This window comes from Limosilactobacillus pulli (assembly GCF_947381555.1).
Lineage (GTDB): Bacteria > Bacillota > Bacilli > Lactobacillales > Lactobacillaceae > Limosilactobacillus > Limosilactobacillus pulli.
On sequence record NZ_CANCWQ010000013.1, the window covers coordinates 1 to 49,879 of the forward strand.

The following is a 49,879-nucleotide window of genomic DNA, read 5'->3' on the forward strand; positions in this document are numbered from 1 at the left end:
AGCGATTTAATCATACGGGGAAGGCTTTCCCTTTTTCAATTTAATTTAGAAATTTACACAAAATATTTTACACTCCCCAAGGATTCGTTATTACTTTAATCATTATTTAATTTCTTTTTAAAAAATAGGCGCTACTTTAACCCTTTTGAATGGGAATCAACTGTTGGAATAAGTTATAATCAATACGGTATTTCTTAGAAATTCCTAATGACTCGTGCCATATTCAAACCAGTATTTTTAAGGGGAAAATTCAATGCAGACACCATGCTTGCCTAAATACCTGCTGCTGTCCAGCTTCGCGCTTTTGACGGCAACAACTGGCTTTGCTTTTAACGATGCAACGGTTAAGGCCGACACGACTGTCAACAGCTCAACTACTGCTGTAACGATTACCAATCCAGCGACTGCCAATACCGTTACGTTAACCAACACTTCGCAAAACAGCACCGCATCTGCTACCAACACCAACAATTCAGTTGCCGATGATGCTGATATCGTCAGCGATTCATCGGCATCGTCGGCTGCGACCAATGAGAGCACCAGTTCAGCAGCAAACGTACCAACCGAAGCTATTACATATGATAGCGGTAACGTTGCTCAATCCGATACCAACTGACTTGGCAACTATACCTTTGCTCAGCTCGACTACTACAATGCCAATCAGACTGCCCAGCCTGCTGGCGAACTCACGATCAAAGCCAGTGGTCAGCCGCACAGCTACTTTCCTAACGCGCAATACGCCCGCGTGACGGTCAGCCGTGGTGCTGAGACGCTGTTTGATCAAACCTTCATTGGCGACCAGAGCTATCGGTTTAATCAGACGCTGCAGCTGCAAGCCGGCGATGTTTTAAGCATTGAGCATGCCGAAGCCAAAACACGCTACACGACTAATGACGATGCCACGATGAAGACCTCGGCACTTGGCGACTTGAGCCGTTTCGTATTTGTCGTAGCCAATGATCTTTCATTAAGAAACATCAGCGACTATGCCTATTTGGATTCAAAAACCAAAAAGCTGATTGATGACGGTACCCTGGCATTTGGCGTTTCAGCCAGCGACATCAATACCATGCAGACCCAGCTTGACAATCAGCAGGCTGACTTAACGACCGAACAAAAGTCGCTTTTGCAATCACGGCTAGATCAGGCTAAGGAACTGCTGACCAATACGCCTAACAGCATCAACATTGGCCAGACCATGACTTACCAGGGATTCGTACTGTCACCAGATACCAGCATCACGCAGACCAACAAAGAAGGCCGCTACATGGGGACCTACCACGATCGGCAATCTTTGGGGATGGTGCTGTCGGATGGCTCAACGATCAGGATTCGGCGAGTTTATTGATACGACAACCAATGACGATCACGAAGCTGCTTCTAAGGTTGCAACAGCCCAATCAGCCAATGAAAATGTATCATCAACCGTATTTATGACCAACGAGCCGGTATCAAGTGAAAATAAACCTACTGCTCATCACCATACCGATTCTCAAAGCGATTCAAATCAACAAAAACTACCTCAAACCGGTAACGAAAACACGGCCTTGCTTGGTTTAGGTCTTTTCGCATTAGCAGCAATGTTGAGAATTGGTGGTCGGCGACTTAAAAAACATTAAAATAATTACCGATTAGGCTTAATCTGGGTATTTATTGATGATTTTAGCCGTCAACTATGGTATTCTGAAGTCATTGTGATATAATTCAGACATAAATCATGACGAACGCACCTCGTCTGGTTTGGACATGGATATTATTGCGCGGCGATTGGTTGACAACCCCTGTGACAGTTGTGAGTGGACAACTTCATTCAACCGATCCTCCCCATAACAGCCGCACAATCCATTGTCAAGATTATCAGGATCCCCCTGGTATGAGAAAGAGACGCTAAGAAACTTCCCCGTTTCTTAGCGCCTCTTTTGTTTTGTTGAAAAGTAATCTAATGGCGAGTTTTGTCTCAAAGCCATGGAACGTATGCGTAATCATCAATGAAGGATCTAGACGGCCATTCATAATCAGACTGGCTGATTTTTCCATCCGCAGTCGATTGCTTTGCATTACCTCGCCATCAATCTTGATGTTGGACATCCCAACACCCCAGTCACCGGCATTAATCTTAACCGTGTCATGACCATTCAAGTAAGCAACGTTACCAATCGAAGCACCTGGTTTAGACATCCGAACGGCTTGTTCAAAGGTGTATTCGGCATTCCCACCGGCAATCAGCACCTTGTCTACGCCAACATGGTTTGTCAGTTCAAGAATTTGATCGGCAATATCGCCATTGTGATAATCAATAATATCCGTAGCGCCATATTGCTTGGCAACTTCGACAGTCTTAGGCCGTGAAACATGGTTGCGATCCATTGCAACCGTGATTTTTTGGCAAATAACTCCGGATTGCCACTCAAAGCAGCAAAAACCGCATCTTGACCCTGCATTGCCTGATCCAGATCGGCATCATTTATTACGTTACCACTGATTGCTTTTTCTCGAGCACCGGTTTAAATCTGATTTGCTGAACGGGCAAACAGTGTCAACTCATCATCAGTTTGATCCAATAGCGTTTGACGAACAGCGCTGCCCAGCGTTCCAGTCGCATCAATAATTAATACCCTGGTCATATTTTCCCTTCCGATCATCATTTTTTCATAGTCTAATCTTTAAAGCATAGCTTAAGTCAAACATGCCAATCAAAAATAGTGGCATTTAAGATTATAATAACAACAACTACTTTCCCAGAAAGGAAAACGTTATGAAACTGACCCTATATGAACTTTACCAAAAAATGCTAACTACTATGGGACCAACGAACTGGTGGCCGGCTGATTCCAAAGCTGAGATTATCATTGGCGCCATCATGATCCAAAATACTACCCAAGCCAATGCCGAGCGTGCCATTGCCAATTTTAAAGTAGCTACCAAATTTGATCCTAACGCAATCAGACGACTATCAACTGATGAGCTTCAAGCAATCATTCGTCCAGCGGGTTTCTTTAAAAATAAGAGCCAAGCTGTCCACACCATCTTTGACTGGACAAAGCCTTTTGACGATAACTATGATCTGATCAAACGACACTTTGGCTCAAAGCTGCGTAAAGAATTGTTAAGGCTGCATGGTATCGGTCCAGAAACCGCCGACGTCTTGTTGATCTATGTATTTGATACCCCCGTTTTCGTCAGCGACAAGTATGCAAGAACGTTGTTTGAGCAAATGGGCATCACTGGCTTGCGGAAATATCAAGATCTAGCCAAAATCATCAAGCTGGATGACCAATTTACTATTAAGGACGCTCAAGAGTTTCACGGTTTAATTGATGAGTTCGGCAAACAATGGCTGCATCCCGTTGAAAAGTTTCATGAAAGCTTTTTAGCTGATGACCAGCTACTGCTTAAATGACCACCAGTCTGCATGATTTATCGACTATTTGCTGAACGGCCAAATTAATTTTAGGAAAACTACTCTTGGATTACCAAAAAGTATAAAAGAGTATAAAATAAATCCACTATTTTGAAAGTGAAAACTATCCTTCTAATCAGTCTAGATAGGCATGAGCAATTAATGCGGCACATAAATCACTTCTAATTAGAGCCTTATCTCACTTTGCACGTTACTTTGATTGGTGTAGCTGTCGCCTCATTTAATCCTTGGTGCAACGTGGTCAGCGCTGGCTCCTAAAATATTTTCGCCCGCTCAGAATCCCTGATTCTATCTGATCTGTTCTTTGCCATGCGCGACTTAATTATCTATGTTAATACTTCTAGAAAAAGAATGATCCATCAAGTCATGATCTACTAACGAGCCTTATTGCTGATTGTCATTTTCTCTAACAGCAGGCTTTAGGCCCCTCATCACGTCAGAGCCATATTTGAACTTCATATTGTCATCAGGCAGGGATTCGGCAAATTCGGTCATTTCAATCAATAGCCGAAGATCAGCGTTTTGAGCAACGCAATCTTCAGCCATTTTTTAATCATCTTGATCATCAGAAAGCAGCTGGGCCAAGTGACGAGCCAGTTGCTGCTGCTGCAGTGGCGTCAGTCTGGTCAGCAGTTTATCAACCAGTGCTGGCGTTTCATTTAAGATGGCAGCTAAAGCATCAGCCAAGCGATCATCATCGGCTAAGGCCATCAGCTCTTGAACCAAGGCATCGATCCGCTTGCCAGCAACCTCCTCACGACTGATTGGGGCATCATCTGCGGCCTCGCGCTGAGCCTGCGCATCGGCAGCTTTAAAGAATGCACGCACTCGATCGCCACCATCATGAACTGCCTGGCGATACAGATCCTCATCCATTGATGAATAGACGCCAGTGACTTTGATAAACGCCCCCAGCGCCAACATGGCATCAACTACCAACTGCACGTTTTGTTCTTTGATCTGCCCATGTTCCAAGAGCCATTCAAACAAATAGGCCGTTGGTGCCGCCAGATCGCTGGTAATCGTTTCTGGATGCTGCGCAATCAAATAGCGGTTCAAATAGACATCGGCTAAGCGCAGATACTGCTGCATTCTTGCATCATCAACCGTTTCGGCCTGCTCCAGATAGTCATGATAGCGCCGTAAAAATGCATCGTTGACCTGGCGCATCTCACGAATAATTGCCGCATAACCATTCCAAGCCGGCGTTTTTTGAATCTGATCGTCCCATTGATGAAACTGGTGATAGTCAAATTCCCAGGCGGATTTTTCTGCCATGCTGCCTTTTCTTTGGGCTGGCAGGCGCCATTCTTGATTAATCTGATTTTTAAAGCATACGGCTGGTGCCATCTCGGGCTTGCGCAAATCACAAAAGACGCGCGTACTGCTGCCCAGCGTCAATGAAAGAATCCCCAACTGATTCAGTAACTGCTCATCATCCAGGCGGTCCACATCAATTTTGGCTAATTCTGGTGCATAGGCACGGAAGGCTTTTTCAACCAAAAAATCATCAGTCATGTTTTGAAATTCAAGCTTGCTGTGGGCAATACAATTAACGTATTCAGTTAGTTTAATGGAGCTGATCCCCATTCCGGCCATCACAAACATCAAGACTTGTCGCAACACTGAAACTGGACTGACTTTGAGAAACTCGGCACCCGGCAGCACGATTGGCATCTGCGTATTTTGATTGATACACAGCAGCATGCCATAATCCTGCATGGATACCTCACGAATGATCCAGTCGCACAATGATGTTTCCTTAACGTATCGTGGCTTGGGAGCACTAATCAGCGTCTTTTTAAATGCAGGGGTGAGTTTTTTGCTGGCAATTAGCATATGTTAACACCACCTCTTGTTTGATTTATCAAGATATTACTACCTATTAAGGATAACGCAATTACAGAATCATTTTCAACCGCTTTCAGCAAAATCTGTCGCATATTCTAGTAAAAACAAGACAAAACTCGCTTTTGAGCCATTTTTCACTAAATCAATATGAAAAAAGGCGGGACTTTATGTTTCCCAGAAAAGTTCATCAAGGGTCTTATCTAAGACCATGTAAACAATATAGACGGTTACCATTAAATCGTGCGGTTTGGCAACAAAATCAAAGAATAATCAATGCTTTCGTGATGTGAAAACAAGGAGTGCTTCGGTAGAAAATATCGATATGCTGACAGACCTGCCAGCCAGCTACTGCGCTGAGGCATTATTATCCAGAAAATAATAAAGAGGTTGGGTTAATTCCCAGCCTCTTAAATTCCTGATCAATCAAACAAATGCAGCTCTGCCACCCGTTCAACGGCTTCTACCAATCGCTTAGGCTTGATCAGCAGGCCAATCCGCACGTAGCCTTCACCATGCTCACCAAAGCCATTACCAGGTGCTACGGCAACGCCTGCCTTGTCCAACAGCAAATCGGCAAACGTTTCGCTGGTAAAGCCCTTTGGTACCGGCATCCAGGCATAGAAGGTTCCCTTTGGCACATAAGCATGCCAGCCAATCTTTTCGGCGGCTTCTACAAAGGCATCGCGACGCTTTTGATAGCGATGTACGATCTTTTGAATCTCATCGTCACGCTCTGGACTCTTTAAGGCATCAATTGCCGCATATTGCAGGGCTGGGAACAGACTAACAAACAAGTGATCCTGAATCAGATTCAAGGCATGAATGATGTCGGAGTTGCCGACTGCAAATGCAATCCGCCAGCCCGCCATGTTGAACGTCTTAGAATAAGTATAAAATTCGATACCGACTTCTTTAGCACCTGGCGTTTCCATAAAGCTGACCGGAGCTTGATCATCAAAACCCAGCGCACCATAGGCAAAGTCACTGATGATGCCAACATGGTATTTTTTAGCCCATTCAACCAGTTTGGCATAAAATTCCTTGGTTGCCACGGCACCGGTTGGGTTGTTTGGATAGTTCAGATACATAAACTTGGCACGCTTGGCCGTTTCTTCAGGGATCTTGTCCAAGTCGGGCAAGAAGTTGTTTTCAGCCAGCAATGGGAAGGTTTCGAACTTAACCTCACCCAGCGCGGCCCCAGACCAGTAGTCAGGATAGCCAGGATCTGGTAAAAGCATCGTATCGCCTGGATTCATTAATGCCCATGGCAGTTCAACCAGACCAATCTTAGACCCGCCTAAAATAGCGACCTCGGTTTCAGGATCGATTTGGGCACCGTATTTTTCTTGATAAAAGTCTGCCGCCGCCTGCTTGAATGCTGGCAAGCCTTGGAATGGCGAGTACTTATGCGTTTTCGGATCAGCAACCCATTTCTGCGTACTTTTAACAATATATTTTGGCGTTGGCTTATCAGGGTTACCCTGGCCCAGATTAATGACGTCGACACCCTCTGCTACCTTGGCATTAACCTTGGCGACCAGATTGGCGAAGAATTGCTTTGGCAGTGTATCCAACAGTTTTGATTGTTTAAATTCCATTGATGATCTTCCTTTCAAATTTTTCTGATTCTTTTAATACTAGTCGTATAGCTCCGGACGCCGATCCTTAAATACTGGAATCGGACCCCGCACTGCTTTTAATTGATCCAGATCTAATTCAGCAATCGTTAAACCGGCTTTTTCCCCGGCATTGGCAATCACGTTCCCCAATGGATCCACGATCAGTGAGTGACCACTATAGCTGTTTTCGGCATCGTGTCCAACCCGATTAACGGCTACGACAAAAGCTTGATTTTCAATCGCCCGCGCCTTAACCAATGCCTCCCACTGCTCAACGCGCGGCGTCGGCCATTCTGCAGGGACGTAGATAACGTCGACACCCTGCTTGGCCACGGTACGGAACCATTCCGGAAAGCGCAGGTCATAGCAGATAAAGCTGGCACTCTTGACGCCTTTTAATTCAAAAACGTTGCCGTGATCACCTGCTTGAATAAATTGGTCTTCATGCATCAAGCCAAATAAATGCACCTTGTCATAGCTGCCGACCAATTGTCCGGTTTCATCATAGACATAGGTCGTGTTGTAGAATTTGCCGCCAGCTCGCACGGTTGCCACTGAACCGCCCACAACAGCAATTTGATTTTCCTTGGCAGCCTTTGCCAGCAGCTGCTTGGTACGCCAACCATCTTGATCGGCCAATCGTGCCAATTCGGTCAGTGCATAGCCGGTATTCCACATTTCTGGAAATACGACTACGTCAGCACCGGCCTGGGCGGCAGCCTTGATTTCTTTTTCAACCGTCTGATAATTTTGATCTGGATCACCCAGTACAATGTCAATCTGAGCAACTGCTACCTTAAAACCCATTAACTTCATCTCCTTAATAAAAAAACTCGCCCCAGCTAAAGGACGAGTTTTCGTGATGCCACCTTTATTTGCCGTTTTGTCGCCAAAACAGCCTCAATAAGTCATTGACTCAGCGAGATAACGGTCGCTTACCGGTTCCGACTACTCACTTCATCGGTCCGCCACTTAAATCAGGACCATCTTCATCGTTGAAATCTGCTTTTTTCCACCAACCAAAAGCTCTCTAAAAGATTTGTAGCGACTACTCATCCTGGGGCATCGTTTCACTATGATTATGAGTTAATTCTAATCATTTTTTAATTAATGTCAAGCGTTATTTTAAATCAACCGGCGACATTTTTTGATTGATCCGATTCAGCCAGATTACCAAAATTCCGGCAACTGCTGCATACACGGCACCCCCTGGCCCAACAGCAATCAAGCCATGCGTTTTAACTAATAGACTGCCGGTTGCTGAACCAAGCGCAATTCCAAAATTGGAAAAGATTGAATTGATCGAAGAAGCCATCACTAATGATGCTGGATAATCATGCGTGGCAATATCGATAAAATGCAGTTGAATTGGCGAATTGAGCAGATACATCAAGACCCCAATCAGCATAATCAGAATCAGCGCCAACCCACGGATGTTAAGACTAATTGATAGCAGTGCCAAACCGATAAACTGAAGCAAATAAACCAGCGGCATTTTATGCAGCCCACCTAATTCCACCAGCCGGCCTGAGAACTGATTGCTAAATAACGACATCAGCCCATAGATAAACAGCAGCATCGTGATTGCACCGGTACCAAAATGCAATGGTCCCGCCAGCATCGGTCGCAAATAGGTGTAAAAAGTATAGGTAGCTGCCAGGTTTAACATTGGCAATAGCATTCCCACATAAATTCTGCGATCACCAAAAATCCGAAATTGATCGCTGAAATTCTGGGCTTTTCCTTGTCTGAAATCAATTGGCAAACTGCCGCTCATTAAAAACAAGATCACTAAACTGACGGCAACAATCACGCCAAACGTGGTCCGCCAGCCAAAATGCATTGAGATCCAGGTACCAACTGGAACGCCAAATACCGAGGCAATCGAAAAGCCCGAAAAGATCCAGGCAATCAAACCCGCTCTTTTTTCCAGCGGTGCCAGACTGTTGGCAAATGTCGTCGCAATTGAGATGATAACGCCTGAAACGATGGCAGTAACGACGCGGGCTGCCACCAGAATCGGATAATTCGGCGCCGCCATCACCATAACGTTGCCTAAAATAAACACAAGCCATAGCCATGTCTCGACTTTCAACAAGCTGCGCGTCCCAATCATCATTGTGATCAATGGCGTGCTGAATGCATAGACCAAAGCAAAGATCGTCACCAAAAGTCCTACCACGGTGACCGGTTCATTAAACGTTTTGGCAATATCAGGCAGGACCCCGACGATAATAAATTCACTAAAGCCTAGAGCAAAGGCAATCAAGACCAATACCAGGCTCTGCATGCGATAAGTTTTCAATTATCCACTACTTCCTGTTTTCTAAAATTAAACCCAACTTAGTTTAGTGCAGATTTTGATACTTATCTAGTCGCTGAGTAAAAAAGAGACCGAGAATTAACTCAACCTCTTAATTGCGCTATAGATTATAATGCTTCAACACAGTGGCTGGCTGGCAGTTTAAACGCTTATAAATCACCGTTTGACTACCCTAGTTGTTGGTAACTAATGATCCTAAGTATTTTTTACAGATCGAAACGATACGCTCAGCAGCACGACCATCACCGTATGGATTGGGTGCCTGGGTCATTTTTTGATAGATGGCTGTATCATCTAGCAGCTCTTCCATTGCTTGGCCTACTTTTTTAGGATCGGTACCAACCAGCCGCAATGTACCGGCCGTAACGCCTTCTGGACGCTCGGTTTCATCCCGCAGAACCAAAACCGGCTTGTTTAAAGATGGTGCTTCTTCTTGAACGCCACCCGAATCAGTCATAATCAGATAACTGCGGGCCGCCAGATTATGAAAATCAACAACATCCAGTGGCGCGATCAGATGGACGCGTGGTTCGTCTGCAAAGACCTGCTTAGCCATCTGCTGTACCCTTGGACTGAGATGCACGGGATAAACAACCTCAACGTCAGGATGTTTTTCAACTTCTTTTTTTATGGTTTCAAAGACTCGCTGCATTGGAGCACCTTGATTTTCCCGGCGATGCATCGTCAACAAAATGATCCGTGAATCTGGTGAGACTTCCGCCAATACGTCATGATGGTAGTTACTTGAAACATTATCGCATTGCAAACGTTTGTCTAAAGCACAAAAAAGACCACCAGCTGTTTAGCTGACGGTCCGCATTTCATTAATTATAAATGTTGGCTGAAAAAATCAATGAAACATACTCAATATCGTTCGCATTACTTACCTTCATTAACGGCATCGGTTAAAGCCTTGCCCAAACGCTTCAGACCTTCTTCGATCTTGTCTTCTTGCATGTTGGAGTAGTTCAAGCGGAACGTACCTGGTTCTGGCTCACCGGCGAAGAATGGATCACCAGGCACAAAGGCAACCTTTTCCTTCAGGCACTTCTTAAACAGTTCAACCGTGTCCTTGACACCAGGAACCTTAACCCACAGGAACATCCCACCTTCTGGATTCGTGTACTTAACGCCTGCTGGGAAGTACTTCTTCATGCCTTCAATCATCAGGTTCTTGCGCTTGCCATACAGGGCACTGATTTGATCAACATGCTCGTTGATGTCGTTTTGAGCAAAGAATTCAACAACTGCCCATTGTGCCAGCTGGTCGGTGTGCAGGTCAGTAGACTGCTTGAGCACCGTCAGCTTGTCAATGACTTTTGGATCACCCAGAACCCAGCCCAGCCGGAAGCCAGGTGCCAAAATCTTAGAGAACGTACTCATGTACAGAACATGGTTGGTCGTATCAAATGACTTGATGGCTGGTACATGCTCACCTTCAAAACGAATGTCACCGTATGGGTTGTCTTCCAGAACCATCACGTCGTATTTGGCAGCCAACTCAGCCACCTTCTTGCGCCGATCAGCCGGCATCGTCTTACCAGTTGGGTTTTGGAAGTTGGAAACCGTGTAGAGCAGCTTGGCCTTTGGGTGGTTCTTCAAGGCTTCTTCCAAGGCGTCGACACGCAGGCCCTCATCGTCTTGTGCGACAGAGACAAACTTGGCACCATAGGAACGGTAGACATCCAGCGCACAAAGGTAGGTTGGGTCTTCCACCAGCACTTCATCGCCTTCATCAATAAAGGCCTTGCCGACCAGGTCCAGCACTTGTTCAGAACCAGTCGTTACCATAACGTTTTCTACCTTTGAATCAATACCTTCACGTTCCTTAACCCGCTTGGTAATCAGTTCGCGCAGTTCCGTTACCCCGCGCGATGCACCATATTGCATGGCTTCGCGGCCGTGTTCGTCAAAAACCGTATCGACCGCTTTTTTCATTTCTGCGACGGGGAACAGTTCTGGCGCTGGCAGGCCCCCGGCAAATGAAATTACTGATGGATCAGCCGCCGCTGCCAGGATTGCCCCAACTGCGTCCGTACCATCTGCAGGAACCCGTTTTGAAAATTGAACCATTCCGATCACTCCTATTCATTCTTAGAAACAAATTATTAATGAATCTCATTAAATTTTAATATGGCTATTATAATAGTCGTATTTTTTTAATTCTGCAAGTCCTTTTGGGAAAAAATCTCAAATCATTTTTCTGCTTGATTAACAATGCAACGCAAGCCCTGCATTACCAACTGCTTGGCCGCGGCCGAGACGGTCAGTCGGTAATCTGAGGCGTACTCTTGCAGCTTTTGATAAGCAGACATTTCTGCTGGTGTCCTCCAGATGATACCCGTAACCTGGCCATGTTCTTTTTTCATTTCGTCACCTTCTGTTTATTTTTGTTCATTTTAACATTTTTGATGGCTCCAGATTATAGTGATTAAATTCACAAAATCCATTCAAATGCTTGAACGACTGCCCGCCTTTTTTTATACTTGTACTAGAAATTAGAAATGAGGGGATCAAATGGACTACTTGATCGGGGTAAACATCGGCACCACTTGTACTAAAGCAGTTTTATATGACCAGGACTTCCATGCACTGGCCAGCTCATCACGAACGCATCAACTGTTCCGGGATGAACCGGAAATGCTGGAAGAAGATCCAGACGAGATTTTTGAAACGGTCGTTGACACGCTGCATGACGTCGTTTTAAAAGCAGACCTAAGCAACGGGACACTACGCGGTGTTTCATTTTCCAGCATGATGCACAGTTTGATTGGATTAAACCGTGTCAATAAGCCCCTGACACGCGTTTTGACGTGGGGCGACAACCGGGCAGCTAAATATGCCGCCAAAATGAGGCAAAACGGTGAAGGACTAAAAATCTATCAGCGTACCGGGACGCCAACGCACCCGATGTCTTTGCCTTACAAGCTGCTATGGCTTAAAAATGAGCATCCGGAAATCTTTGAGCGGACTACCTGTTGGCTGGGCATCAAGGATTATGTGTTCTGGCGACTGTTCGGTGTTTTGAAAACCGACATCTCATCGGCAAGTGCGTCAGGTCTGCTCAACCTTAAAGAGTTGGACTGGGATGAAGAAACGCTTAAACTGATCGGCATCTCGCGTGATCAACTGCCACAGCTGACTAGTCCATACGAGCAGGTCCGCGGTCTACGCAGTCAGATTGCCGCTAAGATTGGCTTGCCAATGGATACGCCGTTTATTTTAGGTGCGGCAGACGGACCCATGGATAATCTGGGCGTTGGTGCTTTGGATCAAGGAACCACGGCCATTACGATTGGCGACACCTCAGGGGCCGTGCGGGTTATTACTGATCAACCGCGTTTTGACATTGAAGGCCGCCTGTTCTGCTATGCTCTAGACGAAGATCACTGGGTCGTTGGTGGGCCAATCAATGCCGGCAACACCGTCTTCAGCTGGGCTGGTGACAAACTGTTTGCTCCAGAAAAGCAGCTGGCCAGCATGATGCATGAAGAAAGCCTGGATGTTGTGGCCAAGATTGCCAAAACGATTCCTGCCGGCTCTGATGGTTTGATCTTCCACCCATTCTTAAATGGTGAACGGGCGCCAATGTGGAATGCCAATGCCCGCGGCTCGTTTTTTGGGCTGACGCCGCATCATACGCGGGCTCACATGGCACGTGCCGTTTTGGAGGGAACCGTCTATGAACTATATGCCATCAGCTTAACATTAGAAACCGTCGTTGGTGAACCCAAGCAGATCATGGCTACTGGCAACTTTGCCCGCTTTGGTCTGTGGCGCCAGATTTTAGCCGATGTCTTCCAAAGTCCCGTTGCCATTCCCCAAGAACAAGACAGCCGAACACTGGCCGCGGTAGTGATGGGCATGAAGAGTCTGGGCATGATCAAAAAAATCGACGTCATCAAAGAACATTTGCAAAAAGCCGCGACCTGTCAACCAAATCATGACACCTACGACATTTATCAGTCGCTGGTACCGATTTACGTTCAGCTTAGCAGCGACCTGCAGCAAGAATACGATGCAATTGCCGACTTTCAGCATAAATACTGTCATTTCAACCAAAAATAAACATAAAAAGAGAGTGCCGCTTTTAACACTCTCTTTTTTTATAGTCATTTTCCCCACAGAATCTGCATGACATATTTCAAAATGGCCTTTTTTTCGTGCAGCTGACGATGCGACGTCTTGGGATACCAGCGTTGTACGTATTTAACCGATGTATTTTTAAACAGCGTTGCCATCATTTGCGATTGAATATTAGGAACCTCACCGTCCGTTTTTTGATCGGCTTCCTTGCCCATGATATTATAGATCGCCTCATCTTTTGAAAACTGAGCTTTTTTAACCTGGCACAACAATTTCTTGAATTCAGCATCGCGGGACTTTTTAAACAGCCAGGCCGTATATTTGGTATTAACGCCAAAACTTTCTTCTACCGGTACGCCCAGCAGGACAATCTTTTGAAAACTAAGCTTTTTTTGCAGCTTGGCATTACCAAGATAGGCATGCAAAAACTCGGTCCCGCCATACGAGTGAGCAACAATATTAAGCTTTTTGACGTGATACTGCCGGTTCAGCACGATCAAAACCTGGGTCAGCTGGTGCATCTCCGGCTCAAACGAAACATTATAGTTCCAATCGTACAGGATTTGAATAACGGGATTCTTCTTACCCTTAAGACTGCCTTTAACCCGTACCTGACCAGTTGGCGAAACGCGCACGACCATGGCACTTTGCGCGATATTTTGATTCTGTGCCCGTTTGATAAAGGTATCAAACGTGATTGTATTACCGCCTTGCCCCGGAATCAAAAGCGTTGGCGTATCGGTATAGCTGACATCGGAGCGCAGCCGATGCATGTTCAAGGGCTGGCTGGGCGTTCCCTTCAATAAATAAAGCTGCACGGCCATCGCAATTACGATAATGCCAAAAACCAGGTACCATAACCGTTTTAAGACTATCTTGATCACCAGTTGCTTTTTATTCAGCATTACCATCATCCCTTATCATCAAACTAGCCTAATTATAACGCACCGCTAGTTGATCAAAACTTTAAAAAAGCTCAAGGCCGATTCGTTTTCAATGCGCTTTTCAGCCGAACGTGCTATAATTTTGCCAACAAAATCAAGTCGCGTTTAAAAGGAGATGACCGTATGCTGATCGTTTTGGAGAAAATTGGCTGGGGAATGCTTGCACTGACCGGTTTTGTCGGTGGCATCATCGGTTTGGCACTGCCCGTAATCCCACAGGTACCATTTTTCCTGCTGGCCCTGTTTGCCCTGTCCAAGCTCTCGCCACGCTTCCATCGCTGGCTGACGAGCCGTCACTGGTATCAACGCATGGTCGTTCCTGTTTTGGAAAAGTTCCATGCCAAGCGTCAACCTAAAAATCGCGTTCGTACGGTTGAGGCCAAACAAGACTAATCAGTCCCTTGCAGCTCTGCAGAGGGCTTTTTAATTATTATCAGACCAAAAAAGGATTTTAGCCATGCAGCTAAAATCCTTTTTATTTATTTTGACTGTCTGGTTCGGGTAAACATCGTCATGGCGGCCAAAGCAAGGCCAAACACGATTAAAAAGACGTCCAGATAACCGAACCATGTTGACCAGCTGCCACGATACAGAATCGCTGATAAGAAGATCAAAACCCCGCCCCAAAAGAAGATGTCTTTGTAAAATTCTCGATTGAAACGCATCTGCCATACCTTCCTTGAGTTAATTGTTTGATTAAACTATCTCTAGAATGTATTGTAAACCCTTTCGATCAATGAATTCAACCCAGATCGATCACAAATCGATTGGGCAGCTAGCCAAACAGCCGCGCCCAAAAGCCCTTCTTTTTCTTTGGCGGCTGAGCAGCTGCTGAGCGATCAGTTTCTGGTTCAGCAACCGTTTCATCAGCGCTTGATTCAGTATCCCGCGTATACGGATTTGGTTCGCCAATCCACTTAAAGAAGGCGTCTTCTTTAATCTCCATAAACTTGCCACGCTTGCCGTTGATACCATCAACACAGATCTCAACCGGCAGCGCATTACGATACTCTTCAATACTGTCGGCACTGAAGCCATTAAAGGTATTGAGTTTGGAAATATCAAACAGCAGACTGTGTTTATCGGCATAGCGCTTAAAGTCCTCAGTCTGCGTAAGATAGAGCTTGGCCCAACGGCTGCGGGCGCTTTCGCGAAAATCGTCGCAGATGGCTTCAGCAAAAAAGTCCGGTACCGGCAGATCCGCCATCTCGTAATACTCTTTAAAGATACGACGCGTGTTGGCCAAAAAGTCCAGCCGCCCCGTCTGCTTATCAAACGTTCGCCATGGCGTCTCGTCATCGCTGAGCAAGGTGGCCATGCGTACGACAAAATCCTTAAACAGCGTATTGTTTAACGTTTGACGCACATTATAGATGTATTTATTGGCCTCACCTTTTTGTTCTTCATCAATAACCTTATCAATCTGCAGATAATAGGTCCGGCGCGCTGTTTCTCGCAGCATGGTAAAGCCAGAATCGTAGTTGGTCGTACCAATCAGTGGTGCCACGGCATGTGGATGATTGACCAGATCATTCATGGTATCAACGATCAGGTGTCGACTGTATTGATCCTGCTGGAAGAAGTAAGGCTCGATTTCATCGACTAACACTGGGTAGGTACTGCCGGTCTTCATATAGTGTTCAAGTGCCTGCACCGTTTTAAGCTTTTTTTGCGGCGTCTCAGTTGGATAGATCGTCCCAAAATCAATCAGTGAGCGATCTGTATTCCAGGTCAGCTGATTGATGATCCGCAGCAAAGTTGACTTGCCTGATCCGGCCGTAGCGCCCAAAACCAAGAAATTGGGTACGTCATTACCATCTTCTGGATTCAGACTGGCCTTGGAGCGGATCTCCCATAAAAATGGCGCCGTAAAGCTGTACAAAATCGCCTCATAAAAGCGCTGGCCATAATCAGGCGTATAGTCGACCACATATTTGGCATAGCCCTGCATGACCGCATCAATGCTCTTTAAACCATCGCGAATCTCACTGATAGTAGCCAGCCTGCCGAAAGGAATTGGATAGGTCCCGGCGTCGTTTGGTACGTAAAGGCCGCTGTTATCGTTGGCTAGGTTGCGCTCCATTGGTCGATCATACAAAAACGTGGTGTATTTCTTTTCAGCTGAGCGCTCTTGCGGCGTCATGTCAGTCAACAAGGTCTGCCGCACCTGCTTGTAGATTTTCTCACGAGTCTTGAGCGTTGGCTTGGCGGCTCGTGGCGAAACGGATTCTTTTTGCAGGTTAAAGATGGCATCTTGTTGATGAATCGAACGTTCCAACTCATCTTTGACCAGAGCTCGATCAGTTGTAATGTCTCGCATGGCCTTGGCAATTTCTGGCTTGACGATGCCACGATCAATCTGCTGCTGCACGTCATGTGAGATTAAATCAGTCATATCGGCAATCGCGATCTGATCCGTTGTCTCATTGCCAAGGATGATCACATTACCAACGTCCTTACCGGCTTTTTGATCCTTTTTCATGGCATCCAGCTGTTTTTGGGCGGCACTGAGCAACTCGGCTGAAAAATAGTTTTTTAAGACCGGCTTGATATCGTTTTTAAACCGCTGCATCAAATTAGCGTATAATGGACTATTGTCAAAGACCATGACTTCTTCGAGCTGATTATGCTGCTCATCAAAAGACGCCGCGGTCAAATTGACACTGCCCAAAATCACGCGTGTTTGTGTACCAGCATCATCACTGAGCAGATAAAAGCGCGAATGAACCTCTTGAACTGGAGCCTGCTCAACAGTAAACAAGCCATTTAAGACGTTCAGTTGATTCTGGCCGCTAAGTGCCTCAAACAAACGGGCCGGCTGCTTGTTGGCCGCTGCCAGCAAAGCCGTGGTTAAGGCTCCCTTTGTTGCTGCCTCGTCAGCCGTCTGGGGCGTAACCTGTTCTTGAGCACCTAAAGCAATCTCTACTTGAATGAGGTCGCTGAGATGCTGGTTAAAAAAGTCGGCGTCCAACTCACCGGTAACCGCCGTCAAGCGACTAAAGCGACGAGTATCAAACAGCTGGCGAATCGTCAGCCGTGGCACTTCTTGATTATTAAAAATATAGTGGACCCGTCGTCTTTGACCGGTCGACTGCTGCGTCGTCGTACTCATAAAGTGGTTCCTTCTTCGTCATCGTTTTTATGCTATGTTCCATTTTGCTGTATTTTTATAACGTTTGCAAGTTTTGGCCCTAAAGAATGACAAGCAAATTTATGTGCATTCACCATGATTTTATTTTATGCAAAAACAAAATTACTCAAAAAATCTGTCAATTCTATAATATGTGCATTAATTGCAAAATTTATTTCGTGAAACCGTTTATCTATAACGTTAAAAGTTTCAAATTTTTTGGTTAGATTTAAATAGAGGGGGTGCCGGAAATTTTAAATATAGGCGAGAATATCAGAGCCTTCCGTAGAAGCCTCGGTATAACACAAGAAAAACTTGCTGAAGAAAGCGGTTTGTCTGTCAATTTCATCTCACGATTAGAGAGAACGAGTGATCAAAACGTCAGTATCAAAACGCTTAACAAGATTGCCCACGCCATGCAAATTTCAACTGCACAATTGGTCGAGGACAGTCAGCGTGACCGCGAAACCTCTCTTTCTGTTAATCAGTTGATCTACCAGTTAAAATCGATGGATCCACAGCAGGCTGACAAGGCAGCCTACGCGATTTTACAGTTGATTGACGCGATTAAAGATACACAATAAAAAGAGGCTGGGAATAAAGTCTCAAAACAGAAAAATGGCTGAAGATTGCGTGACTTAAAACGCTGATCTTCGGCCATTTCTATTATTAAAATTGTTTTATTTTGTCAGAAAAATTAGTTTTTTCCCAACCTCTTTTTCTGTTCTGTGATCAATTGCTAGTGCTATTGGCCGTAACCGCACCCGTTGCATAGTTGACTACGATATTGTTTTGGACGTTGGGAACGAACACATTGAACTCCAGACTGCCATCACTGGATTTGGCTTCAATGTGGGCACCAGATGGAACCAAATTGGCACCGTCATAAATATCGGTTACCCGATAGCGGACCTTTTTATTTTGATCCAGGGCCTTTCTAACCAGTCCCTCATAGTAATTTTGACCGGTCGATGTCTCACTGGCTGCCTCATTGGCCCAAGCTGTCTGCGTAGCGATGTTTTTAGCATTGGACTCGGAGGCATCAAAGCCTGAAATCCCCCCAACCAGCGCGTACCCCAGCAGATGACCGCGATCATAGGCATGCGATGGTCCGTTGGTCAGATTGGTAGCCTGCAAAAAGCCCGCTGGTTTCCAACTGGTCGCGCCATTGCCTGTTTGATCACGACTACGATACTGACGCGTAGTTCTGTTCAGCCATGCATCCCCACGCCAGGCTCGCCCGCGACTGTCAGTATAGTTGACGGCATAGGGTGCGCTGCTGACACCAGCATTCAGACTGGTCTGATTATTGTTGACAATGTAGGCACCATGGCCATTCCAAGTCAGACTGCCACCAAGCTGTTCTTTAACGCCCGCCGACAAAACGGAGGCTGCCTTGGTTTGACTGGGCGTGATCAGCGTACTGGAGCCCTGACGCTGATAGTTGCTGGAACTCGTGCTGCTCTTACCGATTAGACTGCTCAGTTTTTCTTTTGCTTGGCTAGCTAGCGTCGTTGAGCTGCTGGCAGAGCTGATGGTGGAGTTAGTCGAGCTCGTTTGCGTACCAGGCTTGATTAAGCTGCTTAGCGCAAACAAAATTACAAAGGCCGTTAGCCAATGCAGGATCCGCCGCGTTTTTCTCTTCATTTAGTTTTCCTTACCTATCGATTGATTGCTAGTATTGCAGTTTTTCGTTTTTAAAGGCTTCCTTGACCATCTTACCCAAGAGTTTGGTACTTTCATTTAACGAAATCTGGGCCATTTTTTCATTGGTCTTGGTCAGTTCAGCACTGAGTAATGACTGATCTTCAATGTCAGCTGCCTTGGCGTCCATTTGCTCCTGCAGTTGGCGACAGACAGCAACAACCGTCTGTTCAAAGGCTTCTTCCATCATTTCATAGCGCTGATAGTTTTGATCACCCAGCGCTGCAATCGTATGCGTCAGCCAATACATGTTCTGCAGATCAAAGTCACCAGTCGTATTCTTATAAGGAGCCGGCGTATCATCGATATTGGCATAAAACGGCACGACAGCATTAAACGTATTAGGTCCAAATGCCAGCCAGTGCACGCCGGCAATTGAATCAGGCACGTGATTTCTGATCTGCAGCATATGGATCTCAAGATTTCGATTTAAGGCAATTGGACGATATTTCTGCCGCTCATTAATCGGACCATGACCATATGGATCATAATCGGTCTGTTGGAAATGCGAGCTCATCGCCTGCTTGACGTCTTCAATGGCTAATTTATGCTTGGGATGACAAATAAATGGCAGATCCTGATCGGTTGGCTGCTGCTCTGCTTCATCACTCAGCAGCCTTTGTACGTACCAGGCCCGTGGGTAATTGTAACGTGCATCGCTGGCCGTACGACTGCCAAAAATCTCGCGCAGATTCAGACCATGTTCTGGATTCAGATGATGCTGCTTGATAAAAGTTGGTAAATCAGCAGAATACATCGATGAGTCGCTTTCAAAATCATAATCGGCAATATTAAACTGATTTGGCGCAATTACATAAGCATCGTCAGGAATTTTCTGAGCTGCCCAGTGATGGCCGCCAATCGTCTCAAAATACCAGACTTCATCGTGATCGCTAAACGCAATTCCGTTTGATTCATAAGTACCGTATTGCTCCAGCAAATGGCCCAGCCGCTTGACGCCTTCACGTGCCGATTTGATATATGGCAATACCAAAACGACAAAATCTTCTTCACCAATTCCACTTTCGGTATTATAGGGATCGGCACCAAGCACGCGCGCATTGGTGGTTGCCGTTTCGGTTGCGGTCATGGCAACGTTGGCCGCATTAATGCCCCCAGCGGCAAAAACGCCCGCACTGTTGTCAGCATCCGGTACCGATGTATACTTAAGCGGATTATCGGGCAGCTCCAACCTAAATTTAGTCGTTTTGGATGCGTAGTGGCGTGGCTGGTCTTTAGGATCAACGACCACGAAGCGCTGCGGATCAAACGCATTGCCATAGTCTTCTTGCCGGCAGATCAAGGTTGAACCGTCAAGCGTGGCTGCCTTGCCTGCCAAAAAAGTCGTACAGGTATGTTTCATTGCAATCTCTTCCTTAAAAATATGATTAATCAAAATTATAGCATAGCAATCCTGTCAAAAAGCGCCCGGCCGATTCGACCAGACGCTTTTTATCAATTATTTATGATGATTTAAATGATGCTCGTTTTCAAATTCCGTTTCTTCACTAGCTTTTGGTTCCTCATGCTTACGAACGCGCACGAAGTAGATGATCGACATGATTACCAAGAAGATCACCCCAACGGAAACCGAGATGCGCGTATCCGGATTGATAAACATAAAGGCCAGGATCAGCAGCAATGCCGCCGTAGCAAAGTAGTTGTAAAGCGGGAACAGTGGCATCTTGAATGGATGATTCTCCATCAGGTTGGGATTTTGTTTTCTAAAGTGCAGCTCAGAAATCAAAATAACGAACCATGGCACCATCCCCGGCAACACTGAAGCACTGTAGACGATGACAAACAGATTGGAAGCCGTTTTGCTCATCTGGGTCAGAATCGTGTTAAGTACAAAGCCAACCAGAATCCAGCCAGCAATCGTCAAAATCGCCACGTTTGGCACGACGCGCTTAGACAGCTTGGAGAAAAACGGAGAGACCTCATGATCAACCGACAGCTTAAACAGCATCCGGCTGGCACTGTAAATCCCCGAATTGGCCCCTGACATGGCGGCCGTCAAAACGACAAAGTTGATCAAACCGGCTGCCCCAGTGATTCCGACTTTTTCAAAAGTTTCCACAAATGGCGAGCCCACTGCACTCAATTGATTCCAAGGATAAATCGAAACGATTACGAAAATAGCTCCGATATAGAAAATCAAAATCCGCCAGATTACGGACTTGACTGACTTAACAATGGCTTTTTGTGGCGAGGCCGTCTCACCAGCCGCAATCCCTAACAGCTCAATCCCTTGATATGAACCGGCAATCACAGCCAAAGAGAAGAAGAAGCCTTTCCAGCCGTTCGGGAAAAAGCCGCCATGCGACCACAGATTGGAAATGCCGACTGGATGCCAGTTATTGCCCAGACCAAAGACGATTACCATCAAACCAACGACGATCATCAAAATAATCGTTACGACCTTGATCATGGCAAACCAGAATTCCAATGAGCCATATGCCTTAGCCGAAACCAGGTTGGCCAGCGTCAAGATGACAATTAAAATGATCCCCGAGATCCAGTCTGGTAAGTTGGGCCACCAGTAGTTCAGATACTGCGACATGGCAATCACGTCAGAGATCCCAACGATGATAAACTGAAAGACGTTGCTCCACTTAACCAAATAGCCTGATAGTGGATTGATGTATTTGGTACCGTAATCAGCAAATGAACCCGTTCCCGGATTTAGATAGATCATTTCCCCCAAGGCCCGCATCATGGCATACAAAACCAGACCAACCAGGGCATAGGCCAACAATACCGATGACCCAGCCCATTTGATGGTTGAAGTAGCCCCCATAAACAGACCACTACCAATCGTTCCACCGATGGCTATCATTTCCATCTGCCCCGTCGTCATTGAACGTCGCAGATGACCGCTGTTCTGCTGTTCCATAGAAAAAACTCCTTTATTTTCAGCCAAACAAAAAGCCGATCGAATCTACCCATCTCAATCCCACTTAAGACTTTCTGTAAGTGGTTGAGCGGATTCGATCAGCTGTTAACTGCTTTATTGATATCCAGATTGAAGAACTCAACCACTTTAGATTGTTGTGGTTGAGGTGGAGGTTAGCTGAATCATGTGCATCTTTAATTGTCGAATTAGCATCTCAGCTGCCTCCTTAAAACTTAGTATGCTGTTAGAATAGCATTAGAAAATGATTTATGCAACTAATTTTATTAAAATTGCCAAAAATCAGTGACGAATCTGGCCATTGCCAATAATCTGATACTTAATCGTCGTCAACTGATCCAATCCCATTGGGCCTCTGGCATGCAGTTTTTGCGTACTGATACCGATCTCAGCGCCAAAGCCAAACTGACCACCGTCCGTAAAGCGCGTAGATGCATTAACATAAACACAGGCCGAATTAATCTGGTTTAAGAAGGCCTGCCCTCGCTCTAAGTCATCGGTAATGATGGCTTCGGAATGGTGAGTGCTGTGCGCATTGATATGCTTAACCGCGTCATCAAATGAATCTACGACCTTGACTGCCATAATCAGATCATTGTATTCAGTATCCCAGTCTTCTTTGGTAGCTGGCTGCATGTCAGAAACAATCGCGCAGGCCCGCTCATCGCCACGCAGCTGAACGCCATGTGCCTGCAGACTCTTGGCTAATACCGGCAGATAGGCATCAGCAACGTCTTGGTGAATCAATAGTTTTTCGGCCGCATTGCAGACAGATGGCCGCTGGACCTTGGCATTAACCACGATTGCCTGGGCCATTTCCAGCCGCGCATCTTTGTCAACGTAGATATGGCAGTTGCCCGCCCCGGTTTCGATCACCGGTACCGTTGCCGTCTTGACCACGCGTTGAATCAAGCCACGACCACCACGCGGAATCAAGACGTCTAAGTAGTCGTTTAGATACATCAGCTCACCGGCCGTCTCATGACTGGTATCAGTGATTAATTGGACGCTGTCTTTAGGCAGGTCTTGATCTTCCAGTGACTGCCGCAAAATGTTGGCCAAAGCGGCATTGGTGTGCAGGGCCTCCTTGCCACCACGCAAAATCACGGCATTGCCGCTCTTAAAAGTCAGTGCGGCTGCATCAACCGTAACGTTTGGTCGCGCCTCAAAAATAATGCCAATTACACCCAGTGGCACGCGCTTTTGCAAGATCTGCAGACCATCTGCCGTGTACCAGCCCTTATCGATTCTAGCAATCGGATCTGGCAGCTGGGCAACCGTCTTTAAGCCATTGGCCATATCATCAATACGGCTTTCATTGATCAACAGCCGGTCGGTAAACTTCTTTGGCATGGCGACGGCATTTTCCATATCGATCCGATTGGCCGCAATAATCTTGTCTTTGTTGTTCAGCAATGCTTGGGCCATCTGCAAAAGGGCCTGGTTCTTGGTGGCTGTGTCCAAGAGCATCAGTTTTTGTTCGGCTGCCTGGGCCCGCTGCCCCATTTTAATCAAAGTCGCGTTCATTTAAAATTCCTCCTTGTTGGCTGATAATGGCTTGATCATGTTGCGGCCAAAGTGCGTGCCAATTGGTTCACCATTGACCACCTTTAAGATGATGCGTGGATCTTGACCGTTGCAAAGCACCATTTGCCGATCCGCGTCTAAAATGGTCTCAGCTGCTCTAAGCTTGGTAACCATGCCGCCGGTCCCAAAACGCGTCGATGAACCCGTGGCACTCAGCCTGATTTCTGGTGTCAATTCAGTCACATTGTCAATCAAGCGGGCATCGTCATTTTTATGCGGATCCTTGTCAAATAAACCATCAATATCGGACAAAACAATCAAGAGATCCGCACCAATCCGTGTTGCCACCAGTGCCGACAATTCATCGTTGTCACTAAAAGTTGTGTGGTGATCCAATTCGTCAACACTGACAGGGTCATTTTCATTAATGATGGGCACGATTTTTTGCTGCAGCAGTGCCTCAATCGTATTCAACACATTGGTACGGTTGAGCGGATACTCCAGATTGTCGCGCGTCAGCAATAACTGTGCAATACGGGTCTGATAGTCCAAAAAGCGCTGTGAATAGATGCGCATCAATTCAACCTGTCCCAGTGATGCTAATGCCTGCTGCTCGGCAATGGCTGATGGCCGCTTGGTTTTGTTTAAGCTGGCCAAACCTGCCCCCATGGCCCCCGAAGATACCAAGACCACCTGATAGCCAGCGTTGTTTAGTGCCGACAGTGAATAAGCCAAGCGATCAATTGAAGGCAGATTGATGCGACCGTTTTTCATTACCAGACTGCTGGTCCCCACCTTGACAACCAGCCGGCGAATCGTTTTTGCTCCCATATTTTCACCTCATTATGAATAAGACAAAAAGCACGCCCTTAATCGAGACACCAGTGACGGCGGTACCATTCTCGTTTAAAGACGTGCTTTACCCTTTTAAAAGATTATTTTCGATGTAGCTATTCGCGACAGGGCTTCGGATACTAGCTCGCCTTTTCAGCTGCCGGCGATTCTCTGAACGATCCTTAATTGATTCGCGATGATATTGATTGAACTATAAAATGTTTTTAAAAAAAAGTCAAGCTGACAGCTTAGTAAATTGCCGAGTGCACGACCCGCTCAATGTCGTCTACGATCTGTTCTGGCGTTAGATGATACCATTCGTACAGCACCTCTAGCGGCACGTTATCGGCAAACTCGCGGGGTGCACCAAAGTTTAAGACCTTCATGTTGGTTGGTCCATAGTAGCGATCGATCGTTTCGCCAAAGCCACCGCTCAAATTGCCATCCTCAATCGTAACGACGATATCATGATCTTCTTGCAGATAGTGCAGATCGCGCTGATCAATGCTGGTAACGGACTTGGGGTTGATCAAGGTAGCATCGATATTAAGCTTTTCCTTTAGCTGACGGCAAACTTCTTCACCCAGCTTCCAAAAACCGCCCACGGCCATGATGGCAACCTCGCTGCCGTGGTGCGCAATATCGTAGTCGATTGCCGCATAGTTATCCTGCGTTGGCGTGCCATGCAAAAGCTCATGTTCCGGCTGACGAATAACAACCGGCGTATCGTTTTGCTTTAGTGCCCAACGCAGCATTGAGATCATTTCCTCAACATTGGTTGGCGCCAGGTATTCGATATTTGGCAGACTGCTAATGTAGGAAATATCAAACGTACCCTGATGCGTAGCCGAACCTGATGAGATCGTGCCACCACGAACGATCATGACGATTGGGTAGTCGTTTAAGGCTACGTCATGTACTAATTGATCATAGGCCCGCTGCAAGAACGTACTGCTTTCAAACAGCACTGGCCGCGCCCCGCCAGCTGCCATGGCAACAGCAGTCGTTACGGAATCTGGTTCGGCAATGCCCACGTCAAAATAGCGATCAGCATGCGTAGCCTTAAAACGTTCCAGATCAAACATACCTGGAATAGCAGCATTAATGGCAACAACCGGCTTACCGGACTCAACTTGAGCATTGAGCTCATCAATCACCGCCGCACTATAGCTTTCTTTTGGCGACTGGTGCTTGCTTTTTCCCGTTTCAAGATCGAATGGTGCGCGCCAGTGGTATTCTTTTTGGTTATCAATGGCTGGCTGATAGCCCTTGCCTTTTTGCGTATTAACGTGCAAGACGATTGGGTGATCGATATTTTTAACCTCTTTAAAGACATCAATCATCGCCTGAAGATCGTTACCATCAGCCACGTAGCGATAGTCTAATCCCATGAACTTAAAGATGTTGTTTGCTGACTGGCCCTGGGTATCACGCAGCTCTTTGAGGCCCTGGTACAGACCACCTTGATCCTCGTCAATCGACATTTGATTGTCATTAACCAAAATGATCAGATTACTCTTGAGCTTGGCTGCATTGTTCAAACCTTCAAACGCCAGCCCGCCAGACAGTGAACCATCGCCAATTACAGCCATGACGTTTTCGTGACTATTGGGATTTACGAGATCGCGGGCCTGGGCCATTCCAACTGCCAGTGCAATTGACGTGGAAGTATGACCAACTTTAAAGAAATCATGTGGACTTTCGCTCGGATCAGTGTAGCCGCTGACGTCTTCATAATGATCTGGATCCAAAAATCCCAGCTTGCGACCCGTGAGCATCTTATGTGCATAGCATTGGTGCGACACGTCCCAGATCACTTTATCGTGTGGGGAGTCGAATACATAATGAAATGCAATCGTCAGCTCCATGACGCCAAGATTGGGACCGACATGCCCACCGACTGCACTGTCGCGTTCAAGTACCAGCTGCCGCATTTCTTTAGCCAGTTCCTTGAGCTGATCCAGGTTCATCGGTTTGATGTCTTGGGGCTCATCGACCTCATTCAGCAGGAAATCCGGATGTTGATTCATTTCTTCCACCTCTCAAATTGTAAACAATCTTCCTAGCTGTATATTCTACACCACTTTAACGAATAAAGAAAACGGTTGATAAAACCTTTAATTTGACGGTTGAGCAAAAGATCCGTAACATTAAATAAATATAGGATTATTCCTAAATTGGGGGAAAGGAATTTGTCAAATCAAGCCATTGAAAAACTATCACCTTTTAAAGAATTGACTGATGAGCAGGCTGAACTGGTTGATGATGTCATCGATTTTGCCAGGAAACATCTCGAACAGGATCATCCCGCCGTCTATACGATTCTGGGTGATGCCGGCACCGGAAAAAGCGTCGTCTTGTCACAGCTGTTTGCTAGAATTCAAAAAGCAGCGCGAATTCAAGCCGACAGTCCTTTTTATGGCACGCATAATTATTTTTTAGTCAATCATCCCGAGGTCTTAAAGGTCTACAAACAGATTGCTGGACCGATCAAGACCTTGTTAAAAAAAGACTATCAGCGGCCGACCACGTTTATCAATCAGCTGGATAAGCGCAATGAAACTTCCGATATCGTTGTAATCGATGAGGCCCATCTATTGTTGAGCAAGCCGGATCACTATAACAATTTTTATCATGAAAATCAGCTGGTGGAGATCATCAAACGCGCCAAAGTCGTAATTTTGGTTTTTGATCCCTATCAAGTGCTGCGCATGAAGAGCTTTTGGACGCTGGATCGCTTAAATGAGCTGGTTGCCCCTTATCCACACCAAAGCTATCGGCTCAAGCACCAGTTTCGGATGACGGCTTCTGATGAATTGATCGACTGGTTCAATAATCTGACTGATGGTCAAATCAAGCCACTACCCAAAAACGCCCGTGAGCATTACGACTTCCGAATTTTTGACGATGCCGAACTGATGCGCCAGACCATCGCCAAGCGCAATCAAGAAGTTGGTCTTTCACGCATTCTTTCCACATCCGGCTACCCTTCCACGCTTGATGGCGGCAAGCACTATATCACCGAGGGCCGCTTTAAGATGCCATGGGATCAGTATAATTTTACTGCCACGCCCTGGGCTGAATTGCCAGAAACAATTGACGAGGTCGGATCGATTTACACTTGTCAGGGATTTGACCTCAACTATGCCGGGATCATCATTGGACCGGTAATCAGTCAAAAACCAGACACCAATCAGCTGCAGGTCAATCTGGATCGTTTTACCGATACCGAAGCCTTTAAAAAACGCGCTGACCTGACCGATCCTGATCAGATCATCTATTATGAAAAGCGCATGATTCTCAATGCCCTAAACGTAATCTTAAAACGGGGCGTCAAAGGAACCTATCTATACGCCCATGACCCGCTGCTGCGCAAGACGCTGGTCATGTTAGATCAACAATTAAATGCGGAATAATCATAGAAAGAAGGTGACTCCATGGCCCCCAAAAAACTGCACCTCAACAGCCGCTTATTAGGCATTTTGGCCGGTATTTTAGCAGTTATCGTCTTGATTAAGGTGGGTTTTGACTATTGGCCAGAAATCAAGCTCTTAATGCACCCAACCCATCAGCACCGCGTTATGTTAACCAAGATGATTCGCGATCACGGCACCAAGGACTTTTTGCTGTTGACGCTGGTGATTGCCCTGTTCAATGCGATCCCTGGCATGTCGATTGCGGCGGTCTGCATTCTGGCGGGAGCCTGCTATGGACCATGGATCGGCCTTTTAATCAGTTGGAGCGGCAACATCTTAGGCAATCTGGCTGTTGCTTCTTTATTTGGTCATATGCATCTGTCGCAAAAATTCAAGAAGCATCAACTGCTGCAAAGACTGCTTAATCAACCACATCCACGGCTGGGCCTAATCATTGGTTATATGATCCCTGCGATTCCCAATGCGTTAGTAAACTATTCAGGTATCCGATTGAAAATCTCATTAACGCAGATGCTGCCTTTGATCGCACTAGGAATGCTGCCATGCTCATTTATCTATGCATTTGGCGGTAATGCCATCTTAAGTGAGGATCTCAGCCAGCTGCTGATCTTTGCCGGTTTAATCCTAATTTTGGCAATTGTTTCAATTATTGCCCATCGTCATCGCCAGCATATCAGCTATCAATCGAAGACCAAAGAGCTAAGCGAATAAACACGGAAATGCGACCCAGCGTCCATTCCCGCTTTCTTTTTGCCAAATTATCTTAAATTAAGGAGTTTTTTATGAGTTCGCAATCAAAACGGACCATCTGGATTTTGTTGGTCTGTCAGTTTCTAATCTGTCTTGGCATGAGTCTGATCTTCCCCGTCATGCCATTTATCAAAAAAGAGTATAATTTTTCGGCCTTTGAAATGGGATTGATGTCTTCGTTATTTGCCTTGGTCCAATTCATCGGCTCCCCCATCGTCGGGCGCATCTCTGATAAAATTGGGCGTAAGCCGCTGATTGTCTGGGGACTATTGATTTTCGGCCTGGCCGAGTTTGTTTTTGCCATGGCTGGTCACCTTTTCTGGTTCAATCTTTCACGGGCCTTTGACGGATTGTCAGCTGCCATGGTCGTGCCAACTTCAATGGCACTGGCTGCTGATCTGACCTCACTGAAAGACCGGGCTAAGGTAATCGGCTGGCTGTCGGCCTCCTTTAGCGGTGGATTGATTCTGGGACCGGGGCTGGGCGGTATTTTAGCCAACTTCGGCTATAAGGTGCCATTTTGGGTTGCCGGCATCCTCGGACTGATCAGTACTCTGGTGGCCTGGTTTTTGCTGCCAAACGACCAAAATGAAGAATTCAAGTCCCATACCGAAGACGTTCAAAAAGAGCTGCAGGACAGCACTTGGACACAGGTTAAGTCACTGCTCAGTCCGGCAATGACGACCGCGTTTCTGATGATTTTTGTCGCAGCGTTTGGCTTGGCCGGTTTTGAAAGCATCTACAGCCTTTATGTCAATGAGGTTCACCAATTCGGTCTGGGCGCGATTGCCACCGTTCTGACGCTAAACGGGATCATCTCTTTGATTCTGCAGGTCTTTTTCTTTGAACGCATGGTAGTCTGGCTAGGCGAGGTCAAGCTGGTCCGCTGGGCATTTTTGCTCAGCGCTATCGGAACGGTCGTCGTCATTTACGATCACTCCCATTGGCAGATCATTGTCGCCACCCTGGTCGTCTTTGAGGCGTTCGACTTACTGCGACCGGCAATCACCACGCTTTTAACCAAGATGAGCCAGCAGAATCAAGGTCTTTTAAACGGCATCAACATGTCGCTGACCAGCGTCGGCAACATCATCGGACCCTTGATCTCAGGGGCGCTTTTGGACATCAACTATCAATATCCATACTGGGTCGTGGTTATCTTCTTGGCCGTTGCCTTTATGATCACCTTTGCCCTAAGCCGTATGATTGCCCGGCATCAATTAAGTTAGTAAAAGGGGCTGAAAATAAAGTCTCAAAACAAAAATGGCTGAAGATTGCGTTACTTAGAACGTTGATCTTCGGCCATTTCTATTATTAAAATTATTTTATTTACGCCCATTAAAGATATTTTGCCAATCATAGGTCACGTTTAATTGGGCGGCCAGTCGCACTGCGTAACCATGATTTGCATCAACTGCTTTGATGGCTGCATCCAACGCCTTAACATTATCGGTCACGATGCCGTCAACGCCCAGCAAGGCCGCCTGCTGCATCGTTTTTTGATCGTCAACCGTCCAGACGCAGATTGGCTGATGATTAAAGTTAAACCAAGCAATCAGCATTGGACTAAGCATTGAATACTCCACGTTCCAGCCCATGTTTTGCCCCGGCCAGCCCAAAACATAAGGCTGAATCGCCATCAGCTTGAGGCGTGGATTCAGGCGATGCAGCTTTTGGGCCGCGTTTAGATCCATCGTGTGCAGCCAGGCATGATTGGCTTGCAGCCGTTTGCCATAGCGTTGACAAAAATGCGGCAGCATCCCGGATGAGTCATTGGGGGTAGTCTTAATTTCAACCAGCAGTTTTTGATGCTGCTGCTGAGCAAAGCTTAAATATTGATCCAAACTAACCAGCTGAGCCTGCTGCCCATTTTCTTTGGCCACCAAATTTTGTAGCTGTTTTAAAATCAACTGGTGCGGCTTGCGATTGACGCCGGTCAACTGATGCAGATTTTCATCATGTACAACCACAAATTTTTGATCGGCAGTTTCGTGAACGTCAATTTCAATATAATCCGGATGCAGACGTTGCGTTTTTCGGGCAGCCGGCAATGTATTTTGAACCCCATCTGCTTGCGTAACGCCCCGATGAGAAATAACCAAGGGTCGATGCCAGGTCATCGGAAGACTCATGATACTGGTTAAAACAACTAAAGCTCCAATCGTCATCCAAATAACCGCTTGACACCAGCGAGTTTTTGAGGGCGTGCTTAATTCACCCGCTTTTTTGATCGGCAGTTGCCATAACACCAGACTGACGATTGCACCTGCCAACAGCCAAAAGCCTGCCAAAAGCATTAGGGAACGAAAGGCAATTGCGACTCCCCAGACCCATTTCCCGGGAAATTTTTTTAATTCCATTAAAATCAGCAATAAAAAGTGATTGATGCTCCAGCCCAGCAGACTAAAAATCAGCAAACTAAAAAATAGGCCTGCCATACTCTTAAAATTGCATTTTGCGACTTTGTTTTCCCGCCAGACTGACTGAAAGGAAATTTGATTGGCTGCCATGGCAATTAAACTGCGCATAGTCAGCAGACCGGCCAGCACGATCAGCAGATAAAGCATTCCGGCCAAAATCAGCAGCCAGGTCTTACGCGTCAAAAAATCCAGCATTAGCCCTGGATAATTTGGATTTCCCCAGCGCAGCGCACAAAATAGTCCCTGACCAAGTGGCATCAGCCATAAAAAATCAAGCAGCACCAGCATCGTCCAGTCGGGCCGCAGCCAAAATGATATTCGATCAAACAGCATTGATAACGAAAAACGACGCTGCCTGATCAACATGATCCCGCGAATTGCAATTCCCCAGATGATGCCAATCCAAACAAGCCATAGATACAGACAGCCAATTCCAGCAATCAAAACGATCGGATGGCTCATCAACAACTCTTTAGCCGTCATTTTAGACACCAATGGCACCTGGCCTTGCTGCATCAACAAGGTCAGTATGGTTTTAAATAAAGGACCAGCGATAATCTGATCAACCAGCACGATTGCCAGTAGAAAACTGCCATAATCCAGCCAATGACGTCCATATTCCATCATGATGGCTTTGTTTTTTTCCATTATCAATTCTCCTCAATTAAGTTCCTAACCATCTTAACCCAGGATGGGGCAAAGTAAAAGGACTCGCTCGCCAGCCGAGTGAGTCCTTGCTTAATTATTGATTAGTCTTATTTATCAGCTTTTAAGCCGCGTTTTTGAGCACTGGCATAAAAGATCCAGGCAACCAGGCCAAAGAAGATTGGTCCAAATACCGTCCAGAATGCCGTTTGATAGTCATGGTCCAAGATTGGCTGCAGGCAGGTAAAGACGATCCCGACTGCTACCACCAGCCAAACAATGACGGAAACCCAGTTGGCCGAACGCTGCGTCTTAAAGAATACAAATGGCCGATCCAGGTCCTTGATTTTCTTAAAGAACGGAAAGGCCCCGACCAAGAACAGATATGGTGCCGAAGTGGCCACATTGGACATATCAGTCAAGATCAAGTAGAACTGTTGGGCTGCTGAACCACCGAAACTGACGGCAAAGATGATTACACAGATGACGATCGCCTGCATCCACATGGCAAAAGCCGGCATATCGTGTTTGTTAAGCTTGGTCATCTTGGCTGGCCACAGATGCGGATCAGAACCCATGATAAATGATTTGATTGGCGAATAGATCATCACAAAAAACGAGCCAATGTAGGCCAGCCACATCGAAAGGCCGGTAAACCGCGTTAAAATATTACCCAGCAGAACTGACGCAGCATGTGACAAGCCCAATGAGCTCCCCAAAACCAGACCTACGTTGTTCATCAGCGCATAAGAGATGTTACCCAGATTAACGTTTTTCTTACCCAGCACGCTTTGCCAGTTGGTGGACATCCCCCACATAAAGATCATCAAGGCATACAGAACCGTAATCACGATCATACCAATCATCAAAGCCTTCGGGAACGTTTTTTCCGGCTGGTCAACCGAATCCATTACGCCCCCCATTGATTCCATCCCGCCATAGGCAAAGACTGCATAGACCATAAACGAAACAACCGCAACGCCGGATTGGAACTGTGGATTTGGCGAGGCGACAAACGAGTGAATCCCCTGAATTGGCTGCATCATAGCGCCATGATTGCAGATCCAGATAATCAGACTGGCCACAATGAAGACGCCGCTTAAAATCATGACAAACGTTCCACCAACGGCCCCTACCTTGGCAATCTTATCAATTCCGCGACTACCCATGTAGGTAACAAAGATAATCCATAAAATTGCCAAAATTCCGACAAATTGCGTCGAGGTGAGGCCAAAGAACGCCCAGCTCTGTGTTTTGTCCGAACCAAAGAACAATGCCGACATTGGAATCCAAACCTTGGCAGCCGTTGAAACCATCCAGACGACCCATGAACAAAGCCAGATGAAAGTTCCGATAAAGGCCATCTTTTCACCGATTGAAACCTTCAGCCATGAATAAATGCCCCCTTTGGCACTTTTTAATGCTGAACCGTATTCGGCAAACATCAAAGACGATGGCAGGAAAAAGAACAACGCTGCCAGAACATACCAAATAATCGAGGCATAGCCCATCTGATCATAAGCAACGGTCGTATTGGCAAAACCAAATACGCACGTGAAAATCATCATGGTCAGATTTACCAGCCCAATTTTCTTTTTATCTTGCTCCATTGCAAAATAACCCCTAACCTAATGAATAATTGCTGCCTAACCCTGTTAAGCTTACGTGCATAATTATACTACTTTTATTTGAGTTTAGGGATTAAAAGCCGAAAATAGGTCTTTATTTTTGTTATCCTTGACAAAACAAACTCTTAAAAGCGAATATTTTTTGTATTTTATACGCTCATCCCCAGCCAGGCCATTATGATTCCGCCAAGTGTGCTGATCATGATGTATTCCCAGCATTGCGCGGTTTTTCCTTCATCAAGCATCACCAGCAGCTCGGTATTAAAGGTTGAAAAAGTTGTATAGCCACCCAGCAGCCCAGTAGTTAAAAAAACGCGCATATTGCCAGATAAAACCAGAATTGATAGCCAGCCCATCAAAAATGACCCTGATAGATTAATGAATAAAGTTGCGATTGGCCAATCCAGTTGCCCCCATTTTTTCCAGGCTATTGTCAAAAGCCAGCGCATTGCCGCTCCTAAACTGGCACCGGCACCAATCATCATCATCTCAATCATTGCCCGTCCTCCGATTTATTTTCATGGCCAGCTTAAAGCCAAGCACTGCCAGCAAAAAGCCGCCCAATAGATTCAATGCCATAAAACCGACCTCGGCTAAAAAAGACTGCTGCAGCAGTTGTACGGACTGTAAAGAAAACGTCCCGAACGTGGTAAACGAACCGACCAGGCCTGTACATAAACCGAGATTCAGCCAGCTGGCCAGATATCTTTTGACGATGGTCCGATAGGTTAAAAAAGCCAGCAGAAAGCTGCCGATTAAATTGACCATAATCGTCCCCCAAAAGCCACCCCATACCTGACTGCAAAGTGATCTTAAACAGCCACCGATAAAGGCAAACAACATTACGCTAAATAAATTTTTGGTCATAGTTGGCCTCCTTAAAAAATATCTTTAATTATAGCGCAGCCCATTTTTCGTGAACTGTTCAAAAATGACTATGAGTTCTATAATTAAACCAGCCAAATAAATTAAAGTGAGGTCTCATCCATGAAAATGCGTCGAATCGATCACGTCGTTATTACCGTCAGTGATCTGGAGCAATCACGTCGCTTCTATCACGAAGTTTTTGATATGCCGGTCATCGATCAGCAAACCAAGCCTGGCGTTGTGACATTAAGATGTGGTCATCAATTGATCCGGCTGCAAAAAGCTGATCGTGATGCCTTGATAGCTAAAAATCCAACGATTGGCAGTGCCGACTTATGTTTGGTCGCCAACGATCCAATCGATGCCATCATCCATCATCTAAAGAGCTATTATGTCGATATCGTTGCCGGTCCCGTTGACCGCCTTGGTTCAGAAGGCCCGATGCAGTCGGTTTATCTGCATGATCCTGATGATAACTTGATTGAGATCGCGGTTTATCAAAACAAATAATTTTTACTTGGCAAATTTAAAAAAATAGCTTAAAATTTTAAAGCTTATTTTAAATTTCAAGAGGTGAAAAAAGTGAGTGAAGCTATTTACATGCGTAAGGCAAACCTAAATGATCTGGATACGGTAATGGAGATCGTTGAAAATGCCCGCGCGCTTTTAAAGGCCGATGGGAGCGAACAATGGCAGGGAGAAGATGGCTACCCAACGCGCCTGACCTTTCAAATGGACATTGAAGGGGGCTATTGCTGGCTTTTGATGTACGGCAACGAAATTGTGGGTACGGCAACCTTGATGACTCAAGGCGATGCCCATTATATGCATATCGTTAACGGTAAATGGAACCGGCCTGGGCACCCATTTGCGACAATTCATCGCGTTGCCATCTCAGGCAAGTACCGTGGGAAGCACTTTGCCAACTACATCATGAGTCATATGATCACACTGGCTTACGATGCCGGGGTCCGCAATTTCCGGATTGCCACTCACGACAAAAATGACCGCGTCCACAACCTGGTGCAAAACTTTGGCTTCATCAAGCGTGGTCAGGTCTACACTGGACCAACTGATCGCGATCTGCGCAATGTCTATGAATTGAATCTCGACTAGAAAACAAGTACGCTTCGGTAAATCGACGCGTACTTGTTTTGCTATAATAAGGTTATTATCTATCAGTTAAGGACGTGATTTTTCTGAACGAAGAAAAGACAGCGATCAGCCAAACGACTCGCCTCAAACAGATCATCAAGGTCTTAAATCAGCATTCGTTTTTAACCAACTTCTATCGCCAAAAGCATCCTGAAGAGATTCGTCAAGCCTTGGAAGAACTGGGACCAACCTTTATTAAGATCGGTCAGTTGTTGTCCACGCGTCCTGATCTAGTCTCGCCGGCATACATCAAAGAGTTGCGCCAGCTGCAGGATCACGTTGACATCGATCCATATGAAACCGTTGAACAAACCTTTGAAGAGCAAACCGGCAAGCGGATCGATGAAGTTTTTAAAACCTTTGACAAAATACCCTTTGCTTCAGCTTCCATTGGTCAAACGCACCATGCCACGCTGTTTGATGGTACCAATGTCGTTGTCAAGGTTCAGCATCCTGCCGTCACCCAATTGATTCAGACCGACCTGGCACTGTTCAAACGAGCGCTGGGGATGGTTGAACACGTGCCGATGGATTTTTCGGTAATCGATCCCAAACGAGTATTGGATGAATTAAGTACGTCGCTTTTACATGAAATCGACACCACTACTGAAGTGCAAAACGGTCAGGAGTTCTACCGGCTCAACAATGAATATGACATCATTGAGGTTCCCAGAGTCTATCCTAAATACTGTACGCAAAAGATTCTGGTCAATGAGGCCATGCCGGGACAAAGCATTAAACAGCTGATGAACGAAAAAAATCCTACCGATGAAAAACTTGCTGCTAAGATCAAGGAGCGTAATCACTACCTGGCCCATGTGCTGGTGGAAAACTTCATCAAACAGGTTTTTGCGGATCACTTCTTTCATGCCGATCCGCACCCTGGTAACGTCTTGTTTTATGAACTCAAACCCGATGATCCTAAATTAAAAGCCACATCCAAGGATTTTGACTATCAAAAACAACTCGGGTCAAATGAGATTGAGATTCAAAAAGAACACCCCCTGCCACCCTATCGCTTGGTCTACCTTGACTTTGGCATGATGGGACATCTTTCGCCTGCTTTAACGGATGGCATTGCCAAGGTCGTTATCGCGCTCAATACCAAGAGCACACGTCAGGTTGGTCAGGCTATTTTAGGCATCTGCAATCGTACTGGTGAAATCGATGAACAAAATTTCTACAGTCAATTAGGCAGTTTTTTAAGTCCTTATCTAAATGCCGGTTTGGGTGGCATCGATCTGCCTACCATGCTGTTTCAGATCATCTCGCTGTGTCGGCAAAACAACTTGCAAGTCAAGCCCGAAGTCACGCTTTTGATCAAGGCCTTCAGCTCAATTGAGGGCATCGTAGCTGCTTTGGATCCAGAAATGTCGCTGATGGAAGTTGCCAAGCCGTTTGCTAAAAAATATCTGCTCAAGCACTTCAACTGGAGGGACTCGCTTGAATCAAGCATCTGGCAAGCACGCCAGACCGCTTTGGATTCGGCGGCTATTCCATCACGCGTTAATGATCTGCTGGAAGTTTTAAGCACCGGTCAGGCCAAGATCAACTTTCAGTACAAGGATCAAGCTCGCGTTTTACGCAATCTGGAACGTATGCTGAATCGACTGCTGATTGTTATCGTTTTGGCTGCCATCATTCTGGGCTCTTCAATTTTAGTGGAGGGGAGCAGCGGTCATCCCGCAATCTTTAAACTGGGGACGGCCGGCTATTCGATTGCTATCATCGTGATCATCTGCCTTTTTATTGGTGATCTGTATCATCACCTTAAAAAACATCATAAGAAACGCTTATAATATAATGATGAAAAAATTCCCGCCTCGAAATGAGAGCGGGAATTTTTTAGTGCAGCAGTTCGTTAAGATCCAACGCGTAAAACTGCAAGATCTTATCAATCATCAAGACATCATGGTCAGCCAGGTGTGGTTTGGGATGCTGAAGCCGCAAGAGGTCACACATTCTAGCCAGGCTGATTCCTGAGCTTTTGTCAAAAACGTCGCTGCTGATGATTTTTTCCAGATCCAGGGGCTGAATTCTGGTCCATGAACGACTGGTCTGGGCTAGTTGCAGTCGATTGGCTTCTTGATTAAGCACGCTTAAATCCAGGCGATTGTCCCAGCTGACCAGGTAGTCGGGCTGAACTCGATCGATAAATTTTAGAACCTTTTTCAAGACACTGGCAACCGTCAGTCTTTCGGCCTCTGAATAGCGCAGATCCAATCGTTTCAACAAACTCAACTGATCCTTGGCCGTCATCCTGCTGCTAAAGACGTAATAGTTAAAGGCGTCATCTTCACCATATACGCGACCAGCAATTTGACCCAGGCGCGTGGTTCCCGGCATCTGTGGCTGGCAGTCACTATAAAACTCCAGATCCAGACTTAACAGCTTGGCTGGGCCATTAACAATTTCATGAACCTGTTTAAGCGTCGTAACCGCGTTGGCTGACGTGGCCTTATTTTGCGTCTGTTGCCAGTTGGGCCGTTCCAGCGTGATCAGTTCACTAAGGCTGGTTTTGCTTTTTTGCACGCTATCCCTCCAGTCGTTTTTGCTGCGTGATCAATGACGATGGTGCAGACCCTTTTTGGCTGCTTTAAACAAGAGACCAATACCAGCAAACGCATCCATCATCGTACCGCGCTGATTCCCCGTTAGGATTGTACCAGGCGTCCGTTTGTTTTGATGATCGACTTGAATCGAGACGTTTTTACTGCGTCCTTTTTGTTTAACGGGCCGCGGCAATACTTCAACCGGAACCTTAACGGCAGCCTGCGAGTCATCAGGATAGGCAACGACAATCGTAACCTGAGTCAACCCTGGTGTTTCTAAGATCGGATCCTGCTGCCAGGCATAGCTGGTCTTTTCAGGCAGCTCATGCCAATTGGCAATTCCTTCACGCGGATTCAACGTGTCACCTGGCATATAGACGATTTTACGCGTTTCAATCGCATATTTGCCTGCCATTTTCGTCATAATATCTTCCTTTCAGTACTCAACCGTGATGATTTTAACCCGACTGCCCTCACCCAAAAGCCAGGTCAGCATATGCTTTTGCAAGGCTAATTCTTCCGGCGGCTCTCTTTGAAAAATAAATAGAATTACTCGTTTTAAGTGAATCGCCGTTTTGAATAGATCACTGAAGATGCCATGATCGGCCCGCAACGAATGGCCCATGATCGCAATCGTAGCCACGTCTTCTGGATAGACATCGTTGGGCAGCTTGATTTTAAATGGCCGAAATGCATGCGCGGCCGTATAGTCCAAAACACTTTGATCAATTCGTTTTTGGGCACAGCGCCTGGCAATCGCATCAATCAGCCACTGTCTTCTGGTTTGCCACTGCTCAAAGAACCGCGTCGTAAAATAGCGGCTGGTCACCGGCATGTCGCTGTCTAAGGTATAAAGCAATGAGATAATCTCATGGTCGCCAAACGCAGGATAAAGGCGACGCCAACCATAGTAGTAGGCATCGTAGGCACGAAATGCGGCCAGCGTTTTTTCGGGGATCGGGCCAAAGTTGTTCTTTATCCAGTACCAACGCTTAAAATCAAGAATATCACGCCGATATCCTTTAGTCGTGCTGGCATATTCATATGGTTCACGAGCTATGACGTCATCGTTATCAACGCCTAAAATCGTTTGTCCTTCCAAAAGCGAGCCATGCAAGTAATAGATATTTTCTGGCCAAACGTCATACAGCTGTGTAGCCGTATCGGTATAGTTGAAATTCAGAATGGCTCCAGCCTCACTCAGCAGCTCACGGGCGGTCTGTGAACGCGTCGGATCACTGATCAAAACGCGCTCGCGCTCTGTTCGTAAATAGCGCGAGAAGTCATGTTCAAAGCGCCGAATTGCCCGCGTGCTGCGCTGCTGGACCATGACACCAGCCCCAGGCATTCTGCGCGTAGCACTGAGTTGATAAGCATTTTCAGCTGCAACGCGAATCTGCGCCTCTACATCAGACCAACGCACCTGCTGACCGCGTGCCTGACGATTAAAGTGCACGATCTCATCCAGAGGCGTTGTCCCGACTTGCTGCCAAAAATCCTGATAGCGACTCTTATAGCCATGAAAAAGGTCAAAGCCATTGCCAATGACGACCAGCAGCTGGTCATGATCATGATGATCAACAAGCAAGGATCGCTCCAGCTCTGGTGGTACATTCACTGACGACACTTCCCTTCTAAATCAGCTTTCCTGGTTAGTCTTCTTGACAGCGCATCCCCGGCACACAGTTGCACGGAACCTCAGCTGGTGCGGTGGCAGCTTTTTTGGCGAGCAGATCTTGCAGCTGGTTAATGTCTGACTGACTGAGCGTGGCTTTTTCAATTACATGCAGCAACGTTTTGCCAACATGCATCTCGCAAAGATTATCAAATAATTCATCAGTTGCTTGATTCATCGTTGGCTGTTCTTCAACCTGAGGCTCATAAACAAATGCTCGACCAACCCGTGTTGTTTTCAGAGCACCTTTTTGTACCAGGCGCCGTAAAAGAGTCTTGATCGTCGCTGGCTTCCAGGCTACCTTACACTGCAGAATATCGATCATCTCCGTGCTGGTAACGTGACCAAGCGTCCAGGCCACGCGCATTATTTGCCATTCTGCCGGCGTAATCGAATTTTCCAAAAAGATCTTCCTTTCTTTATTTTGAGCCGCGCTTAAAGCCCAGCATACTGCCAAGTACCATTACAGCCGTTCTTTCCTTGGTCGGCGGAGTTGGCTTGTTCAGTGGCGCCGTCTGGACCACGCCTTGGCTGTCTGTCGAACTTTTTGAAGAATCTGATGCTGCAAAATCAGATCCTGGTTCTTTAATCGGTTCTTCAACTGATTCTTCAATAGATTGATTCGTGGCAGCTGAATCGTGTTCAGCCACAGCAGCTGTATTTTCAGATGTTACTGAGTCAGCTGGTGAATCCGCAACTGCCTGATCTGCATTTTCAAAATTGACAACAGGTATGAACTGTTCAACTTCTTCGCCATTCAGTGTTTCATAAGTAACATTAAGCTGACTGACCAGGCGATCGGCTAGTTTTTGGGTGGTCTTCTCATCTTTTAGCGCTGTCTGAGCCTCGCTGAGTGCTAGATCAAACGCGGCTTTTCTAGAGTCATAGGCATCCTGATAGCGCTTGGTCTGTGAAACGCTGCTCATCTTTTTGACCGCTTTTTGCAACGATTTTAAATTGCTACTTTTGCCGTTGAGCGCATTGCGGTCCTTGATCAGCTCACTAGCCGTCAGATCAATTGTTTCTTGTGGGACCGACTGAAAATCAGGCGCCAATTTTGACAGGCCCGCCACTGGTGCATTCAGTTCCTGATTGGCAGCAGCTTGACTGAGCAGCTGCTTGGCCTGATTGAAGTATTTCTCAAAATTTTCACGCTGATTGGCCGTTGCATTTAAATAACGCAACGTGTTTAAGTCGCTCTGAGCACTTTTAAAAACCAGAGCCAGCTGGCTGAAATCAGTTTCCAAACCGCTCAGTACCGTTGCTGATTTTTGCAGTTTTTCAACGGTTTGGTCCACTTTTGTCTGCAACACGAAGCCATCCGTTGCCAAGATAGCTTGGGCATTCTGCAAAGCCGTATCCAGATTCTCTTTTGCGGCCGGGCTGGCATTGACGTAACGGGCTGTTTCCATCAGTAGTTCCGCATCACTGATTGCCTGCTTCAGCACAAAAGTAGTCGTCTCTTGCCCGTTAAGCTGAGTTACCGCATGGGCCAGGCTTTCTTGAACCTTTAAGAACTGTTCGAGCGTAACGTCTCGATTTTGTTCCAGGTTTTCCAGCTGTGCATAGGCGGCATCGAATGGCGCTTTTTGGCTGGCATTTTGATAGCGCGCGCTCTGTTTGGTTTGATGCGCTGCCGAAACTAAAATCTGCCAGTGCGCATCATCAATCAATCTAGCCGTCATTTTTTCACCATCTTCCTTATTTATATTAATAAATGATTTTATTCTATTATGGACCATTTCTCGTTCAACAAAAAGCGATTTTGCTGAATGCTGACCTTTTTATTTGCTATAATGAACTCAAAGCTAATTTTGAAAGGAAAATTGCAAAATATGGAAGTTAGTACCAGTCCCATAACACTTTTTACAATTATATTTATTCTGCTTTTAGCAGCCTTGTTTACACTGTTGGAATACTCGCTGATCAAGGTTCGACCAACCGAGCTAAAAGAGCTCAAACAGACCTCAAGCGTTCGCCGCGCTGAAAAAATGATCGATCACCTGACGGAATACCTATCCACGGCTCAAGTCGGGGTCACGATGACGTCTCTGATTTTAGGTTGGATTGGTGAAGCCTACATCACTGAGCTCTTGGAAAAGGCCAACATCTTCCCTAAAGCCGTAGCCAACGATTTCAGCTCGATCATTGGGATTTTGCTGTTTACTTTTCTGCATGCCGTCTTTACCGACTTGGTGCCTAAAAACATGGCAATTGACCAGCCAGTTAAGATTCTGTTGGCCATTGCTCACCCAATGACGTTCTTCCACGTGATCTTCTACCCACTGATCTGGCTGTTTGACTGGACGGCCAAGATCATTACCAAGCTGCTTGGCTTTTCAGTCAATCCAGATGAAGACATCTACACGCAAAATGAAATCGTCACCCTGTCGCAAGAGTCTGAGCGTGCCGGTGAAATGGACAAAGAGGACGTCGTATTTATGGAACGCGCCTTTCGGATGAACGACAAGGTGGCTGATGACGTTATGGTTGACCGTACGCAACTGAGCGTCATTGACATCACCGCAACCGTTGCCGATGCGGCTCAGCTTTATTTCCAAAAGAAATACACGCGGTTCCCAGTCGTTGCCAATAACGATAAAGACCATATCTTAGGCTATATCTTTAGCTATGACATCATGCGGCAAAACCAGATCAATCCTAAACAGGCGATCCGCTCAATCATGCGTAAGATTCCGATCGTCTACCAAAGCGAAGAATTGACCGATGTCTTGCAGATCATGATGAAAAAGCAGGTGCCAATCGTGGTCGTTCAAGACGAATACGGTGGTACGGCCGGGATTATTACCGATAAGGACATTTATGAAGAGCTGTTCGGTACGGTTGGCGAAGAAATTGATCACGTTTCTTCCGATATGATCGAAAAAAAAGAGCCTGACTCCAAAGGCAACTCAACCTATCTGGTATCCGGTAAGATGCCATTAGACGACTTTGAGCGCTACTTTGACGTGCGGATTCCACAATTTGATCAAACCGACGTTTCAACGCTAACCGGCTTTTTCCTGGAGCGACAATACGACTTAAAGGTGGGACAACCCGTTAGAGTCGAAGATTTCAGCTTTACGCCACTTGATCTTAAAAACGCCTACGTCAGTCAGTTTAAGGTCGTTCACATTAAGCCAAAGAAAAAACCTGTCGTTGATAGTGACAGCGACTCAGATCATAAATACCGTTCAAAGCGCGATCGTAAGGATGATCACGATAATGGTACGCAAGACTGATCCAAATAATCCAGCTGTCTGAAATTTACAAAGACTTTACCTGTGAAAGCGGGTCAAAGTCTTTTTTTAATGCTAAAATTAGGGTGCTCCAATGATTTTGTCGCACTAGACGTTCATTCATGATCGTTTCCCCTGATCAAGGGGGTTATCCTATGTACGATCAAATTTTAATTCCCATTACTGCACGCTCGTTTAATCGTGAAATTGATCCAGCATGTGTTGCCGAACTAAAGCGCCTGGTTTTAGATCGGCCCAATGCCATCTTCAAGCTTTTATACATTTTTGAGCCCCGCGACTGTCGCTGGCTGGCTGCTGGGCTACCCAATTTAGATCCAGATTGCTTGCTTAACATGGCTGCTCATCAGCTAACCATCATTGAGCAGCTGCTTGACGATGCTGGGGTACAAAAAATCACGCATCAATTAGCAGTTGGCAATCAGTATCTAGCCATCAGTCAGCTGATCCAAGAAGAAAAATTCACCCTGGTCGTTGAACCGTGGCAGCCAAAATGGCGGCACCGCTTTTGGCAACACTTTATTCATCCAAAACAAAAAATTACCAACAATCTGCTGATCTTAAACGTTCAGTAAAACCAGCAAAATATTGAATTTACCGCTTACCTGAAACATTTTAGGTAAGCGGTTTTTATTTTTGTAAATGATGGTCGTTACCAAATCCGCTTTTTCGGTCCTAAATCTTAATCTAACGAGTTTTATCGCCAAGGTTAATTTTATTAAGATAATTTGTTTGTAAATTTTAGGATATTTTAAGCTTTTTAGGATTGATTAAAACTATTTACTTAAACATTTTTCAATAATAGTCGAACAATTATAACAAAAACAACTTTTATCGTTAACTTTTACCATAATAAATCATTGGTATCAGCTCTGATTATCAGATTTTTGATCTTTTTGTATCGTTTTTGTAAATTTAGCCGTTACGTGTTTTTTACGGAAAACCGTCTTTTTTCTTTACGTTCTTACTTTAAATTATAAATCGTACTTAGGTACATGCTTTATTCATGGGATATTGAGAAAGGAAGCAAATAACATGAACAAGAAGTCACTTATCTCTTTAGCTGCCGTCGCTACTTTAGGCTTTAGCCTGTTTGGCGGCACGGCTGGTACGGTCCACGCTGCAACTGACAGTAACAAGATTACGATTGTCGGCTCAACGGCTCTGCAGCCACTTGCCGAAACGGCGGCTCACAGCTACATGAGCAAAAACTCTGGCGTCAACATTGACGTCCAGGGTGGTGGCTCCGGTACCGGTTTGAGCCAGGTTCAATCTGGTGCCGTTTCAATTGGTAACTCTGACATTTTCGCTGAACAGCAAAGCGGCATTGATGCCAAAAAGCTGCAGGATCACAAGGTCGCCGTTGTTGGGATGGCCCCAGTCGTTAACAAAAGCTTGAAGGTTAACAATCTGTCAATGAGCCAGCTGCAAAAGATCTTCACTGGCAAGATCACTAACTGGAAACAAGTCGGCGGACCAAACGAAAAGATCACCGTTATCAATCGTGCCAAGGGTTCTGGTACGCGGGCAACGTTTGAAGCCGCAGTGCTGAAAGGCAAGACGGCCATGAAGTCACAAGAACAAGATTCCAACGGTACGGTACAAAAGCTGGTTGCCAACACGCCTGGTGCCGTCAGCTACCTGGCCTTCTCATACACAAAGTCTGACAAGATCAAGGCTTTGAAGGTTGACAACGTTGCCCCAACTGACAAGAACGTTGAAAACAACTCTTGGAAGATCTGGTCCTATGAACACATGTACACTAAGGGCGCTGCCAAGGGTCAAACCAAAAAATTCCTGAACTACATGAACTCTAAAGAAGTCCAGGGCAAAGACGTTAAGAATCTTGGCTACATCAGTATTCATGATATGAAAGTCAACAAGAACGCTGACGGTCAGGTTACCAAGAAATAATCATTGCATCAATCAATAAAGGAGAGAAACCGGAGGAAGCAAGATGAATGAACAAGATCAACTGATGCAAAGCAGTTTCCAAACCAGGCAGGACCATTGGGGCAAATTGGTTAGCTATTTCTGCATTACGGTAATTGGACTGCTGGTCATTTCAATTATTTACTTCATCGCCGCTCGAGGCTTGAACATGTTTATTAAAGATGGCGTCAGCCTCAAGGACTTCCTGACCGGTACGACGTGGGATCCAACCGTTACTGACGCGCACGGCAAGCCAGAAGTCGGCGCTTGGCCAATGATCTTTACCTCATTTGCCGTTACGATTCTGGCTACGCTGGTCGCAACCCCGCTCGCTTTGGCCGTTGCCATCTTTATGACTGAATTAGCCCCTAAAAAGGCTGCTTCATTCATGCAGTCAGTCATCGAGCTTTTAGTCGGGATCCCATCCGTCGTTTACGGGTTCGTCGGCTTAGTCGTCGTCGTTCCCTTTATCCGCCATCTTTTCGGTGGTACTGGGAGTGGGATTTTAGCAGCCGTTACGGTGCTGTTCGTTATGGTGCTGCCAACGATCACTTCCATGTCAATCGACAGTCTTAAAAACGTGCCTAAAAACTATCGTGAGGCTTCAATCGCACTGGGGGCCACGCTTTGGCAAACCATCTACAAGGTTATCTTACGCTCCGCCATTCCCGACATTCTGACCGCCGTAATCTTTGGGATGGCCCGTGCGTTTGGTGAGGCGCTGGCCGTTCAAATGGTGATCGGGAACGCGCCTTTGATGCCACAAAACCTGATCTCACCCGCCTCAACTTTGACCAGTACTTTAACGGTCGGCATCGGCAACACCGTGATGGGAACCTTGCCAAACGACGCGCTCTGGTCTTTGGCGCTGGTCTTGATGCTGATGTCTTTGGCCTTCAACCTGCTGGTAAAGCTGGTCAACAAGAAAGGGGTTTCACGCAATGCTTAATGCCAAAAAAGCCAATCAGCTGGCAATGGGCATCATTTATGTCTTAGTCGGTCTGGTGGTCTTGATTCTGTTTGGTCTGCTGGGCTATATCATCTTAAGCGGTCTGCCACACATCAGCTGGCAGTTTTTGAGCTCAGCTGCCCAAAGCGTTGGTGAAGGCGGCGGGATTCGCGATCAGCTGTTTAATTCACTGTATCTGTTGATCTTAACGCTTTTGATCTCCACGCCGCTTTCAATTGGGGCCGGTATTTTCTTAGCCGAATACGCCCCTAAAAATGGCGTTACGGAAGTCTTTAAAACTGCGATTGAAATTTTAAGCTCGCTGCCTAGCGTAGTCGTTGGCCTGTTCGGTTATCTGTTCTTCGTAATTAAGCTGCACCTGGGCTTTTCCGTCATTTCAGGTGCCATTGCCTTAACATTTTTCAACCTGCCGCTTTTAACACGGAACTGTGAGAATGCCTTAAATGATGTCTCGCCACTGCAGCGGCAAGCCGGTCTTTCATTAGGACTTTCCCGCTGGAAGATGATGACCAAGATCATGCTGCCGGAAGCCTTGCCTGGGATTTTAACCGGGGTGATTCTGGGGGCCGGCCGCGTCTTTGGTGAGGCCGCTGCTTTGATCTACACTTCCGGACAAAGCGCGCCAAGCGTTGACTACGGTAATTGGAACCCATTTTCGGCTACCAGCTTCTTAAACCCAACCCGTCCTGCCGAAACACTGGCCGTTCACATCTGGAAGCTGAATACTGAAGGACTGGTTTCTAATGCCCATGCAATTTCCAGTGGGGCTTCGGCCGTACTGATCATCGTCATCTTATTGTTCAACCTGGGAGCTCGCTTCTTAGGCAACCATATTTACAAAAAGATGTCGGCTCGTAAATAAACTAGAGGTGAAAACAGATGGCTGAATATTCTTTTGATGATACCTACACGCTGCCCGTCAAGGAACCACTGGCAATGCAGACCAAAAACGTCAGCGTATACTACGGCAAGCAGACAACGCCTTCACTTCACCAGGTCAGTATGGACTTTGCCGAAAACAAGATCACGGCTTTGATTGGTCCATCCGGTTCTGGGAAGTCTACTTATCTGCGCTGTCTGAACCGAATGAATGATGAGCTAGGCCGCATCGATGGCGAGATCCTGTATCGGGGAATCAATCTGAACTCCCCACAGGTTAACGTCTACGAAACTCGGCGTGAGATCAGCATGGTTTTCCAACATCCAAACCCGTTTGCCAAGTCGATTCGCGAAAACATCACCTTCGCCCCTAAGCTCTATGGCATCAAAGACCAACAAAAACTAGATCAAATGGTCGAAGAATCCTTAAAGAGCGTGGCCCTCTGGGATGAGGTCAAAGACTCGCTTGACCGCAGCGCGCTTTCCCTTTCTGGTGGTCAGCAGCAACGTCTCTGCATTGCCCGTTCACTGGCGATGAATCCTAAAATTATCTTGATGGATGAGCCGGCCAGTGCCTTGGACCCCATCTCAACTTCTAAGCTGGAAGAAACGATGCAGGCTCTGAAAAAAGACCACACGATTATCATTGTGACGCACAACATGCAGCAGGCCGCTCGCTGTTCAGACTACTGTGCCTTCTTCTACTTAGGACATGTCCTGGAATTCAACTCTACCAAAGACATCTTCAGCAATCCAAAGATCAAGGCCACCAACGACTACGTATCCGGTAACTTCGGCTAGGAGGGCATCATGGAAAAAATTCTTAAATGTAAAAACGTGGTGCTCAAATATGGCACTAAAGAAGCACTGCACGGCATCAACATGGAGATTGAACAAGACAAGATCACGGCTTTGATCGGCCCATCAGGCTGTGGCAAGTCAACCCTGTTAAAATGCTTCAATCGCATGCACCTTGACGACAACGCCACAGTTGAAGGTCAGATCCTGTTTAACGATCAAGACATTTATGATCCAAAAGAAGACATGGTTGAGCTGCGGCGGCAGATTGGCATGGTTTTCCAACAACCCGTTCCCTTCCCGCTTTCTATCTATGACAATGTTGCCTATGGACCACGGATCGGCGGTATCAGAGACAAAACACAGCTGGATCAGATCGTTGAAGAAAGTCTCAAACAGGCTGCCTTATGGGATGAAGTCAAAGACGATCTGAAAAAAAGCGGTCTGGGTCTTTCCGGTGGTCAGCAGCAGCGACTCTGTATTGCCCGCACGCTGGCCGTCAAACCTAAAATCATCTTGCTGGACGAGCCAACCAGTGCCTTGGACCCGATTTCCAGCGGCTTGATTGAGGAAACGCTGATGAAGCTAAAGGATGAATACACGATCGTCATTGTAACGCACAACATGCAGCAGGCTGCCCGTATTTCTGACTACACGGCATTTATGCTCAATGGTTCTTTGATTGAATTCAACTTAACCAAGCAGATGTTTGAAAAGCCAGACAACCAGCTGACTGATGACTACTTGAATGGGCGCTTCGGCTAAAAGGAGTTTATAATGGGAGATCAAAATCTAGCAGAAATCTTAAAGGTAAAAAAGCAGTTCGTTGCCATGGGGACACTGGTCAGCTCACAGATTCATCAAGCAACCAAATCTTTTTTGGAACACAATATGATTCTGGCCAAACAGGTAATTTCTAAAGATCAGCAGGTCAATGAAGCAGAAATCGAATTGGAAAAGAACGTTTTTGACGTCTTGATTCGCAAAAATCCCATGGCCTATGATTTTCGTGAAACCATGTCAATTCTCAAAGCCAGTTCTGATATGGAACGAATTGGCGACGCCGCGATCCACATTGCCTGCCAAACATTGCGCATGTCTGACAAGCCAACCTTCACTGCCGCCGAAAAACTGATTCAGCAATTAACCTACCAAGTGCGTCAGATGCTGGATAAGGTTGACGAAGCCTACGTCAACGATGACAGTGACGCTGCCTATGCCGTTGCCAGCGAAGACATTAAGGTTGACCGGCTCTACCTGCAGCTGCGGCAACTGGTTTTAAATCAGCAGGTTAAAGACAAGCAGCAGCTAAAAGCTTCTGACGTCTACTTGATCATCAGCCGGCAACTGGAACGTGTTGGCGACCATATCGTCAATATTGCCGAATGGATTGTTTATGCTCAGACTGGCAAGATCGTTGAATTAAATCCCGGCAAAAACGATCCTGATCTGATCAAAAAATAACCCACCCTTCCCTATTTTTCATCAAACCACGAACAAAAAAGGCCATCTTCAGCTATTTGAAGATGGTCTTTTTTTGCTGGCCGCGATTTTATGGCATTGGACTTGGTACTGTACCCTGTCAATGTAACACTTAAAAAAATAAAAAATTAGTCTATACGGCCTCATTGCGGAAGTCCTCCGCGGTGAGGTTGTTTCGTTTGCTGGAAATCTCGACTGTGTTGAAGTATTCAACACCCTGTTTAACCAAATCTTTCAGTTCTGCCAAAGTTTGCGGATGTGGATGATGCGCCATCCAGATGTACTTAAAATCGCCCCAATAGTGCTCAATCACTGCGTTATCAGCCGGAGTGCCGGGCGCAGAGAGACTGTGCTTACTATTGTTGCTGGTTAAATAGTTATTGAAGTCATTTGAGGTATAGGCAGCGCCACGATGAATCATTGGTGCGAAGGTCCCAGCCTGCTTAGCGGCGCGTTTAAAGGCTTCAATTGCGGCTTCTGCTGTCTCAGTTGGCGAAATATGATAACTGAGCACATAACGACCGTATAAGTCCAAAACTACGTGTAAACAAACCTTGTTATTGCGACCGTAGGTTAGTTCTGTCGTATCGGACACCCACACCAGATTCGGCGCTACCTGAATAAATTTCCGTTCCAATAAGTTATCCTCTTGATACTGTTGTTGTTCCTGCTTGCGGTTGCGTTTTTTCTGACGGACATTGGCTTTAATGCCGTGCTTCCGCATGATTCGACGCACACGCTTAATATTGATACGAAAAGCAAACGAAAAGGTGTATTCTGGAATTTCTTGATTTTTCCCATTCTCATTGTTTAAAATCGTGGTTACTTTTTTTATGACCAGCACAGTTCTGATGGCGTTTTTCAATCTGATAGATTGCTTCCAAAATTGCTTGGTTCTCAATTTCTCTTTGTGTTAGCTGTCTTTTGATAGCCATAAAGCAACTCTAGTCTATTCATTGTCGAATAACTTGAAATGCAAAAACCCCCTTAAGGAAATAACACGGCTATAATGCCCTCTAAGTATACAGATGAAATAGAAAATTCATCTTATATTTGGAGGGCATTTAAAATTGGCTAGA

At 46.1% G+C, this 49,879-nt stretch carries 48 protein-coding genes and 1 pseudogene; 21 read left to right on the forward strand and 28 right to left on the reverse strand.

Going from position 1 to position 49,879, the window contains the following annotated elements:
- Positions 1-253 precede the first annotated feature (253 nt).
- The 3 genes from QOS03_RS05305 to QOS03_RS05315 all read left to right on the forward strand — a co-directional run bounded on the left by QOS03_RS05305 (position 254) and on the right by QOS03_RS05315 (position 1,619).
- Positions 254-616 (forward strand): hypothetical protein, encoded by a 363-nt coding sequence (locus tag QOS03_RS05305; RefSeq protein WP_283575604.1) that lies wholly within the window; start codon positions 254-256, stop codon positions 614-616.
- A 75-nt stretch (positions 617-691) separates the two neighbouring features.
- Positions 692-1,348: a putative mucin/carbohydrate-binding domain-containing protein gene (locus QOS03_RS05310; protein WP_283575639.1), complete on the forward strand. Its 657-nt coding sequence runs from the start codon at positions 692-694 to the stop codon at positions 1,346-1,348.
- The gene (locus QOS03_RS05315; protein WP_283575605.1) at positions 1,314-1,619 is read left to right on the forward strand and encodes an LPXTG cell wall anchor domain-containing protein; all 306 of its coding nucleotides are present in this window, start codon (positions 1,314-1,316) and stop codon (positions 1,617-1,619) included. Before QOS03_RS05310 ends, QOS03_RS05315 begins: the two co-directional genes overlap by 35 nt.
- Positions 1,620-1,887: 268 nt before the next feature.
- Here the strand turns inward: QOS03_RS05315 and QOS03_RS05320 are convergent, their stop codons facing one another.
- On the reverse strand, positions 1,888-2,367 hold the full coding sequence (locus QOS03_RS05320; RefSeq protein ID WP_283575606.1) for a zinc-binding dehydrogenase: 480 nt from the start codon (positions 2,365-2,367) through the stop codon (positions 1,888-1,890).
- Positions 2,368-2,755: 388 nt separating this feature from the next.
- Between QOS03_RS05320 and QOS03_RS05325 the strand changes: the two genes are divergently transcribed.
- Positions 2,756-3,400 (forward strand): endonuclease III domain-containing protein, encoded by a 645-nt coding sequence (locus QOS03_RS05325; protein ID WP_272209234.1) that lies wholly within the window; start codon positions 2,756-2,758, stop codon positions 3,398-3,400.
- Between the two features lie 405 nt (positions 3,401-3,805).
- Here QOS03_RS05325 and QOS03_RS05330 read toward each other — a convergent pair whose 3' ends face one another.
- The 8 genes and pseudogenes from QOS03_RS05330 to QOS03_RS05365 form a co-directional block, all read right to left on the reverse strand.
- Positions 3,806-3,967, reverse strand: coding sequence for a hypothetical protein (locus QOS03_RS05330; RefSeq protein WP_283575607.1), 162 nt, complete (start codon positions 3,965-3,967; stop codon positions 3,806-3,808).
- 3 nt (positions 3,968-3,970) lie between these two features.
- A complete protein-coding gene (locus QOS03_RS05335) occupies positions 3,971-5,260 on the reverse strand; it encodes a hypothetical protein (RefSeq protein ID WP_283575608.1) in 1,290 nt (429 codons plus the stop codon).
- 431 nt (positions 5,261-5,691) lie between these two features.
- Positions 5,692-6,870, reverse strand: coding sequence for a pyridoxal phosphate-dependent aminotransferase (locus tag QOS03_RS05340; protein ID WP_169462455.1), 1,179 nt, complete (start codon positions 6,868-6,870; stop codon positions 5,692-5,694).
- Positions 6,871-6,909: 39 nt separating this feature from the next.
- A complete protein-coding gene (locus tag QOS03_RS05345) occupies positions 6,910-7,698 on the reverse strand; it encodes a carbon-nitrogen family hydrolase (RefSeq protein ID WP_169462454.1) in 789 nt (262 codons plus the stop codon).
- Between the two features lie 313 nt (positions 7,699-8,011).
- Positions 8,012-9,196, reverse strand: a complete 1,185-nt coding sequence (locus QOS03_RS05350) for an MFS transporter (protein WP_283575609.1) — start codon at positions 9,194-9,196, stop codon at positions 8,012-8,014.
- A gap of 190 nt (positions 9,197-9,386) precedes the next feature.
- Positions 9,387-9,965, reverse strand: a pseudogene (wecB, locus tag QOS03_RS05355) (non-hydrolyzing UDP-N-acetylglucosamine 2-epimerase); the annotation flags it as partial.
- 128 nt (positions 9,966-10,093) lie between these two features.
- On the reverse strand, positions 10,094-11,287 hold the full coding sequence (locus tag QOS03_RS05360; protein ID WP_408612074.1) for an aminotransferase-like domain-containing protein: 1,194 nt from the start codon (positions 11,285-11,287) through the stop codon (positions 10,094-10,096).
- Between the two features lie 122 nt (positions 11,288-11,409).
- The gene (locus QOS03_RS05365; protein ID WP_283575610.1) at positions 11,410-11,583 is read right to left on the reverse strand and encodes a hypothetical protein; all 174 of its coding nucleotides are present in this window, start codon (positions 11,581-11,583) and stop codon (positions 11,410-11,412) included.
- A gap of 148 nt (positions 11,584-11,731) precedes the next feature.
- Between QOS03_RS05365 and QOS03_RS05370 the strand changes: the two genes are divergently transcribed.
- Complete coding sequence (locus tag QOS03_RS05370) at positions 11,732-13,282, forward strand: gluconokinase (protein ID WP_283575611.1); 1,551 nt, start codon at positions 11,732-11,734, stop codon at positions 13,280-13,282.
- A 44-nt stretch (positions 13,283-13,326) separates the two neighbouring features.
- Here the strand turns inward: QOS03_RS05370 and QOS03_RS05375 are convergent, their stop codons facing one another.
- The gene (locus QOS03_RS05375) at positions 13,327-14,205 is read right to left on the reverse strand and encodes an alpha/beta hydrolase (RefSeq protein WP_283575612.1); all 879 of its coding nucleotides are present in this window, start codon (positions 14,203-14,205) and stop codon (positions 13,327-13,329) included.
- Positions 14,206-14,367: 162 nt separating this feature from the next.
- On the opposite strand from QOS03_RS05375, the gene QOS03_RS05380 reads away from it, so the two are divergent.
- Positions 14,368-14,637: a DUF454 family protein gene (locus QOS03_RS05380; protein ID WP_128513303.1), complete on the forward strand. Its 270-nt coding sequence runs from the start codon at positions 14,368-14,370 to the stop codon at positions 14,635-14,637.
- Positions 14,638-14,723: 86 nt separating this feature from the next.
- Here the strand turns inward: QOS03_RS05380 and QOS03_RS05385 are convergent, their stop codons facing one another.
- Both QOS03_RS05385 and QOS03_RS05390 read right to left on the reverse strand, forming a co-directional pair.
- Positions 14,724-14,909 (reverse strand): hypothetical protein, encoded by a 186-nt coding sequence (locus QOS03_RS05385; RefSeq protein WP_128513304.1) that lies wholly within the window; start codon positions 14,907-14,909, stop codon positions 14,724-14,726.
- A 110-nt stretch (positions 14,910-15,019) separates the two neighbouring features.
- Positions 15,020-17,356, reverse strand: coding sequence for a phospholipase D-like domain-containing protein (locus QOS03_RS05390; protein ID WP_283575613.1), 2,337 nt, complete (start codon positions 17,354-17,356; stop codon positions 15,020-15,022).
- 260 nt (positions 17,357-17,616) lie between these two features.
- Here QOS03_RS05390 and QOS03_RS05395 point away from each other — a divergent pair, with 260 nt between their 5' ends.
- Positions 17,617-17,958: a helix-turn-helix domain-containing protein gene (locus QOS03_RS05395; RefSeq protein WP_045025376.1), complete on the forward strand. Its 342-nt coding sequence runs from the start codon at positions 17,617-17,619 to the stop codon at positions 17,956-17,958.
- 148 nt (positions 17,959-18,106) lie between these two features.
- Here QOS03_RS05395 and QOS03_RS05400 read toward each other — a convergent pair whose 3' ends face one another.
- The 6 genes from QOS03_RS05400 to QOS03_RS05425 form a co-directional block, all read right to left on the reverse strand.
- The gene (locus QOS03_RS05400; protein WP_283575614.1) at positions 18,107-19,021 is read right to left on the reverse strand and encodes a DNA/RNA non-specific endonuclease; all 915 of its coding nucleotides are present in this window, start codon (positions 19,019-19,021) and stop codon (positions 18,107-18,109) included.
- A 28-nt stretch (positions 19,022-19,049) separates the two neighbouring features.
- Entirely contained in the window at positions 19,050-20,441 is a 1,392-nt protein-coding gene (locus tag QOS03_RS05405) for a C69 family dipeptidase (RefSeq protein WP_283575615.1), read from the reverse strand.
- A gap of 96 nt (positions 20,442-20,537) precedes the next feature.
- Positions 20,538-21,974, reverse strand: coding sequence for an amino acid permease (locus QOS03_RS05410; RefSeq protein ID WP_283575616.1), 1,437 nt, complete (start codon positions 21,972-21,974; stop codon positions 20,538-20,540).
- A gap of 300 nt (positions 21,975-22,274) precedes the next feature.
- Positions 22,275-23,519: a glutamate-5-semialdehyde dehydrogenase gene (locus QOS03_RS05415; protein WP_283575617.1), complete on the reverse strand. Its 1,245-nt coding sequence runs from the start codon at positions 23,517-23,519 to the stop codon at positions 22,275-22,277.
- Positions 23,520-24,350 carry a glutamate 5-kinase gene (gene proB / locus QOS03_RS05420; protein WP_283575618.1) on the reverse strand — a complete coding sequence of 277 codons (831 nt, stop codon included), beginning with the start codon at positions 24,348-24,350 and terminating at the stop codon, positions 23,520-23,522.
- Between the two features lie 251 nt (positions 24,351-24,601).
- Positions 24,602-26,383 (reverse strand): 1-deoxy-D-xylulose-5-phosphate synthase, encoded by a 1,782-nt coding sequence (locus QOS03_RS05425; RefSeq protein WP_283575619.1) that lies wholly within the window; start codon positions 26,381-26,383, stop codon positions 24,602-24,604.
- A 162-nt stretch (positions 26,384-26,545) separates the two neighbouring features.
- Here QOS03_RS05425 and QOS03_RS05430 point away from each other — a divergent pair, with 162 nt between their 5' ends.
- The 3 genes from QOS03_RS05430 (at position 26,546) to QOS03_RS05440 (ending at position 29,769) form a co-directional block, all read left to right on the forward strand.
- Entirely contained in the window at positions 26,546-27,769 is a 1,224-nt protein-coding gene (locus tag QOS03_RS05430) for a DUF2075 domain-containing protein (RefSeq protein ID WP_283575620.1), read from the forward strand.
- Positions 27,770-27,790: 21 nt separating this feature from the next.
- Positions 27,791-28,501: a TVP38/TMEM64 family protein gene (locus QOS03_RS05435; protein ID WP_283575621.1), complete on the forward strand. Its 711-nt coding sequence runs from the start codon at positions 27,791-27,793 to the stop codon at positions 28,499-28,501.
- A gap of 71 nt (positions 28,502-28,572) precedes the next feature.
- Complete coding sequence (locus QOS03_RS05440; protein WP_283575622.1) at positions 28,573-29,769, forward strand: MFS transporter; 1,197 nt, start codon at positions 28,573-28,575, stop codon at positions 29,767-29,769.
- Positions 29,770-29,865: 96 nt separating this feature from the next.
- Here the strand turns inward: QOS03_RS05440 and QOS03_RS05445 are convergent, their stop codons facing one another.
- The 4 genes from QOS03_RS05445 to QOS03_RS05460 all read right to left on the reverse strand — a co-directional run bounded on the left by QOS03_RS05445 (position 29,866) and on the right by QOS03_RS05460 (position 34,100).
- Positions 29,866-31,608 (reverse strand): glycerophosphodiester phosphodiesterase, encoded by a 1,743-nt coding sequence (locus QOS03_RS05445; protein ID WP_283575623.1) that lies wholly within the window; start codon positions 31,606-31,608, stop codon positions 29,866-29,868.
- A 107-nt stretch (positions 31,609-31,715) separates the two neighbouring features.
- The gene (yjeM, locus tag QOS03_RS05450; protein WP_283575624.1) at positions 31,716-33,215 is read right to left on the reverse strand and encodes a glutamate/gamma-aminobutyrate family transporter YjeM; all 1,500 of its coding nucleotides are present in this window, start codon (positions 33,213-33,215) and stop codon (positions 31,716-31,718) included.
- Between the two features lie 167 nt (positions 33,216-33,382).
- Positions 33,383-33,730 (reverse strand): fluoride efflux transporter CrcB, encoded by a 348-nt coding sequence (crcB, locus tag QOS03_RS05455; RefSeq protein ID WP_283575625.1) that lies wholly within the window; start codon positions 33,728-33,730, stop codon positions 33,383-33,385.
- Entirely contained in the window at positions 33,723-34,100 is a 378-nt protein-coding gene (locus QOS03_RS05460) for a fluoride efflux transporter FluC (protein WP_283575626.1), read from the reverse strand. The genes crcB and QOS03_RS05460 overlap by 8 nt, the downstream gene beginning before the upstream one ends.
- Before the next feature lie 120 nt (positions 34,101-34,220).
- On the opposite strand from QOS03_RS05460, the gene QOS03_RS05465 reads away from it, so the two are divergent.
- From QOS03_RS05465 to QOS03_RS05475, 3 genes are all read left to right on the forward strand, one after another.
- Entirely contained in the window at positions 34,221-34,610 is a 390-nt protein-coding gene (locus tag QOS03_RS05465) for a VOC family protein (protein WP_169462372.1), read from the forward strand.
- 72 nt (positions 34,611-34,682) lie between these two features.
- Positions 34,683-35,216 carry a GNAT family N-acetyltransferase gene (locus QOS03_RS05470; protein ID WP_272209207.1) on the forward strand — a complete coding sequence of 178 codons (534 nt, stop codon included), beginning with the start codon at positions 34,683-34,685 and terminating at the stop codon, positions 35,214-35,216.
- Between the two features lie 77 nt (positions 35,217-35,293).
- Positions 35,294-37,054 carry an ABC1 kinase family protein gene (locus QOS03_RS05475; protein WP_283575641.1) on the forward strand — a complete coding sequence of 587 codons (1,761 nt, stop codon included), beginning with the start codon at positions 35,294-35,296 and terminating at the stop codon, positions 37,052-37,054.
- Between the two features lie 46 nt (positions 37,055-37,100).
- On the opposite strand, the gene QOS03_RS05480 is transcribed toward QOS03_RS05475, so the two are convergent.
- From QOS03_RS05480 to QOS03_RS05500, 5 genes are read right to left on the reverse strand one after another with little or no spacing between them, the layout of a single operon-like run.
- The gene (locus tag QOS03_RS05480; RefSeq protein WP_272216201.1) at positions 37,101-37,787 is read right to left on the reverse strand and encodes a hypothetical protein; all 687 of its coding nucleotides are present in this window, start codon (positions 37,785-37,787) and stop codon (positions 37,101-37,103) included.
- 30 nt (positions 37,788-37,817) lie between these two features.
- Positions 37,818-38,231 carry a Rib/alpha-like domain-containing protein gene (locus QOS03_RS05485; protein WP_272216202.1) on the reverse strand — a complete coding sequence of 138 codons (414 nt, stop codon included), beginning with the start codon at positions 38,229-38,231 and terminating at the stop codon, positions 37,818-37,820.
- 12 nt (positions 38,232-38,243) lie between these two features.
- Positions 38,244-39,425: an AbiH family protein gene (locus QOS03_RS05490; protein WP_283575627.1), complete on the reverse strand. Its 1,182-nt coding sequence runs from the start codon at positions 39,423-39,425 to the stop codon at positions 38,244-38,246.
- 34 nt (positions 39,426-39,459) lie between these two features.
- Positions 39,460-39,885: a CopY/TcrY family copper transport repressor gene (locus QOS03_RS05495; protein WP_283575628.1), complete on the reverse strand. Its 426-nt coding sequence runs from the start codon at positions 39,883-39,885 to the stop codon at positions 39,460-39,462.
- Between the two features lie 16 nt (positions 39,886-39,901).
- The gene (locus QOS03_RS05500) at positions 39,902-41,167 is read right to left on the reverse strand and encodes a hypothetical protein (protein WP_283575629.1); all 1,266 of its coding nucleotides are present in this window, start codon (positions 41,165-41,167) and stop codon (positions 39,902-39,904) included.
- A gap of 150 nt (positions 41,168-41,317) precedes the next feature.
- Between QOS03_RS05500 and QOS03_RS05505 the strand changes: the two genes are divergently transcribed.
- The 8 genes from QOS03_RS05505 to phoU all read left to right on the forward strand — a co-directional run bounded on the left by QOS03_RS05505 (position 41,318) and on the right by phoU (position 48,782).
- Positions 41,318-42,724 carry a hemolysin family protein gene (locus QOS03_RS05505; RefSeq protein WP_283575630.1) on the forward strand — a complete coding sequence of 469 codons (1,407 nt, stop codon included), beginning with the start codon at positions 41,318-41,320 and terminating at the stop codon, positions 42,722-42,724.
- 152 nt (positions 42,725-42,876) lie between these two features.
- Positions 42,877-43,314 carry a hypothetical protein gene (locus QOS03_RS05510; protein ID WP_283575631.1) on the forward strand — a complete coding sequence of 146 codons (438 nt, stop codon included), beginning with the start codon at positions 42,877-42,879 and terminating at the stop codon, positions 43,312-43,314.
- A gap of 460 nt (positions 43,315-43,774) precedes the next feature.
- The gene (locus QOS03_RS05515) at positions 43,775-44,653 is read left to right on the forward strand and encodes a phosphate ABC transporter substrate-binding protein (RefSeq protein ID WP_283575632.1); all 879 of its coding nucleotides are present in this window, start codon (positions 43,775-43,777) and stop codon (positions 44,651-44,653) included.
- A gap of 43 nt (positions 44,654-44,696) precedes the next feature.
- Complete coding sequence (gene pstC, locus QOS03_RS05520; RefSeq protein ID WP_283575633.1) at positions 44,697-45,620, forward strand: phosphate ABC transporter permease subunit PstC; 924 nt, start codon at positions 44,697-44,699, stop codon at positions 45,618-45,620.
- Entirely contained in the window at positions 45,613-46,503 is an 891-nt protein-coding gene (gene pstA / locus QOS03_RS05525) for a phosphate ABC transporter permease PstA (RefSeq protein ID WP_283575634.1), read from the forward strand. The genes pstC and pstA overlap by 8 nt, the downstream gene beginning before the upstream one ends.
- A 17-nt stretch (positions 46,504-46,520) precedes the next feature.
- Complete coding sequence (gene pstB / locus QOS03_RS05530) at positions 46,521-47,321, forward strand: phosphate ABC transporter ATP-binding protein PstB (protein WP_283575635.1); 801 nt, start codon at positions 46,521-46,523, stop codon at positions 47,319-47,321.
- A gap of 9 nt (positions 47,322-47,330) precedes the next feature.
- Positions 47,331-48,083, forward strand: coding sequence for a phosphate ABC transporter ATP-binding protein PstB (gene pstB / locus QOS03_RS05535; protein ID WP_283575636.1), 753 nt, complete (start codon positions 47,331-47,333; stop codon positions 48,081-48,083).
- Positions 48,084-48,095: 12 nt separating this feature from the next.
- On the forward strand, positions 48,096-48,782 hold the full coding sequence (gene phoU, locus QOS03_RS05540) for a phosphate signaling complex protein PhoU (RefSeq protein ID WP_283575637.1): 687 nt from the start codon (positions 48,096-48,098) through the stop codon (positions 48,780-48,782).
- A gap of 151 nt (positions 48,783-48,933) precedes the next feature.
- Here phoU and QOS03_RS05545 read toward each other — a convergent pair whose 3' ends face one another.
- Entirely contained in the window at positions 48,934-49,665 is a 732-nt protein-coding gene (locus tag QOS03_RS05545; protein WP_283575638.1) for a DDE-type integrase/transposase/recombinase, read from the reverse strand.
- Between the last annotated feature and the right edge of the window lie 214 nt (positions 49,666-49,879).

Coding starts and splice junctions, on each gene's coding strand:
- QOS03_RS05305 (WP_283575604.1), top strand. CDS start 254: ATGCAGACACCATGCTTGCCTAAATACCTGCTGCTGTCCAGCTTCGCG.
- QOS03_RS05315 (WP_283575605.1), top strand. CDS start 1,314: ATGGCTCAACGATCAGGATTCGGCGAGTTTATTGATACGACAACCAAT.
- QOS03_RS05320 (WP_283575606.1), bottom strand. CDS start 2,367: ATGGATCGCAACCATGTTTCACGGCCTAAGACTGTCGAAGTTGCCAAG.
- QOS03_RS05325 (WP_272209234.1), top strand. CDS start 2,756: ATGAAACTGACCCTATATGAACTTTACCAAAAAATGCTAACTACTATG.
- QOS03_RS05330 (WP_283575607.1), bottom strand. CDS start 3,967: ATGGCTGAAGATTGCGTTGCTCAAAACGCTGATCTTCGGCTATTGATT.
- QOS03_RS05335 (WP_283575608.1), bottom strand. CDS start 5,260: ATGCTAATTGCCAGCAAAAAACTCACCCCTGCATTTAAAAAGACGCTG.
- QOS03_RS05340 (WP_169462455.1), bottom strand. CDS start 6,870: ATGGAATTTAAACAATCAAAACTGTTGGATACACTGCCAAAGCAATTC.
- QOS03_RS05345 (WP_169462454.1), bottom strand. CDS start 7,698: ATGGGTTTTAAGGTAGCAGTTGCTCAGATTGACATTGTACTGGGTGAT.
- QOS03_RS05360 (WP_408612074.1), bottom strand. CDS start 11,287: ATGGTTCAATTTTCAAAACGGGTTCCTGCAGATGGTACGGACGCAGTT.
- QOS03_RS05365 (WP_283575610.1), bottom strand. CDS start 11,583: ATGAAAAAAGAACATGGCCAGGTTACGGGTATCATCTGGAGGACACCA.
- QOS03_RS05370 (WP_283575611.1), top strand. CDS start 11,732: ATGGACTACTTGATCGGGGTAAACATCGGCACCACTTGTACTAAAGCA.
- QOS03_RS05375 (WP_283575612.1), bottom strand. CDS start 14,205: ATGCTGAATAAAAAGCAACTGGTGATCAAGATAGTCTTAAAACGGTTA.
- QOS03_RS05380 (WP_128513303.1), top strand. CDS start 14,368: ATGCTGATCGTTTTGGAGAAAATTGGCTGGGGAATGCTTGCACTGACC.
- QOS03_RS05385 (WP_128513304.1), bottom strand. CDS start 14,909: ATGCGTTTCAATCGAGAATTTTACAAAGACATCTTCTTTTGGGGCGGG.
- QOS03_RS05390 (WP_283575613.1), bottom strand. CDS start 17,356: ATGAGTACGACGACGCAGCAGTCGACCGGTCAAAGACGACGGGTCCAC.
- QOS03_RS05400 (WP_283575614.1), bottom strand. CDS start 19,021: ATGAAGAGAAAAACGCGGCGGATCCTGCATTGGCTAACGGCCTTTGTA.
- QOS03_RS05405 (WP_283575615.1), bottom strand. CDS start 20,441: ATGAAACATACCTGTACGACTTTTTTGGCAGGCAAGGCAGCCACGCTT.
- QOS03_RS05410 (WP_283575616.1), bottom strand. CDS start 21,974: ATGGAACAGCAGAACAGCGGTCATCTGCGACGTTCAATGACGACGGGG.
- QOS03_RS05415 (WP_283575617.1), bottom strand. CDS start 23,519: ATGAACGCGACTTTGATTAAAATGGGGCAGCGGGCCCAGGCAGCCGAA.
- proB (WP_283575618.1), bottom strand. CDS start 24,350: ATGGGAGCAAAAACGATTCGCCGGCTGGTTGTCAAGGTGGGGACCAGC.
- QOS03_RS05425 (WP_283575619.1), bottom strand. CDS start 26,383: ATGAATCAACATCCGGATTTCCTGCTGAATGAGGTCGATGAGCCCCAA.
- QOS03_RS05435 (WP_283575621.1), top strand. CDS start 27,791: ATGGCCCCCAAAAAACTGCACCTCAACAGCCGCTTATTAGGCATTTTG.
- QOS03_RS05440 (WP_283575622.1), top strand. CDS start 28,573: ATGAGTTCGCAATCAAAACGGACCATCTGGATTTTGTTGGTCTGTCAG.
- QOS03_RS05445 (WP_283575623.1), bottom strand. CDS start 31,608: ATGGAAAAAAACAAAGCCATCATGATGGAATATGGACGTCATTGGCTG.
- yjeM (WP_283575624.1), bottom strand. CDS start 33,215: ATGGAGCAAGATAAAAAGAAAATTGGGCTGGTAAATCTGACCATGATG.
- crcB (WP_283575625.1), bottom strand. CDS start 33,730: ATGATTGAGATGATGATGATTGGTGCCGGTGCCAGTTTAGGAGCGGCA.
- QOS03_RS05460 (WP_283575626.1), bottom strand. CDS start 34,100: ATGACCAAAAATTTATTTAGCGTAATGTTGTTTGCCTTTATCGGTGGC.
- QOS03_RS05465 (WP_169462372.1), top strand. CDS start 34,221: ATGAAAATGCGTCGAATCGATCACGTCGTTATTACCGTCAGTGATCTG.
- QOS03_RS05485 (WP_272216202.1), bottom strand. CDS start 38,231: ATGACGAAAATGGCAGGCAAATATGCGATTGAAACGCGTAAAATCGTC.
- QOS03_RS05500 (WP_283575629.1), bottom strand. CDS start 41,167: ATGACGGCTAGATTGATTGATGATGCGCACTGGCAGATTTTAGTTTCG.
- QOS03_RS05505 (WP_283575630.1), top strand. CDS start 41,318: ATGGAAGTTAGTACCAGTCCCATAACACTTTTTACAATTATATTTATT.
- QOS03_RS05510 (WP_283575631.1), top strand. CDS start 42,877: ATGTACGATCAAATTTTAATTCCCATTACTGCACGCTCGTTTAATCGT.
- QOS03_RS05515 (WP_283575632.1), top strand. CDS start 43,775: ATGAACAAGAAGTCACTTATCTCTTTAGCTGCCGTCGCTACTTTAGGC.
- pstC (WP_283575633.1), top strand. CDS start 44,697: ATGAATGAACAAGATCAACTGATGCAAAGCAGTTTCCAAACCAGGCAG.
- pstA (WP_283575634.1), top strand. CDS start 45,613: ATGCTTAATGCCAAAAAAGCCAATCAGCTGGCAATGGGCATCATTTAT.
- pstB (WP_283575635.1), top strand. CDS start 46,521: ATGGCTGAATATTCTTTTGATGATACCTACACGCTGCCCGTCAAGGAA.
- pstB (WP_283575636.1), top strand. CDS start 47,331: ATGGAAAAAATTCTTAAATGTAAAAACGTGGTGCTCAAATATGGCACT.
- phoU (WP_283575637.1), top strand. CDS start 48,096: ATGGGAGATCAAAATCTAGCAGAAATCTTAAAGGTAAAAAAGCAGTTC.